This is a genomic window from Pseudomonadota bacterium, assembly GCA_018823135.1.
Lineage (GTDB): Bacteria > Desulfobacterota > Desulfobulbia > Desulfobulbales > CALZHT01 > JAHJJF01.
The window spans coordinates 1-42342 of record JAHJJF010000018.1; the positions used below are offsets into that span (position 1 = coordinate 1).

Genomic DNA, 42342 nt, shown 5'->3' on the forward strand with positions numbered 1-42342 from the left:
ACGTTCCATGCTTCAGAGTGTCGGGCTCTTTGCCGCGAAACTTGTTTTCGAACAGTCGCCGGATCCTGTTGAATCAACCGCCAGACTGCTCAAGATGAAAAAGATCCTGCCCGATGCCTATTATCTGGAATTTTATCTCGGACAGAACCTGGTCCGCCTCGGGCGCCATGACGAAGCCCTGCTCCACCTGAATAGAGCCCTGACCCTCAACCCCGAAGAAGAAGATATTCCTTATATCTATTCATTTATCGGTGATTGCTTGAAAGACCTCGGAAAATATAAAGAGGCCATCGCCATGCTTGAAAAGGGCCGCACGATTGATGATGAACGTCCGGATCTCCACAATCTTCTGGGTTTCTGCCATTTCAAACTGGAAAAATATGAGACTGCGGTGCACCATTTTACCAGGGCGGTTGAACTGTTCCCGTCTTCGGCAATCGATTATGCCAATCTCGGAGTCAATTACCGGAAACTCGGTAAAAATGAAGAGGCGATCAAGAATTTTGAACTGGCCCTTGAAATGGATAAATCCATTGATTTTGCCCGTACCCATCTTGAGGAACTCAGCGCCCAGGCGTGATCATCTCTCCAGATACTTTCCTTCTTAAATGACAGCAAAGGCATGAAGTAAAACCATACGCTTCATGCCTTTGCTGTTTTGCTCGATGAACACATCCTACTTGCTATTCTCGGCACCGTCCGCTGCCACATGACAGCCCTTACAATTGACCGGTCCGTTTTTCCCCTCAAAGCCGTTTTTATGACATTCCTTGCACTTGGCATGAAAGATTGCCTTCCTGACTTTCAGGTTTTCGTTTTCAAACAATTGATTATGGCAGGCCAAACATTGAAGCTGGGAGGTGTCCTCCATGGCCGCAATTTCTTCCTGAGTACGGCCTTTATGCGCTTTATCATGATGGCATTGGGCGCATTGAATACCTGTTTTTTCATGAATCTCATGACCAAACCGCGCCGACTTCTTTCCTTCTAGGGTCAATTCTCCTTCAGGATAGACCGGCGTTTTTTGCAATTCCTCCCCGGACACTGCCAATCCGCTGATCAATAATAAGAGACTGATTGCCACCGCAATTATCGATGTTCTTTTGTTCATCTGCTTTCCTCCTGTTTGAAGTTTGTTACATTTTCATGCTTCCATGCCTCAATTCTAATGCTTACAAACAAAGGGGAATAGCCGACATCGGGTCATGTCGCCCTACATAGCTGCTGAAATCCTACTGAGGGAATCTGCTTTTTAGAATCTCAATCTGCCAAACTATCATAGTTCTTTGGGTGTATAGTAAATTCTGGTAGTATATTTTCCAGTTAACCGAGCTTAATTCAGAGTCGCAAATCTTAATAGAAATCATCCTATGATCAGAATCAACGGGGACCAAATCCGCCGCATACGGGAGTCAAAGGGTCTGACGCAACTCTATCTTGCGACTTTTGTCGGAGTGACCACCGACACCGTCTCTCGCTGGGAAAACCGTAAGTATCCGACGATCAAGAAGGAAAACGCCGCAAAACTTGCCGAGGCACTGGAAACCGATCTTGCCAAGATTCTTGAAAACCCCGATTCAGCGGAAGCCGTCAGCGAAGTATTTGCCCACGACCAGGGCAACTATCGTACTTCTCTGCCCGGCCCATTAAAAATATTATGGGCATTACTCGCCTTTACCGTCATCTTCGGCTTCACTGCCTGGTGGTTCACCTCAGTAAGCGATACGAGTGAAATCAAGGCGGAAAGGATTCTTCCCAGGCATTCCCCTCCCGGCAGCCGGTTGCCGATAAAAATCATTCTCACCGCCCATGACCAGGCACTCTACCCGTTAATCCTCAAGGAAGTCTTACCGGATGGAACCCGGCCGGTCACCGGCATGCCCGACTTCTATTCAAAAGGCGAAAAAGACAACTCAATAAAGTGGTTGAGCAAAAAAGGCGAAGGGAAGAATTCCTTCTTTTACATGGCAGAAATCGATTCCCAAACAAAACCGGAGACTGTCTTGACTTTCACCGGCAAGGTCACCAGTAAAAAGGGCAAACAAGCAACCGTCAATGTTCAAGGCATGGACGCCATAACAGTCCGGCCTTTCCATTGGGCGGACAGCAATATGGACGGGGTGATTGATGACGATGAAATCCTGTTAATTATTGACACCTTTCCCTGGCTGGAAGACCTGGATCTGTTCCAGAAGGAAATTGAAACAATCTGGGAGGCCGAAGGCTATACCTGGGACAGCACGAACAAGAAATTCATTACAATCCCTTAATCCTCTCCGGACGCATACAACCGGGCAAATTTCACAGTTTCCTTACCGCCTTTTTTTTCGTACAGAAAAAACGGTTCCAGGACCTGCAAATCCTCTTTCCCATCTTTAACCGCCTCGACCAGCACCCGGAATTCATCGCCACCGGGATACGGGTAAACCGTCTGTATCCGCCTGGGTTCAAGTCCGTTCGCAGTCAATTGATCAAGGAGTTCTCCGACCCTTGCAGCCGGATAGACCACAGTAACCCGACCGAATCTTTTCACGGCAAAAGCCAGTGCGGAAGCCACCTGCTGAAGATTGGCCGCCAATTCATGTCTGGCAAGAGCTTTTTCAATATGGGGGTTTATTCTGCCACAGGCGGATTTCGTATAGGGAGGATTGCACAGGATAGAATCAAATGAATCAGGACTGATCAGCTGATCAATGACTTTCAAGTCGCCGGAAATACAGTGGATCAATCCGTCATAACGGTTGAGAGCAATATTCTGCTTAATGAGCGCGACAAGACTTGGCTGCAATTCCAATGCGCAGATAGACACCCCAAGGTGTTTCCACTTGTATGCGATTATCAGGGAGATTACGCCGCAGCCGGCACATAAATCGAGGATTGCGTCGCCCTGCCCAGGCACTGAAAAATGCGCCAGCAGCACGGCATCAACGGAAAACCGGTAACCGTCCCTGTGCTGCAGACACAACAACTCCCCCCCGAAAAGGGAATCGGTTGTCAACTCTGATTTTACAGTCGGAACCATTAATGCTGTCTACGCTTAAAGTAACTATTTAGCGTGGCCCAAAAAACAAGACCACCAAGCATTAACTGTTCAACAGTGCTTCAGATGTGTACAAGCAGGACGGTGAGCTATACATCGGTATGCGAGCCGACCTGATCGTGCGCAGCTGGAGTGCTGCTGAATAGTTACAGCTAAAAAACACTTTCACCCTCAACAAGCTTATTCATAACCAGACCGGTAAGAATCTTTGGGTAGAAATAGGTCGACTTATGCGGCATGACCAGATTTTCATCGGCAACGCGCTTCACCTGTGAAACCGGGGTTTCATTCATCAGAAAAAGCATGGGAGTGTAGGCGGGGTTCAAGGTATATTCCTTAACTGCTCCATCCAGTGCGGCATCAGGATCACTGTAATAATCAATGAGATTTTCTCTTTCGCATGTCTCATGGGAGAGACCGAGCATTTTCTCCAGAGCAAATTCCGAAAGCATCACCACATCAAGATCAAGAAGGGGGCCGGGCTGGAGCCCCTTCATTGCCTTTCGATAGACCGAATCTTTTATTTTCATCAAAAAACAGCGGTCTTCCTCTGGATGATAAAAACCAAACATTCCACCTGATTGCTTTTCCTCATCAAGACGGGCGAACACCTCGGCAAGGAGGACTTCTCTGGAGCCGCCGCTGATTTCCTCAATCGTAAATCCTTTTTTAAGCGCCTTGACGCAATCATCCGCCGACCGCACTCCGGGAAGACGCAGCAGACGATGAGTGGGCAACACCGACAGCCCCGGATCTTCCATATCGCAAAGATACATCATGACATGATTGAATGGGCTGTCTGAAGGCAATTCTCCCTGTCGTTCCCGGATGAGTTGACGGTAATTGAGAGCGGTGGTGTAACGGTGATGACCGTCGGCAATATATAACGCTCTGTCTCTCAGCAGGCCCCGAACCTGGTCGATAACCATAAAATCCGTCACTTCCCAGATGGTGTGCTTATTGCCGTCCAGATCATCCACAGAGCACAGGGGTTTGCCGGATTTTGCATCCTCAAGAAGCCTGATAATTTCTCCTTCCTGGTCCGCATAAAGAGAAAATATCTTGCTGAAATTTGTTTTACAGGCATCCATCAACTTGGCGCGGCCGACAGTCACTTCGGAAAATGTCTTTTCATGGGGCTTGACAATCCCTTCGGAAAATTCCGCCAGCTGCACCAGCGAAACAAAACCCTTTCTGGTGAGACGGGTACCGGACGGATGCGTATATTCAATATGATAGAGATACAGCGCGGGCTCGGTATCCCTTACAAGAATCCTTTCGTCCTGCCATTGCTGAAAAAGGGCCCGGGCATTGGCGTAACTCTCTTCAGTGCTTACTTTTTTGCTGAGGTCAAGCTGAACCATATTATATGGATTTTTCTCAACGAACCTGGCCTGTGCCTTCTCATCTATCACATCATACGGCGGAGTGACAACCTCCTCCAGATGAGCAATTTTTTCGGTGTTAAATCGTAATCCGCGAAACGGTGCTATGATTGCCATGCCTCTCCTGTCTCCTTATAAAACATCCCCATAAATGAGCGGGGGGAAAATAATTACTGTTTCATTCTTCGTGGTGATTGTCATTTTCCAGTTTGATGTTATCTTATTGTATTAAGGTGAGCGTCGGGTTGTTTGAAGCACCCAACTTAAGACAATCAAGTCTTTCCTGTAGAAAGGCCACAATCTACCAGATCAATTTAGGATTACAAATAAAATCTATTTACCTGTGTTACTCTGCAGAATTAATTAATCATTTAACGAGGTCACCATGTTCGATATCTTCATAGAAACCCATTTTTCAGCCGGCCACCACCTGCGCGATTATCCCGGCAACTGCGAACAACCCCACGGTCATAACTGGACCGTCAAAGTAACGGTGCGGGCCACTGAACTTGATGAATTAGGCATGGGTGTCGATTTCCGCACCATTAAAAACGCCCTTAATGAAGTCCTCGATGGACTTGACCACCGTAATCTCAACGAGCATCCCGACTTCCTGACCAAAAATCCTTCCTCGGAAAATATCGCCGTCCATATCTTTGACAATCTCAAAAAGGATCTCACGTCAGAGCGTTATCATCTTTACAGCATTACGGTGGGCGAAACCACGAATACTGGTGCCACTTATTTTGGCAAATGACCAAAATCTCCTCATTTCCGAGACCTTCTACAGTATACAGGGTGAATCATCCTTTGCCGGCTATCCCTGTGCTTTTATCAGGCTTGCCGGATGCAATCTGCGCTGCACCTACTGCGATTCCCGCTATACTTATGAAGAAGTTGGTCACGAAGTTTCCGTGCCGGACCTCCTGGCCTTTACCGATCAATACCCAGAAGCCCTGGTGGAAATAACCGGCGGCGAACCCCTTGTGCAGGAAAACATTTATCCCCTGATGACTGCCCTGGTGGACTCGGGGAGGACCGTGCTGCTTGAAACCAACGGCAGCCTGGATATCTCCCGGGTTCCGGAAAAAGTTGTAAAGATTATGGACCTTAAATGCCCGGAAAGCGGCATGAACAAACAGATGCTCATGGAAAATATTCGGCGGCTTACTCCAAAAGACGACCTTAAATTTGTGATTTGCTCAAGGCTGGACTATGACTGGGCAACAGAAACAATCAATGACCATCAACTGCTCGGTGCCCCAAACGGTCCGACGCTTATCTTTTCACCGGCACTCAACCGCCTCGAACCCGCCTTGATGGCCCGATGGCTGCTTGAGGACAAACTGCAGATAAAAATGCAGGTTCAACTGCACAAATTCCTCTGGCCCGATAAATCCCGTGGCGTTTAGCCCGGTTAATGCTGGCAATTAAAACGAAAACTCTGAGCCCGCCACTTTCCTGATTGGTAGGAACGTAATTCTTCAAATCCTCTTTGCAGACACATCTCTTTGACAACTTCTCCCTGCCGGCCCTGCATACCAGAAGCAATCAACACTCCTCCGGAATTCAGTTTACCTCGAAACTCATCCATATAGCGTAACAAGACCGACACGGTGAGATTTGCCAGGACCAGATCGAAAGTGTCCTGAATGTCTTCAAGCCTTGTATCAGAAACGCGGACCAAGGCCTCAAGCCGGTTATCAATGATATTCTGCCGGGCTATTTCCAGAGCCTCGGTGGATATATCAATACCCAGGACCGCGTCAGCACCTTTAAGTGCGCAAAGCAGCGAAAGTATTCCGGAGCCGCAGCCGATGTCCAGGACCCTTCTGAAAAATAATTCTCTGCCCTCGGATACATCCTCGATTGCCTGGATCACAAGGCCGGTGCTGGGATGAGTCCCGGAGCCGAAAACTTTGCCGGAGTCAAATTGCAGATCAGGATAACACGAGAAAACGTCAGGAGCTTTCTTGCAATCGTTACGATCTTTTTCTGTGACAAGTCGAGTATCAACTATTTCTGCTGACTCATTGCCTGCCAGTTCATCCGTGAATTTTTCAAGCATGACGGTGAGCTTCTGGAGATACCAGTCAATCCGCGGTCCGGGCCTGGTCTGGACCGTTAACAGCTTGCGATCTTTACCGTGGAGTACGGCATCATTGCCGAGTCCGAAAAATTGTTGCTGGAATTTTTCTGCGGTAACACGGTTTTCAAAACGCACCATAATATGAAGGCTTGCATCCCCATTGCTGTCAGGACAGTATTCAGGCAGAACAATGGAGGTCATTTTCTTATGGAGAATCTTTAAAGATGTTTTGATGATGTTCTTCCGGATTCATAAAGGGATGGATCGTAGCGGAAAACCACTTCCCGGAAAAAATCTATTATTGCCTGACGGCGATCGTATACCCTGACCTGCTCCGGAATAAGATCTGAAATTTCAGTGTGCTTAATGGCCATTTTATACTCTATATGTGCTGCAAATCTGTTGTCCAGATACCAGCCGTAGGTCAGGCCGAAAAGAAGGCCAGGCGGCGTAAAACCTTCATAACCATTAACCAGGCGGGTATAAAGGCTGGGATCCTTGGCCGAGCGGATCATCCTTGCCAGCCGCAGATATATATCGAGTTCCTGTGCGGTAAAATAACAATTCCAGGATGATTGATCGCGCACCGTAAGCTGAAAAATTTTCCCCAGATTCTCACTTTCTTCATCCAGTTGAAGCATTTCCTTTTTTGCAGCGTAATTTCCCAGAAGCGACTGCCCTAAAGCCACCAGAAAAGCCACTTCAAAGCGCTCCGGTTTGTCAAAGATGTCCTGCCTGATTTTTATGACCCCGTCGTCAGGATCATAAAAGGAAAAAATATTATCCCATTCCTGGGAACGTTTCCAGAGATCATCATCAATCAGCTTAACGCCTCTGATGTTTTGCAGATGTGAAACCGGGATATCCTGATGGTTCCAGAGGATACGGCAAATCGAATCCCGTACCTCTGAATCCAGATCAAGTCCGGAAAGCAGGTGTATAATTTTTGCATATCGGAGATTGGGCGTTTCATGACCGGGGTTGATAATCAACTTTTCGTTATCTTCACACCCGGGAAGATTTTTTGCCGAACCGTTCGACAGATAACTTCGGGCCGCCCAGATAGTTTTTACCGTAGTTGCAAGGGATTCGGGATCATGCTGGATTACCTTTCTTTCATCAAGGGCGTTTTGTGAAAAAATTCTCGCCTCAAACGGGGTGAGCCCCATTTCGCGCACCCGGTCATTATCAAGATAAATTGGCACCTTTCCCTCAACCGCATAGTTCTGCAGAACACTCCCTGGTATGTCCTGAAGCCTCAGGGTAAGAACCTGATGGAAAAGCCCATGCACACCTCCGGGTATATTCCGATGGTATGCCTTGACCAGATCAGACACATAAAAACGGCGTCGCGGATCATCGCTTGCAATGTCCGTCTCGCCTTTCTGGATCCAGAGATTTGCCACCAGGATTTTCAGCGCTTTGTTATTGGCGCGGATTGCCCGGGCAATTCCAGGGACCCTTAAAATCGGGATTATGCTGGTAAAAAGACTCCCCGGAGCAAATAAAATAATATCCGCCTGAGCAATGCTCGCCATGACCTCATCAGGCACATGCGGGGTATCATCGAATTCAACAAAAACCCGATCAACAGGATAGCCGCGCTGGGCATAGGCGGATTTATTCTCGCCGGTGACCAGAACGCCGTTGGTATACAGAATTTTTAATTGTGCAGGGGTTGTTGTGCAAGGAAGGACCGAATCAGGCTCAGCACCGATAATTTCAGCAAGAACCCGCAAGCCCTTTATTATAGCAGAATCAAAATTCTTCTCTGCGGGCGAGAGATTCTTGAAAATCGCTGCGGCAAGAAGCAGATTGCCCAGGCAATGCCTGTGATCCAACTGGGCATTAAGACGTTCGTCCAGGAAAATATTTTCCAAAAGATCCCTGAGCGCCTGCCTTAAAATGTGCGGCATACTCTCAGGGCTGACGCAACTCAATTCAATAAGTTCTTCCGCCGATGCAGGTCTTTGCGAATAGCGATAATTAAATAATGAATGGAGATTGCCGGCAGTCAGATAAGCCTCTTCTTCTGATAAGGAATATTGTTTCAGAAGATTCTGTCTTCTTATGGAAGAAAGCAGAACATGCCTTAAGTCGCCCAGGGCGATAATCGGCAGCTCCTTGAAAAATTCTCCGGTTGATCCACCGTCATCGGTGACACAGACAACGGACCGGGTGTTGGGGAATGTATCTTTCATGCCCTTGAACGGCGAACGCGGCCACAAAGGGATTCTGCTGTCGCCGCCAATAACATTTGAAAGCCCGGTGCCGCCACCGAAAACCACGACATTCAGGGCTGAGGTGTCCACCTGCGCCAGTGCACCTTCGAGGTCCGACAATGCGGCTGTGACTTTTGCCGGTCCAACCGGAGGAACCCCCATGATAACGAGGTTGATCATTTTCTCGACAAGATCTCCGGGAGGCAGAAAATCCAGCGGATCAAACCTGGTCTTTTCCAGGTTCTTTATCAGCGATGTTATGTCGGAATTCTTTTTTGAAAACATAATTGGAAATGCTCAACTCAGTTATTGAACTTCTTCTGTAGATGTAACCAACTGAATACAAATGAATTAGTCAACGACCTCGGGCAGGTGATTCAATTGGAAGTCAGTAGTCAGAAACCGGAAAAATACTGCAAAATCAATCACTCTGAATCCTTAATCCTGACTTCTGAAAATAATCCAATGCCAGTGTTTTTTATAATAATTATTGCATTTCAATAAATTAGAACAGGGCAGAAAGTTGAGTCAGTTATAATCCGGTTGCAGCCATCTGCTTGCGCACCGCCACTTCGGATTCAGCCATTGCCGTCTTTTCCTCATCAGTCAACTTAAACTCAATGATTCTTTCCACCCCATTACTGCCAAGCACAACCGGAACTCCGAGGAAACATCCGGAAAAGCCGAATTCTCCTTCAAGATAGGCTGCGCAAGGCAAAACACGTTTGCTGTCCTCTAAAATTGCCTGAGCCATTTCCACCGCGGCAAGACCCGGTGTATAGAAGGCGCTGCCGGTTTTCAGATGATTGACGATCTCAATGCCGCCCTGCTGGGTGCGCTTGACAATTGCGGCAAGCTCATCGCTGGACAGTAAATCGGTTACCGGCACCCCGGAGACATTTGCCAATCTCACCAGGGGCAGCATATTATCACCGTGGATTCCCATAACCATGGCGCTCACATCTTGCGGGGCAACCCCCAGTGCTTGAGAAAGAAATGTCCGGTATCTGGCTGAATCCAGCACCCCGGCCATGCCGATTACCCGGTTCCGGGGGAACCCGGACACCTTGAATGCCGTGTACACCATGGCATCGATGGGATTGGTCACTACGATCAATACGCAGTTGGGCGAATGTTTTGCCGCCTGGTCAGCACAGGATTTTACAATGGCGACATTCTTGGTAAGGAGATCATCCCTGCTCATTCCGGGTTTTCTGGCAAGTCCCGCGGTGATGATAACAACATCCGAGTCAGCCGAATCTTTATAGTCATTGGATCCTGTAACCCTGTTCGAAAAGCCGTCAACCGGCCCGGACTGGGAAAGATCCAGGGCCTTTCCCTGGGGGACTCCTTTAACAACATCCAGTAAGACAACATCCCCAAGGCCACGGCTTGCAGCCCAGTGCGCTGCGGTGGCACCGACATTTCCGGCACCGATTATGGTGATTTTATTTCTCATACCTTCCTCTTGTAATGTATTTTATTAACAAATAGGTTCTGACTGAATAATTCAGGACGTTTCTCCTGCCAATCGGCTCCCGGCTTATCGATTATTCTGTAATCGGACCATCTCCACAACCCGCTCAAGGTCTTTGGGAGTATCCACTTCGATGGAATCATGATCGGTCAACACCACCTTGATTGAATAGCCGTATTCCAGGGCACGAAGCTGTTCGAGCTTTTCAAATTTCTCCCATTCCCCTTCCGGGAGGCTGACAAAGGTCAGAAGAAATCCCTTACGATAGGCATAAAACCCCAGGTGCTTATAATACGTCGGCGAAACAGGCTCCTCCGGATTCCGCTGAAAAGGGATCGATGAGCGGGAAAAATACAGGGCCTTGCCGTTGCGGTCGAAAACCGTTTTGACATGATTGGGATCATTGATCTCTTCTTTCCTGATTATCTTATAGATAAGGGTGGCCATGGGCAGAGCGGGGTCATCAAGCAGCGGTCTTGCCACCTGCTCGACAACTGCCACTTCAAACAGCGGCTGGTCTCCCTGGATATTGACCACAACGTCCTGTTCGGGAATCTCCATCAATGTTGCTGCCTCAGCCAGACGGTCAGTGCCGGAGACATGGTCAGGACTGGTCATAACCACTTCACCACCGAAACTCCTGACGCAATCGGCAATCCGCTGGTCATCGGTGGCAACTGCGACTCTTTGCAGAAGAGGCACAGCTAAAGCGCGTTCATAAACATGCTGGATCATCGGCTTGCCGAGAATATCGGCCAGGGGTTTTCCTTCAAAACGATTGGAATGATATCGAGCCGGAATGATCGCCACCACCTTTGGCTCGCTCTTATGTTTCAGGTCCATGAGTTCTTTTTAATTTCAGATAATTGTTTATTGATTACAGAAAAGGCCTTTCCACTTTTCCGGATGGTTGCAAAGTAAAACACTATATCCTTTTTCATCGAAAAAGAAAATCCCACTATAACCCATGTTCTGTCCTTTTTTATGTATAATCGAATGAAGGCAAGAAAATCAGATTGAGAAGGTGCGATTTGGCGCTGTAATCCATCACATCAGAGGTCAGGGGCTGGCTTGCATTCTTGGATCATTTGCTAAGTTCCAGCAAGCTGACCTCAAGTTGTTTTCTCAAATCTTTTGATTTTTTCCTTTGTTCTTCCGTGTTCCGCACCGACCTGCTTATTGTAGTCAGATCCCGGTTAAATCGGTTTGCCACTTCGGATAAGGTGGTTATTTCAAACTGCATCACGAGCCATCCTATTATTCCACGGATGGCAGACATTTTTCGCTCTCTGGAGGGGCTTGACAATTCTTTTTCCATTAGCCCGTTTTGTTTACAGACGTATTTAACTACAACATCGATGCTTGGCTTTTTGATAATGTTTTTTTGCTGGAGAACCCTTTCCACAAAACCGTCATCGCCCAAAACACGACTGTCATGCTCGCCGATATAAAGGTCCTCTCTATGCCCTTCTTCTACGCCTCTTTCGACAAACTCAGCAAACTTTCTCCGGGCGGCTGGTTTTGTTTTTGCAAATTGACCCAATATCCAATCGGTTGTTAATAAAGACAATTCCTGCGCACCAAGATATACCTGGTGGCTGCTCCATTTATAATCATCTGCCTTTATTGTCATGCCTGCCCGAACCGGGTTATTATGGATATACCTGACCAGCTCAAGCATATAGCTGTCCGCATCAATTAAAATCGCTTTATACCGCCCCTGAAACAGATGCCCGACTCTATTTTTTTTCTTGTTGATATACTTGGTGTATCGAAAGGAAAGATTCTGAACAATCTTTGACAAGGGAATTGCGCCTACCTGGATTATCAGATGGATATGGTTTGACATGAAGCAATAGGCATGAAGCCGGTATTGAAAACGTTCTGTCCCCTCTTGAATAAGCTGGAACAGGCGGGCTCGGTCTTTATTTGAAAAAAATATCTTCTCGCCGTCATTGCCACGGAGAATTACATGAGAAAAACCACCTGCCACATGAAGTCTTGGTTTGCGTGCCATAAAATAAACTTATCAAAAATAATGCAACAACGCAAGCCTGACCCCTTTCTTACTTCCTACAATTGTCAGAAATGCTAATTTTCTCATGATAATGATCCTACATTGGTTCACTAAATGGTTTAAGTTCAATATTCTTTCTCTCTTCATTCCTTAATCTAAAAAGATTTCTCCATTTTTCATAAGGGACTTTTGAAGTGAAAGAAGCCTTGCTTTGATTATCAATCCTCTCTTCCCTGGTCGTAAGCTTTGGAAGTTTGATGGTGACAGGTTTCTTTTCCGGGAGATATGCTCCTTGCGATTCAACGATGGATGTTTCAATATGACCGGGAAAAGCTCCGTACCCTGGCTTAAATACAATTGGTTCGCAATCAGGATCCCAGCCGCATAAGGGGCGGAACGTAAATATCCTGTGCGAGGGAATATGAAACTCACCATTGGCATCGGTCAAGGTCTCAATCGCATCAGCAAAGCTCGTTGTCGGCCCGAAACAATCGTTAAAAAATCTTAGAAACACCACCGCTCCTTCGATGGGCTCTTCAGTTTCCTTATCCACAACCTTTCCCATGTAAGGCCCGTAACTGTTGGTTACCGCGCAGCCGCTTGTAATAATAAGAAACGCGAGCACTGCCAGTAAGCGTAATAGTATTTTCATGTTTTCCTCAAAATCCTTGATTTTCAATACTGTTCAATCTTCCAGATACCGTCATCCCCTTTGATAAAATAAATATAATATGACAAGATAACAGGCGCCCCCTCAATGTCATGTGTCCGGCGAATCCTATATTTTGCAATGTTGTCATCAACATAAATAATCTCAATGTCCTGCATATCTGCTATGAGTTGAGGCAGTTGCCCGCCTATAGCATTAAATATCGATCTGTATGTATCTTTTGTCCTTTCAGAGAAATACCCCAACCCTCCTTCAACATCCTGCACAGCCAAAGCACTCTTCATCCCATCCCATTTGGCTTTGAGCAGAGTATCAAGAGCAACCTTATCCACCACCAGGATTGCTGCCGCATCAGAATATACATTACTTGAAGCATCGGTCACCTCGGCAGTGATATCATATATGCCCGGCACGGAAACCTGTACGGTGAAATTCTCGGCATCATCAAAAGTCAACGAGTCCATTCCGGCAGGTCCCATGGAATAAACATTGGTGTCAGCAGACGCCATATCAAACGGCGCGTCAATCCGGAAACTCGCCGTTAGCGGAGAAAGCCCGGATTCTCAAACAAAAAAAGGCGCTTCGAGGAGCACCCCGAAATCGCCTTCATTTCACACTATTGCTGGCATGACTTTCCTCTGTTTTTCTCACCTCACTGCACAAAAGGCTCCCAGGCAGGAGCGGCTGTCCTGAAACCGCTGGTTGTAATCTGCACCGGCACTCCTCCATAGATATCAATGGTGTAAATATCACTGCCCTGTACATACGCTATACTTAAACCGTCAGGGGAAAATTCTGGTTGCCAGCAGCTTGAAACACAATCAAACAGTTTGCTCATGTTCCCACCGTCTTTATCCATAATCCAAATATCCATCACCCCGCCCCCGTCTCGGTCGGAAGCAAAAGCCAACCACTCTCCATCGTGGCTCCAGACAGGTTGGGTGTTCATGAAATCATCATTTGTCAAAGGAACATCTCCTTCAGTCTGATCCGGGTAAAACATATGGAGATAAATATCCCTGTCCGGGACCATTAACCCACTTACCTCATCCCTCTTTTCATTGAGATAATACGCTATTCTATCACCCTGCGGCGACCATGCAGGAGCACTGCCTTCAACAGTGTGATCCTGCCAGTACTCAAAACTGTTTATATATTCCCAGGCGCCGGTGGCAACGTCAGAAACAATCAGGCCATAATAAAACATATAATCAGAACCCATTGCCACGAGCTTACTTCCATCAGGATTAAATGATGGATTAAGAGCATGCTGGTCAGGATCCTGCCAATCGGGAGTAAAACTCAGCGACTGAAGGATATTATCAGGATAGGAAGCGGTTGATGCCGAATCAATTACTATTATATCTGTCTTGTGATTTGAACCATAGCATACCGGGTCAGAGGGGTCAGGATATGTGCAGGTCTCCTTTGTAAAAGCAAGCACACTGCCATCCCTTGTCCATACAGGACTAAAATAATAAACACTTGTTTCCGGTGAATCCAAAGGATCCGGGAATGTTATCTGTGTGATGGAGGTAGGTGGAGCGCCTGGTAATACAGTAAAGATATCACTCGGTTCGCCGTCTCCCCCGGGCTGGTGATAATAGGCTATTCTCGAATCCTCGCCAAACGTCTGCAGTTTAGCAGCAACGCCGCCTTGTTCGTTGCCAAGTCGCCCCTTAAAAACAACCATGAATTTTATATCTGAGGCATCTGCCGGGATGGGCGTGGTTAAAGGACCGACAGAGATTGGAACATAATCAGAGTTGATCGGATCGATTTCGCTGGAAATACTATATACGTTGGCAACATGATGATAGACCGGAACGCTTTGCCCATTTGGGACATATTGATAGACAACATCAATTGAGCCCTCTCCAAACGGCTCGGTGGTCTGACCGTCTAAAGTTGTAAGGTTCTTCACTTTGAATTCGAATCCGGTGACAGTAATGCCCGGCCCAAGATACGCCCTGGCATTTTTGATATCCATATCACCCCGGAAGAAATAGTCAAGAATCGCGGTGGAGTAGCCAACTGCACGAGGAATCAACACAGAAGCATAATCTTTATGGATTTCTTCATCAAGAACCGGGGCGCCTAAGTCATAATATCCAACCCGGACACACTCTTTTGAAATATAACTGACAGAAGATAATCGTATATCAGATGTACCTCCTGCATTTCCATGTATGTATATCTTATTGTCGGATATGCCGTCTTCAGCATCGACTCTAATCGGATGTTTCCAGTCGATTACAAAATAATCGGTATCTTCATATGCAGGGTGAGGATAACTATTAATAAGCGCATCTTGGTTAAATACCGTGTCTTTGCTAAAAAAATTTGCATTGGTGTATTCAGCAAGTCCGATATCTTTTAAATTTGGAATAACATCTTTAGTCACACTAGGATCAGGGGTTGGATTATTATATTTATTCTGATCCCATAAGGCTGAAATCGGTACTGATGCCAAAACATAATCCGGCCCACCCTGAACAAAATTTCCGAAAACAGCCATATCAACCTGAATCCCGGTGAAATTAATCATATCGCCATTCGATGCGGCATATTTCACCCAATTCTCATACGGATCGCCATTAAAAGCAGGTAGATGAGGATCATTCCTGACATGAGCAGGGACTGCCGTGTCCGACAATAGATGCATTACCTGACCTAACGATTTAAAAGTGAGGGCAAATAATGATTCTGATCCGGAAGTCAGGGCTTCGTAATAATAATTTCTGGCCCAATACCACGATGCATGGTTGGGGAATTGTGTTTCATTTGTCGCCTTAACTTGAGCCTGCAATAACGACGATCTTCTCCAACCATCAATATCTACTGGCAATTCACCAAGTAGACCCGCATTGTCCCATGGTTGCAAGGGATCATGAAAGTGGCGAAGAACTTGTATATAAGGTACATCCTCAGCTGTACCTCCACTTGCTATCCACCTTTCAACAGTAAGAATTTCATTGGCAGAAAATAACTCTTCATTTAAGCCTTTTTCGAATCCAATCTGTCGTAAAACATCTTTTGTTACTAACAAAGATTGCTTAGCAGCACTTATATTGATCTGTGGATGAACCTTTTCTTCATCATATGCTAATCCTGCTGAATAAACACCACAGACAAAGAAAGTTAAAATGAATATTTGCCAAATTTTCATAATTCTCACTTATAAATTGTTTAAGTATTAGGGATCAATACCTGTTTCTTTTCTTTCAATCCTTTCAAGATTACGTAAAATTTTGAATGCATCTGATGGAGCTGATCCAGGATAAAGGTTGCTCAAGTTGTCAATTCTTTCCTCCCTGGTTTTAAGTTTGGGGAGCCAGATCACAACAAATTCATCTTCGGGTAATGGAAGAGAAGGTTTTGGTTTTACTTTCGGATGACGAGGATATGCTCCGTAGCCTGGCTTGAAAATAATGACATCACCTTGAGGTTCCCATTCATGAAACAGCCGAAGTCGTTGTATTTTATGTTTGGGGATTTCAAACATGCCGTTTTCATCAGTCAATACCTCCAGTGCATCCTCAAATTTTGATAAGTCTCCCCCCGGACTCAAAAGAAAATTTGTATAAAAACGCATGAACACCACAGCTCCTTCAATCGGTTCATGCGTTTCTAAATCAACCACGCGACCTTTATAAGGACCGAACTCTCGCGACCATGTACAGCCAGAAAGAAGCACAACCGCAAAAACCATAACTATTGATTTCAATAACGGATTCATTGATTTCATTAACAATCTCTTCGACATTGCAACCTCTTAAAACTGCTCAATTGCCCAAAGGCCATTTTCGTTCCTCTGGAAATAAATATAGTATGTAATTGTAACAGGAGTTCCATCGATATCATGCACTCTACTGATGCGATATTTAGATCTGTCATCCCTTGCATAAATTATATCGATTTCTTGAGTAATTGAAAAAAGATTTGGTAACTCGCCATAAATAGCATTGAATCCTCCACGGTATTTTGCCTTTGAAGTTTCTAGAAAATACCCCAACCCTCCTTCAACATCCTGCACAGCCAAAGCACTCTTCATCCCATCCCATTTTGCTTTGAGCAGAGTATCAAGAGCAACCTTATCCACCACCAGGATTGCTGCCGCATCAAAATATACATTACTTGAAGCATCGGTCACCTCGGCAGTGATATAATATATGCCCGGCACGGAAACCTGTACGGTGAAATTCTCGGCATCATCAAAAGTCAACGAGTCCATTCCGGCAGGTCCCATGGAATAAACATTGGTGTCGGCAGACGCCATATCAAACGGCGCGTCAATCCTGAAACTCGCGGTTAGCGGAGAAAGCCCGGATTCTGTTGACTGAATAAGTCTTAAGTAACTGGCCCCGGCCTGACAGGTAACATTCACTGTTTCTTCTGCAACATTTCCATCAGTATCCGTGGCAATAACTCTGATGGTATTAGCACCTTCCTGCAAAGCTATATGATTCGCGGCAAATTCAGTATTGTGTTGAATCGCAATTTCCCCGTTGACGTTAATGCCGATCTCGGCGGTGACGCCGGTAATCATCCCCTTTACCATGGCAAAAGGTCGATCAAACACAGTACCTTCTGCCGGTGATGTAATCGTCAAGGTCATCACCTGGACAGTATCAAAAGCCTCATCGTTTGACACTGTTGAGAGTCCGACATTGTTTTCCGAGGTAATCATGAAGTGATACGTGCTGCCGGAGACAAGGCTGGTAAAATCCATACGGTGAGATGTCACCAGGGTGCTGTCAAAAACCATGCTTCCATAAGCAGAACTCATTCCATAATCCACCTGACTGGATGCGGGTTGGTTTGTATCCCAGGTGATTGTGGCTGAATTACCCGTTATATTGGTTACTGCAATATTACTGATTACCGGATAGTCGTTTGTTGTGAAAGTATCATCTGCTGATGACTCTGTCCGGGCATCACCTGCAGTGGAAAGAACTCTGTAATGATATGTGGTGCCGGGAACCAGTCCGTTAATAACAATACTGTGGTTTGTAACAAATGCTGGATCAGAGACCTGCTGGCCATAAGCTGGAGTCAGTCCATACTCCACAACACTGTCCGCAGCGAGGTCGGTATCCCAGGTGATTGTCGCCGCTGAATCAGTACTATTGATCACAGAAATATTACTGATATTAAACGGCAGAAACGTTGAAAAAACAGTATCAGCAGAGCTTTGACCGAGACTGTTATTCCCTGTTGAAGACAACCTAAAATGATATGTGGCGTCAGGCGTCAGGTTTGTCAAAATAACACTGTGATTCAGGACAAGTGCTGAATCAGATGCTGTCTGTCCATAGGAAGAAGTCACACCATAATCGATAACACTGTCACTTATTATATCCGTCAACCAGGTGACCGTCGCCGAGGTGTCGGTGACATTGCTGATCATGATATTTGAAATCACCGGGGGCGCCGGATCAAGTGATTCATTAACCGTTACCGTCTCACCGATATTAAGGTTTCCGGAGATGACCCCGGAATAATACCCAGGCTTTAATATCTCCCCACTGAAAGCACCGGCAGCGACATTATTAATCGTGTAAATGCCTGTGGCAGCTGTTGTGGCGGTCAAAACATTGCTCTTGAAGTCGGTTACGGAAACTATTGCCCCGGCAATGGGCAGCCCTGTGCCATTTTCAGTTATGGTGCCGGTGATAATGCCGGAGGTGTTGACCGTTACAGAAATGGAGTCGGTCACCACCTGCCCCAAACCATTGTCTGCCTTTGCGGTAATTGTCTGGATACCATCCGGCAGGTCAATCTCTGCTGTAAAAGTACACCGTGAACCCGCATTTATTGTCGCGGCAACACCGTTGACGGTGGTGGTTGCCAGCGGTGCATTGCAGTCTCCGCTTACAGTTATCGGAGTGGAGTTGAATATAGCACCGTCAACTGGTGCGATAATGTTAATGGTTAGCGGATAACTCAACTGGGTGTTGACAACAACCGAGCCGCCCACCGGAACCGTACTGTTCAAGGTTTTTGAAAAATATCGTGCCTCAGTAAAGGTGATGGAAAAAGCACCCTGCACAGTATTAGTAACCGTGTATGCGCCAGCCTCGTCGGTTACTGCTGTATAGGTCCCGAACGAATCAGTCACAAAAACATTGACGCCTTTAATCGGTAGACCTGTGCCTGTACTGGTTACAAAGCCTTTCACTGAGCCCTCGGCTACCAGGCTTACATTCAGTGTTTCTGTCAGGCTCTGCCCGAAAATATCATCAATAACCACGGTCAGTACATTCTGCCCCTCGGCAAGCGGGACATTCAGGATAAAATTTTTACTATCGGCAAGAGTGGCCGGCAGATCATTTATCATGACCGATACCAGTTCATTGCTTCCATAGCCCTTCACAGTCACAGGCGTATGATATTTTTCCGCCCCATCCAATGGATTAGACATCTTGAGGACAAGAGGAGGTAATGGCAATTTTTCAACCTTGACCCATTTTTTGGATACTGTGCCGTTTGTTGAATCAGCCCGAATTTCGATATAATTCGTTCCCTCATGGAGGAGGACGGTGTGTGCAAAAGTCTGGTCCGGCTGCATGGATATTGCCTGGCCCTGGATGGAGAGACTGACAATCCCGCCTTCAACCAGGCCGGCAATCTGCAAGGTCTCGTCATATGTTTTGATATTGTCCAGACCCGAGACTATCTTTATTTCCGACAGAGCACCATACGGAAGGATGGAATAAACATTTAAAGAGGTGCCTGAATATTCAATAAAATCTCCAAAACCATCAAGATCCCAATCAGTGACAAAGGAAAATTGATTTAAAGCCGGGACGTTGACGGTGAAAGGATCTACTCCCGAAAGAACATTACCGAATTCAATTATCCCATCCTCTCCTGTTTCTTCCAAACCGTCATGGTTGATATCACCCAGCCTGGGAACAGAGGTCAGGAGTCCTGGTGCGTCCGAAAAGGCTCCCTGCCCAAGCTCGGGAGAGAGTTGCAAAGAAACGCCGCCATAGATCGCGTAAGATTTGCTGGTACTGCTGTCAACCCTGATATCTCCATATCCGTCACCATTAAAATCGCCGACACCCCATACATGAGAGCCGAATTCATCAAAATATAAATATGGTCCATTGATGCTTGCCACCCCGGATGTCAGGGATTGACCTCCATAGAGAATTCGGACATTGCCGCTCCGATCCAGACCTCCCAATGGAGCGCCAATTACCACATCGTTGAATCCATCCCCATTCACATCTCCTGCAAGGGCAATACTCTCTCCCAGGTGTTCGGCCTCAAAGTAAACTGAGGACTCTCCGTATGCGGTTTTCCCGTCAAGAATATAGTCCGGTCCAGGATCAGGGGAAGGGCTGCCGGCAAATACATACACCCTGCCTTCGCCCCTGTACGCATTATTTGGATCAATGGCTTGTTCAACATCACATCGGGGCGATGTTGTTATAATGTCATTGCTGTTGTCATTGTTTAAATCAGTAACAACAAACTTTTCGCCTATCGGGCAACCTGGTTCTCCGAGAAGGGATATTGTCTCTCCAATCCCGCCCCCTAAAATTACCAGTATTTTACCGACAATATTTTTCCCTTGCTTGTGGGTTGGAATACCCAGAATCAGATCTCCGTATCCGTCACCGTTAAAATCACCGGTAGCTGTCTGGGAGACAGGTTTTTCCTTGGACAAACTGATAGTATGAACAAGATTCGGGCCGCTGGTACCCCAATAAATCATGTCACAGGTTTCAGGGGAGTATGGACCTTCACCCCCGGCAGTTACTGCGGTCACTTTATAACAATACTTTGTCCCGACCTGAATATTGATATCCTCGTAATAATTCTGCGAAACTGTAATGAAAGTTCCGTCATATTGGGTTGCAGCCAGTCTCCTGTAAACTCTGAACGCAGTTATGTTCTGGCCTGGAGGGGCATACCACTGAACTCTTATTGTATCCGGAGAATGCTCTGATCTTGCACTGCCGGGAGCAGGGGGCAGATCTGCGACAATAACCGTGACACTGTCTGTAATTGTGCCGCCGTCACCAACAGCGGTAATCGTGTATGTAGTTGATACGGCGGGAGAGACATCCTGAAATCCGATTTCATTAACATTGCCAATTCCATTGTCAATAGACACACTTATATTCGCGTTCGTGGAGTTCCAATCAAGTCTGGAAGTCCCGCCCGAACCAATTGTCAAAGGATTGGCTGAAATTGTAACGGCAGGAAGGAGAGGCCCAGCAACCACATTTACTGTAACAAAATCTGATTCTGAAGCATTATCGCTGGAATACACCGTAAGTTTATACGTTGTTGTGACTACAGGATTGACAATGACTGAACCGTTTACAGAAACATTACCGATTCCATTGTCTATTTCCGCAATCACGGCTTTGAAAGTTTCCCATGCCAGGGTAACATCTTCACCCGGTTGGATTGTTGCGGGGGTTGCAGTAAAAGAATCTATCCTTGCCAGCCGTACTCCTCGCCCTGCCAGACAAAAATCTGTCAATGAAAACGAGAACAAAACTACCAGAAAAAAGACGGAAAAGCCCTTGCCAATCGGTTTGTTATGCACACACATCAGAATATTCCTGTTTTTATTTTTAAATCAAATAGTTACAATAACACCCACCCTGTTTCTGACGCATAACTCTTCCCAGGAAAGATAAAAACACCAAGAGTAGAGATTATTTTTATGAATTATAGAAATTACCTGTGATGCCCACAGAGGTCCATCATTAAAATGTCAGGTAAATAATCCATCAAACAGTTAATGTCAACCACTTTTTTGCACAATTTTATTGTTATGCTTAATCAACAATCTATACCATTTCTGTATTATTACAAAATATAATTATGCCTTGTTTTATGATCTTTTTTGGAATGATGTGTGATACAGTGCATCCAATGCAAAACAGAAAAGGTACAAATCACCTCAAAGATGCGCACTCATGCAAACTGATAATATATGGATATGTTACCGGAAAAACTTCATGCAGCAATAACCTGCAGCACCAATACGAAACTGATCGCAATGGAGCTTTCAAGCCGTTTGAGCCTGCCCCTTATCGAATCACCGGTAACGGATTACCCCTATCTTCTTGGTGTTACGGAAAAACACCTGGAACTGCAACGGGTTACGCCCTCGCCCCTGGGGCCGATTTTTGTAGATTTCAGCGACGCTTCATTACTCTACCGGCTCAAACATGGTGGGGGGATAAAACAGACACTGGCAAAAGCCTGCGGTCTAAAACCCGGTTTGCGGCCAGAAATCCTCGATGTCACCGCCGGTCTGGGGAAAGATGCCTTTGTCCTTGCAAGCCTCGGCTGCACAGTGACCCTGATGGAGCGGTCGCCAATCATTGCAGCTCTTCTTGAAGACGGATTGAACCGGGCGATGAACGACAGCAGAACCGCTGCCGCTGCCTCCAGAATGATATTAGTCACAGGGAACAGCATAGAATTAATGAAGAAATTTTCGGATGGGAACTGTCCCCAGACCATCTATCTCGACCCGATGTTTCCATATCGCACCAAGAGCGCCCTGGTTAAAAAGGAGATGCGGATTTTACGGGAAATTGCAGGATATGACAGCGATGCGCCAGAGCTGCTGGAAACAGCAATCAAGACAGCCAGACAACGAGTGGTGATCAAACGACCGAAGGCCGCCCCTCCCATAGAAGGCCCAGCCCCGTCTCTATCGACCAAATCCCAAAACCACCGGTATGATATCTATCTCAGGTAATTAAAAATCGTCAGAGCCTGGAAGCAACCTCTGCCCGGCTCTCGCAGAATCAGCTTTATTTCCGGCATGACCCTCGACAAGGACAACCAACTCGTCAACCACATCTTCAAGAGCACCCGACTGGGCTCCCAGTTCTTCGGAGGCGCTGGCGGACTCTTCTGAATTTGCCGCTATCCTCTGGGTCACATCGTTTATCTGGTCCACAGCTTCAAGGAGTTGCTCAATACCGTTTGACTGGTCCTGGGAGGCCGAGCGAATTTCCGAAACCATCTGTCGTACCCGATCGGCTTTTCCTGCCATTCCTTTGATGGTAGTATTCGTTGCGGAAACCAGGCCCTCCCCTTCGTGTATTTTCCCTAAAGACTCCTCAATCAGGACGGAAGTATTCTGCGCCGCTTCCGCTGCCCGCTTGGCAAGGTTCCGTACCTCATTGGCAACAACGGCGAAACCGGCGCCGGCTTCCCCTGCTCTTGCCGCTTCAACTGCAGCATTCAGCGCGAGAAGATTGGTCTGGAAGGCTATTTCATCAATTGTTTTGATGATTTTTCTTGTTTCTTCGCCTGTCGCGGCAATCTCCCCCATTGAGATATTAAGACGATCCATTGCCTGAGAGGAGTCGCCCACCGCCTGGATTGTCTCTTCCATAACCGAATTTGCCTTTTGGGCGTTCTCGGCATTGTTTCTGGTCATTGAGGCAATTTCCTGAAGCGAAGAGGTTGTTTCCTCCATGGACGCAGCCTGCTGAGACGCTCCTGCGGCAAGAGACTGACTGGAAGAGGAAAGCTGCTGCGCGGCGTTGGCAACCTGATGCGAGCTGTTGCTCAAACCCTGTGAAATCCTGTTAATCGCCCTGGTAATGAACCCGGCAATAACAATGCCCAATGCAAGGGCCAGCGCAAAGGCGAAGCCGCCCAGCAGAACCTGAATAAATTGCCAGCGGTTGACCAATTCAGTATTGGCCATCAAGGAATTCTTCACGGTATTTTTCGTGCCCAGGGCTGAATTGAGAATTGTCTGGTCAACATCCTGTAATCGAAGGAATATCTCTTCTGAAGTAGTCTTCAATTGATTGTCCGCCTGAATCATCTCCGTCTTGGCGTTGATCATATTCCCGGTAAGACCATCAAGGGCGGATATCAGCTTTTGAATTGTCTGCTTCATCTCCCCTTCCGGCAACTCGACAAGATCCGTCACCATCTGGCGCAGAAGTTTTGCGGCCCCGTCCTTTGTCGAAGCAACCAGCTTCAGATCATTTGAAGCCAGGGCATCCTTGAGCAGAACGTTGAGCTGATAACACTCGGACTGAAGAAAAAGCGCCGACCTGATTGAGGAGATAGCCAGATCGGTAATGAAGCTGACATCGTTGATCGCATCATCAATGTTGAGATTACGACCCTTGCCGGAAGCTGCTTTTGAAAATTGCTCCCTGATCCCTTTCATCCCGCCTTCAATTTCCTTATCGGATTCTTTTTTTGCATTCTTTTCCGCTTCCGAGGCAAGTTTAGTAATTTTCTCCGTGGTTTCAAGGGTATTGGCCGTCTGATCCGTCAAGGCCAGGGAGGTCCGAATATATTTTTCTCTCAGGCCTAATAACACTTCAACACTATCAAACACATCCTCCTGACCTGAATCCTCACTCCCTGCCGTAATGCCTTTGACCCTCTCAAGGGCTTTGCGATGTTGGTCAAGCTGCGCGATTGTTTCGGAATTGATTATGGATAAAACCAGGGAACGAACCGGGATGAGGCGACGGGCCTGCAGATTCTGGGAGTCAATGGTTGAAACAATTTCACCGGAAGAAACATTCATATTGCTTTGCAGCTGGCGCAACGAAAAAATACCCGCACCGCCGGCAACTCCGGTAAAAAGTGCACAGGCAATAAAACCGACAAGCAAACGCCATTTTAAAGATACATTTTGAAATGAAACCATTTTTTTCTCCTCATCTTCGCTTCAAATACGATGCGAAACGTTTCCCAGCTAAAGCACCTGTTTCGCTGGCTTCCCCAGCCCTTTGGGGTTCGCAAGTCTAAAGCGGCAAGCTTCATTGGCCAGCGGCCTAGCTGAATATTCCCAGGCGGAAGTAGATTAATCAATAAACAGTTAAGGGTTTCATTAATTGTAAACTTACTATTCAACCAATGCAAACAATGATGAGAGCTATTACTAACTCTGGGGATCAGCTTCTTTTGATCAAAGTGAGATTCAGTATTCTTCTACTGATTATTATTAACGATATATCCTCAACGTTAATTAAGTCAAATAAATCAGAGAGGACAATTAAAATTAAAAATGAACAGGAATAATGAACATCTACCCCGCGACTTGAGATTTATAATTCTCCAGTCGCAGGGTATTTCCGTTGAAATTCCGGAAGGCGCAGAACGCGCCGTCAGGGTAATATCCGGTGGCTGGATTACACGGCAGCGGCTTTTTTGAGAGCAGCGGTTATCTGGAGCAATCGTTCGGCTGAAAGCTTGATCGGCACCTGATAGACAAGGGTGCGATTCATTATTGCCGCGGATTTGGGTAAAACCTGCGGGTCGTAGACAACTCGTTTTTTGCCGCCAGGTTCCATGAATGGCCAGCCGCTTTTCGCCAATGTGGAGCCATTGAGCAGATGTTCCCATTTCGGATAATAATGCCAGGTATTCTCAGCAAAATAAACGGCACCGGCGCCGTTTGCCTTCAGCACCTCATTTACTGCGCGTGCCTTGCCCGCATCGGGCAGCATGAAGGCGATAAAGGTTGCCGAATCCCCATCCGGGTCAAGAATGGTTCGGAAAGTGACCCCCGGAATTTTCGAAATAGCCTGCCGCAAAGCGGCCTTGTTCTTTTTCTGGGCAACAACCATACCATCAAGCTTGGCAAGCTGGGCAAGGCCGATTGCTCCCTGGAGTTCCATCATCCGGTAATTGAACCCTACAAAACTCCTGCCCTCGCCGCCCCTGCCGCCCGGATTCACTGCATGGTCGTGGCCATGATCCTGATATTCCGACATCCGGCGCCAGAGATTCTCGTCATCGGTAATAATCATGCCGCCCTCGCCGGTGGTCATGGTCTTCACCGCATCAAAGGAAAAGGTGCCGCATTTACCGAAGGTCCCGAGATGCCGGCCCTTAATCCTGGCGCCGGCAGCCTGGGCCGTATCTTCCAGTACAGGAATTCCGTGTTTGTCGGCAATGGCGACAATTTCTTCAATCCGGGCCGGGGCACCCATCATATGTACCGGAATGATCGCCCTGGTCCTGGGGGTGATCCTGTTTTCAAGATCATCGGGGTCCATATTCAGGGTATCATCTATTTCGCAGAAAACCGGGACCGCACCCACATCAAGAATCGCTTCCCAGGTAGCGACAAAGGTGAACCCCTGAGTGACAACCTCATCTCCAGGGCCGACACCCATGGCTGCCAGACCAACTTTAAGCGCCGCGGTTCCGGATGTTACCGCCTGGGCGTATTTTGCGCCGCAATAGGCTGCAAACTTTTCCTCAAAAGAACGAACCTTGTACACCCCTTTTCTCTGCTCGGGAAACTCATAGCGGAAAAGCACACCGGTATCAAGGACATCCATGATCTCTTTTTTTTCTTCTTCGCCAAATATTTCAAATCCCGGCATCACGCCCTCCTAATTAAGATATATTTGCTAAAACAAGACTATTTTTTGTATGCATATACCATGTTTCATAGCAGGCGGAATCATAAAAATCAACTGCAAGCCTGCATTATTCATGATCCGGTATTACTGAAAAAAATATACTTAAAAAGGCCATGAGTCATGCCGCAAAAAAATGCCGTCCTTGACAAATGCCTATGCGGGAGGATAAGAAACTTGAACTTTATAAAAATATATCGGAGGTTTCAATGAACAAAATACTTCTCACCGTTTTATGCGCAATAACGCTTTTTGCTCTTTTCCCGTTACATAATCTTCAAGCGGCAACCGAGCTTTCTGAAGACGGCCTTTTTGCGAGAATCGACACCACACAGGGGGTTGTTGTCGTGAAGCTCGAGTTTGAAAAAACACCGATCACCGTTGCAAACTTTGTCGGACTCGCCGAAGGGACCAAAGACTTCCATGACACTGCAGGCAGAACTTCAGGCAAATATTACGACGGACTGGCCTTTCACCGGGTGATTGCCAATTTCATGATCCAGGGCGGATGCCCCAACGGCAGCGGTCGCGGCGGCCCGGGATACAAATTCGAAGATGAATTTTATCCAGCCCTCAAACATGACCGCCCGGGAATTCTTTCCATGGCAAATTCAGGTCCCGGGACCAACGGCAGTCAATTCTTCATAACCCACGTCCCAACCCCGCATCTGGACGGCAAACACACGGTGTTCGGAAAAGTTGTTACCGGCCAGGACGTTGTCAATAAAATCCAGAAAGGCGACAGGATCAAGACCGTCAACATTATCCGGAACGGCGAAAAAGCCAAAGCCTTCAAAAGCGACCAGGGGACTTTTGACCAACTCAGGAAAAATATAAAAACCCGCCAGACCAAAAAACTCGATGCACTCATCATGAAAAAATGGCCCAACGCCATAACAACGCCTACCGGTCTCAAATATGTGGTTCTTGCGGAAGGATCCGGGGATAAACCGGCTCCAGGCACCCTGATAACCGCACATTATACCGGGATGTTTCTTGATGGAGGAAAATTCGACAGCTCAGTGGACCGTGGCAAGCCGTTTCAGTTTCCGGTGGGGCAAAATCAGGTGATCAAGGGCTGGGATCAGGCATTTCTTGACATGAAAAAGGGAGAAAAACGTATTCTCATAATCCCACCGGACCTTGCCTACGGCAGCCAAGGTGTCGGCCCCATCCCACCCAACGAGACCCTGGTATTTGAAGTGGAACTTATTGATTTCTAGGAATATAACTTCCGTATAAAACTTTAGCCCGGTGTTTGATGATTTAGCCATGTTGAAGTTTAGATCTTAATAATATCTAATTCGGCTAATTAGGATTCACTATTGCTGAAGATCCGAGGTGACTGTCAATCGTTGTGTATATCAACAATCATCTCGATATTTTGGAGCATGACAAAAAAGTCTTTACACTTAAGCCCGGTTTTTGATGGGTCAAGCAGGTTGAAGATTCAAGTATAAAGGCTATCCGCTATACTCTAGTATGCGGATAGCCTTTATGCGCAGGAGATTCGGACTGATCGGCCCATCAAACACCGGGCTAATGGACGGAACAGGATATGCATGGGTCGTAGGCCCGCACCAGCATTTCAGCTAGCCGCTTGATTTCTACGTCAGTCTTGCCCTGCTCCGAACACTGCCGGGCAAGCTCGATAATATCGTAATGGATATTGGCATTATTCTGGCTCGTTGGAATCACACAATCGCAGCTTTTAATCCTGCCCTGAGCGTCGAATTCATAACTGTGGTAGAGAATACCGCGCGGCACTTCAACCGCGCCGACGCCCACTCCTTCCCTGGGAGTAACCGGCTGGCGGGACTCCTGCCAATCGCTCCCTAAAAGCCCTTCAATAATGGCAACAGAATCCATAACCACATGCACGCACTCAACCAGTTGCGCCAGATTATTCATGAAGGGATTATGATTGACCGGTTCAAGGTTCAAACTCTCTGCAAAACCCAAGGCAAGGGGATTAAGATAGTCAAAATTATTATTAATTCTTGCCAGAGCACCCACCGCAAATGATTCTCGGGAAAGCTTACTCCACTTTGAGGTGGAATGATCAACACAATATTCATTGGTCATTTTCCGGTAGCCGCTTTCAGGTTGCTCCGCATCATCCGAAGAGATGATATCGCCGCCGATAAAGGGATAATCCCCGGTGCCTTCAAGGGATACGAACTCGGTTTCACGGACAAAGTCCGGTATTTCAAATGACGCAAATAGTTCCACGGTCTGCGCCAGGTCGTCGGAACAGGCCTTGAGACGTTTCCTGATACCCTCAAGTTCCTTTCTTTCCGGAAGCATGGTGAATCCCCCCACCACTGTCCGGGTCGGATGCATTCGGCGGCCGCCGATAATATCACAGGCGTCATTGGCCAGAAGTTTCAGCCGCATTGCCCGCTGAACTATATCGGGATGGGTCTTGATCAGCGGCAGCACACTGCCGGTATTGACAAAATCCGGGGCGGCAAGAAAATAAAGATGCAGAATATGGCTCTGCAGGGTCTCCATATGTTTCAGGAGAAGGCGCAGTTTGGCGGTCTGGCCAGTGGGGGTTATGCCAAAGGCATTTTCAACCCCACGAATACTTGCCAGGGTGTGACCGATGGAGCAGATGCCGCAGATTCTGCCGCAGATATACGGGGCGTTTTCCCATTTCTTGCCCACGAGCATCGCTTCAAAAAAACGCGGCGTTTCAACGACTTCCCATTGCGCCTCTTTCACAACTCCGTCACGGATGTTGATATTGATATTCCCATGACCCTCAACACGGGTCAGGTGATGCACATTCACATCGCATGAAACCTTCATTTCCTCTCCTGTTCTTCTTCCTGGTTCTGCCGCAATTCCTCGACAACTGAGGAAAATCCCCCAAAACATTCAAGCCGGTCAAGCATTGTTTCCCGGGAAAACCCGTGTTTTGTCATGATTTCCTGAATCTGCTCAATATTAGCCACTTCCGCAGGCCCCCGGCATCCCCAGCATCCCATGCGACTATTCGGACACCAGGAATCACATCCCCCCCGGGTAATCGGCCCCAGACACGGCTCACCAAGGTCAAACAGGCAGATATTCTCATTGGCCTTGCAATCCATGCATACCGGATATTTGGGGTGGCGGACGGATTTGCCGACAACCAGATTGGTGACGATTCTTTCAACTTCTTCCTTTTTTATCGGGCAACCGTATATTTCAAGGTCAACCGTAACTTCAGCGGATAAAGGCCTTGATGCTTCAGTCTCCACGGGAAAGTCTCCATAAACCTGCTTTTTTACCCAGGCCAGATCATTGAACCGATTTTTCAACTGGTTGACCCCACCGAAACAGGCACAGGACCCCAGTGCCACAAGAATCTTGGCGTTTGCCCGTATCTCCTGAAGCCTCTTCACTTCATCTGCGCGGGTAACACTTCCCTCAACAAAGGCGATATCATACTCATCGGATTTTTCACTCATCGCCTCGCGAAAATTTACCACCTCAACCAGGGACAGAAAATCAAGCAGGCTGGATTCATTATTGATAATCTGCAACTGGCATCCTTCACAGGAAGTCAGTTCAAAAAAAGCGACCCTTGGACGCGCGAGGGGCACACCGAGATAGGATAAATCAGACATTATCAGATCGCCTCCTTGAGATTCATCACCGACCAGTAGTCAAAAACCGGGCCTTCCAGGCAGGTGTAAGTCGAGCCGATATTGCAGCGGCAGCACTTTCCCCGACCGCAATGCATGCGTCGCTCAAGAGAAACAAAAATCTTCTGCATGGGCAGCCCTGCATCAATCAGCATTTTGCAGACAAACTTGAACATGATCGGCGGGCCGCAGACAATTGCATAGGTATCTTTGGCCAGTGAATTCCCATAGGCGGCTATTCTTTTTTCGAGAATCTCGGTGATCAGCCCCACCGGCCCCTGCCAGGCGTCATCAGGTTCATCAACTATAATGTTCAGGTTGATGTCGAATTTGCGCCACATATCGTACAGATAGGTGAAAAGAAGTTCAGACGGCCTCTTGGCGCCGTAGATAATATCAATTTCTTGATAGCGACTTCTGTTTTCAAGAACCGATAAAGCCGGGGAGCGCAGAGGGGCAATCCCCAATCCTCCGGCAATCAGCAGTACATTCTGCCCGTACATTTTCTCCATGGGAAAGGACGTACCGAACGGGCCGCTGATCCCGACCTGAGTGCCCCGTTGGACGCGGGAAAGAAAATTCGTCAGATTCCCGGCTCTCCGGATGCATAATTCAATATCGCCATGACGGATGGGCGAAGAGGATATGGAAAAAGGCGCCTCGCCGATGCCCGGCAGTTCAAGCATAACGAATTGCCCAGGCTTGAAAGAAAACAGCCGCCGTTTTTCAGGATCCTTTATCTGGATTTGATACAGCTTCTCCGTTTCGGTGAGAGGATAAACATTGGTAATTTCAGCCTGGTACGTATACTCAAAAGTTTTGAAATCATGAGCCCTGAGCCCCTGGCTTTGTTCAAGAACATCAATAAATTTAAGAGATTCCATGTCAGGCTTCCTCCCCGCGCACACTTGAAATAACTTCAGGCACCGTTATATCCGCAAGACATGCCTCGCCGCAACGACCACACCCCACACAAAGGGATTCCTCAAACGCCTCTACAAACCCCCGATGTTTGTGATAATAGCGATACTTCAACCGGGTATGACTCTCCGGTCTGAAATTATGCCCACCCGCCACTTCGGCAAAATCAATGAGGTTACAGGAATGGAGATGCTTGAGTTTTACAGCGCCCTTAAGATCCATGTCAACCTGTTCTTCAACCCCGTAACAGTAGCATGTCGGGCAGACATTGGCGCAGGTCCCGCATGACAGGCATTTTTCGCCCCAGGTCTTCCAGACATCCGAATGAAACTCCATATCGAGAATCTTCGTAAGGTCCGTGGTGTCAACCTTGGCGGTAAAGCTTTTCTCCCTGGCCTTCACAGTTTCCAGATACAAGGCATGGTCTTTTCCGGTGGGTTCTCGCGTGGTTATTGATTTCAGATAATTAAACGCCTCCGCAGAGACAATTTCCGCAAAAAAACTGTCTCCGATATCAGTCAGATACATATCAAAACCATTGAAAACAGTATCAGTGCCCATGGACCGGCAAAAACAGAAAGGCTGAGGCGCGCAATCCATACCGATTATAAACATATTTTTACGTTTACTGGCGTAATACGGCGTCGGGTAGACGCTTTCCATGAGAACCTTGTCGAGTTTATTAAGGGCATTGATATCGCAGGCGTGCATCCCGAAAAACACAAAGGGTTTGTATATATTAAAATCTACCTTTTTCTCCCAGGACTCCGGGCTGACATTAAAAGAGCAGAGCGTCTCCAGATACGGCAGAAAATATTTCTTGGCGGAATATTTGGTAGTGGTGTAGTCGAGCCTCAACTCATTAAAATCATAGACAATATCAAATGAATAAATAGGCTGACCTTTTCTATCTGAAGCTATCTGTACCGGGCCGATTATCGGATTAACCGAAAGCACCTCAAAAAGAATCGGAAGCTCTTTTTTAGAAAAAATTTTAAATAGCATCCCCTTACCTCAACACTTACATTTTGTTAAATAAGTCAGATTAGATATGGGGATAATTTATACATGAGATAATAAATTATTCCACAAATAATTACATCTATCAAAGTCCTTATTGTTCTCTCAAGTATCAGTTTTGGAACAACCACATCCGACATTTCGGAAAGAAATTTCCAGCTTTCCGGAATTCAAGCTGAAAAAAACAAACGAAACCACCCGAAAAACCCACATAAAGCCCTAAATACAGAGAACTTCATTGCGGCATGTTTTTTGCAAAAGCCTTTATAATACATTAATACAGTTTCGCTCCATGATCGTCACGATCAATGAACCTTGATGAATTTTAATCATTTTCGATTTTTTTCATTGAATATTCTTGACGTATGAATGAAGCTAATATGTATAATCTATTACATGTTATTTCCAGCGGGGAAGTTTCAATTTTACGGGAAAAGGCCATGAGGAAGGAGAAACAAATGCACACCGGAAAGCATCTTATATTGGCATTGGCTGTATCCATGTTTTTCACCATGAATTCAGATTGTTATGCCGGCAGTATTGATCGGACCAGTGTCTACACCGTCCGATCTCCGAGTATTGTTCTACAGGAAATAATCCGCGGCAACCGGGACTTTGTTGTTGCCCTGGAAAAAGACTATTTCCAGTCCTTTCAAAACCAGCAGAACCCGACTCTCACCGTAGTTACATGCGCTGATTCCCGTGTCCAGAACAACCTTTTCGGCATGGACCCGAGCAATAAAATCTTTACGGTACGAAATATCGGCAATCAAATACAGAATGCCGAAGGTTCCGTTGATTACGGCATTCACCATCTTTCAACGTCAATATTATTAGTCATGGGCCATTCGAACTGCGGCGCCATCAAGGCAGCAATGGGCGATATATCCGAAGAGACAGTCGGCATAATTGCCGAGCTCGCCCCCCTAAAAACCCCGTTATCCGTTGATAACGGCAGCGGCCAGTTCGATGACCGTTGGACGAAAAACATCGAGAGAAACGTCGACTACCAGGTGGCGTATGCAAATCAACTTTATGCCTCAAAGGTTAAATCCGGAGATCTGGTAATTATTGGCGCGGTTTATGACTTCAACAATCATTATAAGAAAGGCCAGGGCGCACTGGTCATCACAAATATTAACGGCGAAACCAACCCGGATAAATACATGAAGCACTCGGCCATGAGGTTTCTCACCAAAACAGAAATTCTTGCACGCATAGGAAGCATCGCCCCGGACACCCATTACACCTCCGCCGAAGTGACTTACGGTTATCACGCTCCACAAAAAAAGTAGATACTTCTCATTGCTGACAGCGAGCACCAATAACAGGCATCTGCAAAACAGTTCCGGAAGTTATTCCGGAACTGTTTTTTTTACTCCGCACTCCATTGTATATGTTATTGATGATTCTTTGAATCAGCTAAAGAGATGCTACAATCTCTCTAAATTAAGATCAGTTACATTCCTATTATAATAGCAGCCAAGACTGCAACCTTTCTATCTTTAATGAGAACAATATCATGAAATATATTGTATACATCAGTTTTATATTATTATTTATATGCACTGCTTCTCTCCTGCTCAGGAATAATTGGTTTACAGAAAAAAAAGAAATTGTCGAACCAGCTTTGATCATAAATAATAAAATTATATCAATGGCTGAATACAAAAAAATTCAAAACCTGCAGTCTAAAACTACTGCTGACACAGATTATTTCATCAATTCTCTTATTACCAGGCAGCTTTTAATCCAGGAAGCACAGAAGGAGGGAATTGATCAAGAGGAATACTTTCGGCTTTCATTAAAAAATTACTATGAACAATCACTGATAAAAACTCTGATAAACAGAAAGATGGAATCGATCTCCGTTGATGTCACCGAAGATGAAATAGGTAAATACTTATCGCTCATTGGATCAACAATCAATTTAACCGAATACCGTTTCAACAATAAAAAAGAAGCAGTAAACGGTTCTTACGAAAACGGCGCCCGGCTCGACCTGCAATTTAACAATTTATCAAACGAACTCAAATATATGGTCGTGATCACAGAAGAAGGCAGCATGACCACTCCGCTCAAATCAGGCGACTTCTTCATCGTTTACCGGGTTGAATCAATAACCGGTCCAAAAACAATTCCCTCGCAAGCGCCATCAAACCAAGAAATTAAAGCAATTCTCACCAAGAACAAAAAAACCAGTGCAATTAATACATGGACTTCTTTATTGGAAAGTGAAGCTTCCATTCAAAATTTCATTACAAAAAAAGATTAGTAAACTCCGAGAGATTCTTCTGCACTTTTCATCATGCGCCGGAAAGAAAAAAAATAAACAGCCCCTTTTTTCCTCAACCAAAACTTACGGGATCGTAAAAGTGAAACACCACTACATGAGAAGAAATTATTTCATCAAGAAGAACCTTCAGGGAAAATACATTTTCAGTTATTTCATTTTCTTTTTGATCGGCTGCGGCGGCCTGGCGGCAATTCTAGCCCTCTCCATCCCTGATTCCATGACAATCACCTATGACAACAACGATCTGCAGATGGGCAATACCTCAATATTTTTCATTAAAAGCCTGCTGAGTACCCACTGGATTACAATACTTTCCGGAGGGCTTGCAATCGTTGTTGGCGCCTTGATCATAACCCACAGAGTTGCCGGACCGCTTTACAAGATTGAAGCGCTGTATGATTTGATGCTTGAAGGCAATTTGTCAGAGGGAATCAGTTTCCGGAAAAATGATGAAGGGCATGAACTGGCCGACAAAATTACCCGCTTTAATTTCCTGATCGCAGAAAAGATTTCCAACGTGCAGGACTATTCTGACGAAATTACCGCCTCACTTAATGCACTCGCGAACTCACAGGAGTCATTGCCGGATTCAAGCAATTTCCAGGCTGAAATCCAAAAAATCACCGAATTAAATACGCAGATCAGTGATTCCGTCTCATTGTTCACTGTGAATAAACCGTGAGCCCTTTTTCAAATCTCAACAGCATTAAACTTTCACAGTGAACACTAATACCAAAACAGTTAATTCATATGCCGTCACCCTGGCAATACTGATTATTGTTTCCTGGGCACATCCCTGTCACGCAGAGGAAATCCGATCCAGATTCACAACTATCGATTTTGGTGACGAAATCACGCTCCAGGAACTCAACCGGAATCTGTTAATCGACAATCTGGAATACATGCTGAAAAACAAGACTTCGCTGACGATTTCCGAAGAGGTGGCTGATAAACTGGATGTAATTGTCGAAAAGGTTGAGGAGGTCTTGGAAATGTTTCCGGAAAACCTTCAATTCAAGGTTGTACTCTTACCGACCAGTCTGGATGTTCAGAATCTGCACAGGGAAAAATACGGGAGAAAAGTCCCTTATATCGCGTTCTACGCCCCTCGCGACAACACCGTTTATATATCGACCCAGGATGCATCTCTTGCAGTTATTACCCACGAGATCGCCCATGTGGTCTTGACCCACTATCTTGAAGTATCACCCTCTTCAAAAATCCACGAAGTTCTCGCCCAGTATGCCGAACAGCATATTGTTCAGTAATTGAAGCTCCCCTTCCAGCACTAAACAAAATAATGTAGAATAGCGCATATGCATGAAATGTCACTGGCGATGAATATCGTTGAAATCGCCACCCAAAATGGGCTGGCGGAAAATGCCGGAAAAATAAACATGGTTGAGCTTGAAATCGGCAGCCTTGCCGGTGTAATGGTTGAAGCGCTCACCTTCTGTTTTGAAGCGGCGACAAAAGGGACCCTTGCTGAAGGTGCAGCGCTTCAGATCAATGATGTACAGGCCAAGGCAAAGTGCACAAAATGCGGAACATTATTTTTTATCCAATCCCATTTTGATGATTGTCCGGACTGCGGCAACCCTGCCGCCGAGATAATCCAGGGAATGGATTTAAAAATTATTTCAATCACGGTTGATGAATAAAAAAATTAGCTCATTTACCCAAATCATTTCTCCGATAAAGGCGAAACCTGTTATGTGCGACACATGCGGCTGCAGTCACTCAAAAATTTCTCTCACCGTCAAAGCACCCGGCGCAAAATCCATACATGATCATTATCATTCGCCCCAGAAGAAAATTGAAATCCAAGAGGATGTTCTTTCCAAAAACAATCTCCTGGCCCAGGAGAACCGGCGATTTCTTAAAAATAAAAACATCAGGACCTTTAATCTCGTAAGTTCGCCGGGATCAGGCAAAACAACCCTTCTTGAAAAAACAATTATTGCCCTTAAAAAAAATCTCTCGATTGCAGTGATCGAAGGCGATCAGCAGACATTCCGTGATGCGGAACGCATAGAAGCCACAGGAGTCCCTGCGGTGCAGATCAATACAGGAACCGGTTGTCATCTTGATGCGGAGATGATTGCCAGAGCATTGCAAAGCCTTCCGCTGCAAGACAACTCCCTGCTGTTTATTGAAAATGTCGGAAATCTCGTGTGCCCGGCGATGTTCGACCTTGGCGAGGATGCCAAGATCGTCATCATCAGTGTCACTGAGGGCGATGACAAACCCCTGAAATATCCAGGCATGTTTCATGCCGCAGATATCTGCGTCATCACCAAGACCGATCTTTCACCCTATGTTGATTTTGAGATTGCGGCGTGCAAGGAAAATGCCCTGGCCGTCAATCCCCGCTTGAAATTCTTCATCCTCTCCGCCAAAACCGGTGAAGGCATGGGTGAATGGCTGGACTGGCTAAGCCATCGATAAAAAAATCACTGGCCGCGACGACTTTTGGAGAGGTTCACATCAATCTCTTTCATTTTCGCCAGGGCTTCGCTGACCTGTTGGAGTTGCGATTCGAGGGCTTCAATCTGCAATTTTTTGTCCGCGAGTTCAGCTGATATATTATTGTTTCCCAAAAGAAGTTGGCGGTTTTCGGCGACCAGTAGACCGTTTTCCTTTTGCGCCTGCGCCATTTCTTTCTGAAGTTCAAGTATCTGCTCAACCAAGCCCAAAGAGTGAGCCACCCGTTCCTGCTCTGCAGCCGACACATCTGAATTGAGAATTTTCCTGTACCAGGCAAAAGCCTTCTGGATATCCATCTCAGGATTATTAAAATTGCTGTATAGAGCCGCGGTTTTGAGGGACGCGGTCAAGGCGATTTTTGTGGATGGATATTTCTGGGTAAGAGCGAGATACTCCTGGGTTGCTTCAGGAAATTTCCTTTCATCTTCAAGACGTTGCGCACGTTCGAATTCAAGTCCCGCTAATCTTTTTTCTTCAAAACTCTGGAGAATCGGCGCGCATCCACCGAAAATGAGAAATAACACAATGATACAAGAACAAAGCTTAATCATAGACCAGTTTCCCGTCTGCCGGGGCTGGCAATTGATTCAATGAAGCAGACTGAGGGTCCCAGGGAAGCTCAACAGTAAACACCGAGCCCTTGCCTTCCAGACTTTCAACCCTGACATTGCCGCCGTGCCCCTCGACAAAGGCCTTGACCATTGCCAGACCCAGACCGGTCCCCATGACCTTTTTATGCGCCTTATTCCTGACCCGATAAAACTTGGTAAAAACATGTTCAAACGCTTCAGCGGGAATACCGACGCCCTGATCCCGGACCTGTATTTCCAGAAAAAAACCTTTAGACGCAACGTCAACATGCACCGCTCCTCCCGCAAGGGAGTATTTTACCGCATTGCTCAAAAGGTTTCGCAAAACGATGCAGATCTTGTCCGGGTCAACCTTGATTTTCGGCAGATTCTGCGCGACGGAATAATTCAGGGCAATTTCGTTTCGCTCAGCAACTATCTTCATTTCATGGACAATCTCCCGGACCAGATCACCCAGGTCAAGGGATTTCAATGAATAGGTCATCATGCCCGCTTCGACTTTGGCGATATCAAGATACTGATCACTGAAAGCGGCGATCATATTGGTGGAATCCCGGATTGAAGTAAGAAGATTCTGCTGTTTACTATTGATCTCGCCGAGTCGTTGGCCTTCAAGAATTTCATTCGCAGTCAGGATAGTCTGAAGCGGCGTCCGCAGTTCATGGGAAATCTGCTGCATCATCTCGGCTTTGAGTTCGTTTGATTTCATAAGCCGTTCACCCATTTCATTAAACGCCCGGGCAAGCAATTCAGTCTCATCGCCGGTGTCGACGATTACCGGATCAAACCGGCCTTGAGTGATTTTCGCCGTGCCTCGGATCAGCTTGGCAATCGGCCTTGTGATGGTCCGGGCGATAAGCAGGGCGATAACCGTCGCTCCGACAAAGGAAAAAATGACCAGGAACAAAGCCACATGCGACGACCTACGGGTAGTGGACTCAACCCTGGCCATGGCATCGCCGATTGTAAGCTGGTTCAAACTGATCAGGTGATCCAGCGTCCGGTGTTGAAGTCCAAGTGCCTTCAGCCAGTTATCTACAGCCTGGATGGTCCCGACGCTGCCGGGATTCTGCCGCATGGAACTGAATTCCATGACAAAATACTCATGGGTGGAACCGATATTGTTCACCAGGGATTGCATGGCCGGGTCTGCCTGCGCATTCCGCAAGGCCCGGATATTCCGAGCGAAACGGCCGGACACCTCAAAAAACAGATCATAATAGGCCTGGTCTTTTGAAATAAGATATTTCTGAAGATAGCCTTCCTCGTCAAAAAGATCGATCTGCAGCTGCTTGGCAAGATCAATACTTCTGACATTGGAAGACAGGGTGACTTTGGCGGAATCGGAAACACTTTCAAGGGCGATGAGAATATAGGCGCTTGAAATAACCATGATCCCGATAATGCTAGCAAAACCGAGCATGAGTTTTTGATAAATTGTCAGCTTCATCTCTCTTCCCGATATTCGTCAGAAACCGTAATCCTGGATAGCGTCAAACAATTCCTTCTGGGTAAAAGGCTTTTTGAGAATATGTTCCACCCCGAGCTTATCGGCAACCGTCAGATAACGGTCCGCATCAATGGCTGCACCTCCCGACATGGCAATGATCTTTGCATCCGGATACTCCTGCAGCAGATCATTAATCATTGAAAGACCGGTCTTGTTGGGCATTACCATATCGGTTATGACCAGCTCCGTTTGCAGCTCGCGGTACTTATCAATCCCCTGCTGGCCGTCATCAGCCTCGATGACTTCAAAGCCTGCAAACTCAAGGAGAAGCTTGATCATGCCGCGCATGGTTGGATCATCATCAATCAACAAAACTTTCTTCATCGTTAATACCTGCAAGCCCTTATCTGGAGGGCGGTAACTGCTTTTGACAGAGGATTATTCTCAAAAAGTACGCGCCTATAGACCTTAATCATTACTCCTTTGCCGGCAAATTTCAAGGGAAAGAAGCGTGAGAGGCTTTACTTAAAAATAACATCTCATTAAAAATCAGCATCAGCTTTACGGCAAAATAGACTAGAATACCCATCAGATTCTTATGAAATAAGATGAAATATTCATGCACCAAGGTCTTCCCTTATATACACTTGAGACAAGAAATCAGAATTTACTAAAAAATCCCCCCTTTCGACAAAACCTTATGCCCGCCAAAATTATCCGATGGAAAATTGCAATCAGCGGAATCGTCCAGGGTGTGGGCTTCCGCCCTTTCATCTATTGTAAGGCTGCAAAGCATAAAATCGCAGGATTTGTAGCAAACACCGCCAAAGGGGTGATAATCGAGGCGGAAGGGTCACTGAAAAATCTTGAATCATTTCAAACCGCGATTCAAACAAATTCCCCGCCTTTAGCGGAACTCAACGAAATTATAACGAAAACTATCGAACCGCAGGGAGACACGGCTTTTTCCATAGCCCTTTCATTTGCATCAACTGAGGCTTGCACCCTGATACCCCCTGATATCACCCTGTGCAAAGATTGTCTTGAAGAACTTTTCAATCCTGAAGACCGACGGTATCTCTATCCCTTTATCAACTGCACCAACTGCGGGCCCCGCTATACAATTATTAATAATATCCCCTATGATCGACCGTCAACAGCCATGGGGGATTTCATCATGTGCGACGATTGCCGGCAGGAATACGATGATCCGAAAAATCGCCGTTTTCACGCCCAGCCCAATGCCTGTCCTGCATGCGGACCGCAATTGGCCCTGTGTTCTCCCGACTGCGAAGAAATAGCCAATAGGACAGATGCCATCAGACAGACCCAACAATTCCTCAAACATGGAAAAGTCATCGCAATCAAGGGCCTTGGCGGTTTTCACCTGGCAGTAGACGCCCGAAACGATTCAGCGGTAAAACTTCTGCGGCAGCGGAAAAGACGTGAAGAAAAGCCCCTGGCAATCATGGCAAAAGATATTGAGACGGCCAGGTCAATCTGTGAACTGCATCCCATGGACGAGGCGCTCCTCATCTCTCCCCAGAGCCCCATCGTTCTGGCCCGCAAGAAGCTCGACAAGATACTTTCGGATTGCATTGCACCGGGAAACGATCTCGTCGGCGTAATGCTGCCGTACACGCCTTTACATCATCTGCTCTTTGAGAATAATCTAGACTGCCTGGTTATGACCAGCGGCAATATCAGCGAGGAACCCATCTGCATTGATAATGATGAGGCATTTCATCGGCTCAAGGAAATTGCCGATTATTTCCTTATCCATGACCGCGACATCTATCTGCGAAACGATGACTCCGTAGTCATCCACCTGCATGACCGGACCCGCATTATCAGACGAAGCCGGGGGTATGTGCCTGTTCCGGTTTTTATTAAAAACGCCGGCCCCACTGTTTTAGGGGTGGGCACGCATCTCAAAAACACCGTCTGCCTGTTGCGCGGCAAACACGCCTTGATGAGCCAGCATCTCGGCGATCTTGAAAATCTTCCTGCCTATGATTTTTTCACCAGGACAATCAACCATATGCAGACAATCTTTGATTGCACCCCGGAAATGATTATCCATGATCTCCACCCGGACTATCTTTCCAGCAGATGGGCCACAGAACAGGGCTGCAGACTGCTTGCAGTGCAGCATCATCACGCCCATCTTGCGGCGTGCCTTGCAGAAAACCTCCATGACGGCCCGGCTATCGGCATTATCATGGACGGCACCGGGTATAGCGCGGACGGCACAATCTGGGGGGGCGAGGTGCTGATCGGTGATTTCAAGGGATATAAGCGCTATGCCCATTTTGAAGAAATGCCGCTTCCGGGCGGCGATATTGCCATCAAGGAACCCTGGCGCACGGCTGTGGCCTATCTTCACCAGGCACATGATACTCTGCCGGACCTGCCTTTTCTGGCCGGGCACGATATTGCGGCAATTTGCCAAATGCTTGAAAAAGATGTGAATTGTCCAAAGACCAGCAGTTGCGGGCGACTCTTTGACGCAGTGGCAACAATCTGCGGCGGCAAACCGATAATTCGCTATGAGGCCCAGGCAGCCATAGAATTCATGCAGGCCGGAAACGGCATTGCCGAAAAATCCTTTGATTTTGAGTTCACGGCTCACGATGGAATACTTCATCTCCCGGTTCGTTCGATAATCAGATCAGTTACCGAGGCGGTCAGGAGCGGCCGGACAATGTCGGAAATCAGCCGCCGTTTCCACAAAACCTTGATTGATCTTTTCACTGCGATTACCATCAGAGCAGCAAAAGATTCCGGGATTAAAACCGTGGCGTTGAGCGGCGGTGTTTTCCAGAATCAGATTTTATTCTGCGGACTGATCCCTGAACTTGAAAAATCAGGCTTTACAGTGCTTACCCATTCGTTGGTCCCCACTAATGACGGATGCATCTCCCTTGGTCAGGCTGTTATCGGCAGAGAATATTTAAAGAGTGCTGAGGGGTGAGGAGTGAGGAGTGAGGAAAAAATATAAAACACCTTTAAGCCTGTCACTATTTCTATTCAATGTCATGAAGTTAAGGGAATTTTCTCGAAACGAACCGCAGAACATCGAACAAGGAATATCGAATTTCGAAGTGTTTTCTTTTACTTCCTCAGTTCGAAATTCCTTGTTCGATATTCAATATTCTCTTTTAAAATGAAACAAATCCTTAAATTAACGACATTCATTTACTATTGACTCGTCACTATTTACTTATCACTATTCACTTAAGAGACTTTAAAAATGTGTTTAGCCGTACCGGGAAAACTGGTTGAAATCTATGAAGAGGCAGGCCTGAAGATGGGCCGGATCGATTATTCCGGAACCTTTAATATGGCCTGCCTTGAATATGTGCCGGAAATTGAGGTTGGCCAATACACTGTGGTGCATGCCGGATTTGCGATCTCGGCAATTGACGAAGATGAGGCCCGAAAAACCCTTGAAATCTGGCAGGAACTCATTAAGGCAACCAAAGAGCAAGGCATAGATATATTTGCAGTGACGAGTGAGGAATGACAAGTGCTGAGTGCTGAGTGCTGAGTGCTGAGTGCTGAGTGCTGAGTGCTGAGTGCTGAGTGCTGAGTGCTGAGTGCTGAGTGCTGAGTGCTGAGTGCTGAGTGCTGAGTGCTGAGTGCT

The 42342-nt window shown here is 46.6% G+C and carries 36 protein-coding genes; 14 read left to right on the forward strand and 22 right to left on the reverse strand.

Features of this window, described 5'->3' with window-relative positions; all coding sequences use genetic code 11:
• On the forward strand, window positions 1–580 hold a 580-nt coding region (locus tag KKE17_01545), incomplete at its 5' end, for a tetratricopeptide repeat protein (protein ID MBU1708665.1).
• Between the two features lie 96 nt (window positions 581–676).
• On the opposite strand, the gene KKE17_01550 is transcribed toward KKE17_01545, so the two are convergent.
• Window positions 677–1111: a cytochrome c family protein gene (locus KKE17_01550; GenBank protein ID MBU1708666.1), complete on the reverse strand. Its 435-nt coding sequence runs from the start codon at window positions 1109–1111 to the stop codon at window positions 677–679.
• Window positions 1112–1370: 259 nt separating this feature from the next.
• Between KKE17_01550 and KKE17_01555 the strand changes: the two genes are divergently transcribed.
• Entirely contained in the window at window positions 1371–2270 is a 900-nt protein-coding gene (locus KKE17_01555) for a helix-turn-helix domain-containing protein (GenBank protein MBU1708667.1), read from the forward strand.
• On the opposite strand, the gene KKE17_01560 is transcribed toward KKE17_01555, so the two are convergent.
• Both KKE17_01560 and KKE17_01565 read right to left on the reverse strand, forming a co-directional pair.
• Window positions 2267–3022: a methyltransferase gene (locus tag KKE17_01560; protein ID MBU1708668.1), complete on the reverse strand. Its 756-nt coding sequence runs from the start codon at window positions 3020–3022 to the stop codon at window positions 2267–2269. The genes KKE17_01555 and KKE17_01560 overlap by 4 nt on opposite strands.
• A 170-nt stretch (window positions 3023–3192) precedes the next feature.
• Complete coding sequence (locus KKE17_01565; GenBank protein MBU1708669.1) at window positions 3193–4542, reverse strand: DUF1015 domain-containing protein; 1350 nt, start codon at window positions 4540–4542, stop codon at window positions 3193–3195.
• A 268-nt stretch (window positions 4543–4810) separates the two neighbouring features.
• Here KKE17_01565 and queD point away from each other — a divergent pair, with 268 nt between their 5' ends.
• Window positions 4811–5182 (forward strand): 6-carboxytetrahydropterin synthase QueD, encoded by a 372-nt coding sequence (queD, locus tag KKE17_01570; protein ID MBU1708670.1) that lies wholly within the window; start codon window positions 4811–4813, stop codon window positions 5180–5182.
• A complete protein-coding gene (locus KKE17_01575; protein MBU1708671.1) occupies window positions 5172–5837 on the forward strand; it encodes a radical SAM protein in 666 nt (221 codons plus the stop codon). The genes queD and KKE17_01575 overlap by 11 nt, the downstream gene beginning before the upstream one ends.
• A 5-nt stretch (window positions 5838–5842) precedes the next feature.
• Here KKE17_01575 and KKE17_01580 read toward each other — a convergent pair whose 3' ends face one another.
• The 10 genes from KKE17_01580 to KKE17_01625 all read right to left on the reverse strand — a co-directional run bounded on the left by KKE17_01580 (window position 5843) and on the right by KKE17_01625 (window position 21478).
• Window positions 5843–6715, reverse strand: a complete 873-nt coding sequence (locus KKE17_01580; protein MBU1708672.1) for a 50S ribosomal protein L11 methyltransferase — start codon at window positions 6713–6715, stop codon at window positions 5843–5845.
• Window positions 6716–6732: 17 nt separating this feature from the next.
• Window positions 6733–9021: a YvcK family protein gene (locus KKE17_01585; protein ID MBU1708673.1), complete on the reverse strand. Its 2289-nt coding sequence runs from the start codon at window positions 9019–9021 to the stop codon at window positions 6733–6735.
• A 247-nt stretch (window positions 9022–9268) separates the two neighbouring features.
• Complete coding sequence (mdh, locus tag KKE17_01590; GenBank protein ID MBU1708674.1) at window positions 9269–10195, reverse strand: malate dehydrogenase; 927 nt, start codon at window positions 10193–10195, stop codon at window positions 9269–9271.
• Between the two features lie 84 nt (window positions 10196–10279).
• Window positions 10280–11056 carry a 3-deoxy-manno-octulosonate cytidylyltransferase gene (gene kdsB / locus KKE17_01595; protein MBU1708675.1) on the reverse strand — a complete coding sequence of 259 codons (777 nt, stop codon included), beginning with the start codon at window positions 11054–11056 and terminating at the stop codon, window positions 10280–10282.
• 241 nt (window positions 11057–11297) lie between these two features.
• On the reverse strand, window positions 11298–12230 hold the full coding sequence (locus tag KKE17_01600) for a transposase (GenBank protein ID MBU1708676.1): 933 nt from the start codon (window positions 12228–12230) through the stop codon (window positions 11298–11300).
• Between the two features lie 97 nt (window positions 12231–12327).
• Window positions 12328–12882, reverse strand: coding sequence for a carboxypeptidase-like regulatory domain-containing protein (locus tag KKE17_01605; GenBank protein ID MBU1708677.1), 555 nt, complete (start codon window positions 12880–12882; stop codon window positions 12328–12330).
• 23 nt (window positions 12883–12905) lie between these two features.
• Window positions 12906–13409 (reverse strand): hypothetical protein, encoded by a 504-nt coding sequence (locus KKE17_01610; protein MBU1708678.1) that lies wholly within the window; start codon window positions 13407–13409, stop codon window positions 12906–12908.
• A 143-nt stretch (window positions 13410–13552) separates the two neighbouring features.
• The gene (locus KKE17_01615; GenBank protein ID MBU1708679.1) at window positions 13553–16069 is read right to left on the reverse strand and encodes a hypothetical protein; all 2517 of its coding nucleotides are present in this window, start codon (window positions 16067–16069) and stop codon (window positions 13553–13555) included.
• 27 nt (window positions 16070–16096) lie between these two features.
• Window positions 16097–16648, reverse strand: a complete 552-nt coding sequence (locus tag KKE17_01620; GenBank protein ID MBU1708680.1) for a hypothetical protein — start codon at window positions 16646–16648, stop codon at window positions 16097–16099.
• Between the two features lie 27 nt (window positions 16649–16675).
• Window positions 16676–21478, reverse strand: coding sequence for an FG-GAP repeat protein (locus KKE17_01625; protein MBU1708681.1), 4803 nt, complete (start codon window positions 21476–21478; stop codon window positions 16676–16678).
• A 387-nt stretch (window positions 21479–21865) separates the two neighbouring features.
• Between KKE17_01625 and KKE17_01630 the strand changes: the two genes are divergently transcribed.
• On the forward strand, window positions 21866–22642 hold the full coding sequence (locus tag KKE17_01630; GenBank protein ID MBU1708682.1) for a class I SAM-dependent methyltransferase: 777 nt from the start codon (window positions 21866–21868) through the stop codon (window positions 22640–22642).
• On the opposite strand, the gene KKE17_01635 is transcribed toward KKE17_01630, so the two are convergent.
• Window positions 22643–24574: a hypothetical protein gene (locus KKE17_01635; GenBank protein ID MBU1708683.1), complete on the reverse strand. Its 1932-nt coding sequence runs from the start codon at window positions 24572–24574 to the stop codon at window positions 22643–22645.
• Window positions 24575–25058: 484 nt separating this feature from the next.
• Window positions 25059–26261, reverse strand: coding sequence for a DegT/DnrJ/EryC1/StrS family aminotransferase (locus tag KKE17_01640; GenBank protein ID MBU1708684.1), 1203 nt, complete (start codon window positions 26259–26261; stop codon window positions 25059–25061).
• 245 nt (window positions 26262–26506) lie between these two features.
• On the opposite strand from KKE17_01640, the gene KKE17_01645 reads away from it, so the two are divergent.
• Window positions 26507–27520 (forward strand): peptidylprolyl isomerase, encoded by a 1014-nt coding sequence (locus KKE17_01645; GenBank protein ID MBU1708685.1) that lies wholly within the window; start codon window positions 26507–26509, stop codon window positions 27518–27520.
• A 316-nt stretch (window positions 27521–27836) separates the two neighbouring features.
• Here KKE17_01645 and KKE17_01650 read toward each other — a convergent pair whose 3' ends face one another.
• The 4 genes from KKE17_01650 to KKE17_01665 are packed head-to-tail and all read right to left on the reverse strand — an operon-like array spanning window position 27837 to window position 31858.
• Entirely contained in the window at window positions 27837–29111 is a 1275-nt protein-coding gene (locus tag KKE17_01650) for a Ni/Fe hydrogenase subunit alpha (protein ID MBU1708686.1), read from the reverse strand.
• Window positions 29108–29914 (reverse strand): NADH:ubiquinone oxidoreductase, encoded by an 807-nt coding sequence (locus KKE17_01655; protein ID MBU1708687.1) that lies wholly within the window; start codon window positions 29912–29914, stop codon window positions 29108–29110. Before KKE17_01655 ends, KKE17_01650 begins: the two co-directional genes overlap by 4 nt.
• 2 nt (window positions 29915–29916) lie before the next feature.
• Window positions 29917–30816 (reverse strand): FAD/NAD(P)-binding protein, encoded by a 900-nt coding sequence (locus KKE17_01660; protein ID MBU1708688.1) that lies wholly within the window; start codon window positions 30814–30816, stop codon window positions 29917–29919.
• A 1-nt stretch (window position 30817) separates the two neighbouring features.
• Window positions 30818–31858 carry a 4Fe-4S dicluster domain-containing protein gene (locus tag KKE17_01665; protein MBU1708689.1) on the reverse strand — a complete coding sequence of 347 codons (1041 nt, stop codon included), beginning with the start codon at window positions 31856–31858 and terminating at the stop codon, window positions 30818–30820.
• 473 nt (window positions 31859–32331) lie between these two features.
• On the opposite strand from KKE17_01665, the gene KKE17_01670 reads away from it, so the two are divergent.
• The 6 genes from KKE17_01670 to hypB all read left to right on the forward strand — a co-directional run bounded on the left by KKE17_01670 (window position 32332) and on the right by hypB (window position 36617).
• Window positions 32332–33168 (forward strand): carbonic anhydrase, encoded by an 837-nt coding sequence (locus KKE17_01670; protein ID MBU1708690.1) that lies wholly within the window; start codon window positions 32332–32334, stop codon window positions 33166–33168.
• Between the two features lie 227 nt (window positions 33169–33395).
• The gene (locus tag KKE17_01675) at window positions 33396–34148 is read left to right on the forward strand and encodes a hypothetical protein (protein MBU1708691.1); all 753 of its coding nucleotides are present in this window, start codon (window positions 33396–33398) and stop codon (window positions 34146–34148) included.
• 115 nt (window positions 34149–34263) lie between these two features.
• Window positions 34264–34851 (forward strand): methyl-accepting chemotaxis protein, encoded by a 588-nt coding sequence (locus tag KKE17_01680; GenBank protein MBU1708692.1) that lies wholly within the window; start codon window positions 34264–34266, stop codon window positions 34849–34851.
• Window positions 34852–34888: 37 nt separating this feature from the next.
• The gene (locus KKE17_01685; GenBank protein ID MBU1708693.1) at window positions 34889–35437 is read left to right on the forward strand and encodes a hypothetical protein; all 549 of its coding nucleotides are present in this window, start codon (window positions 34889–34891) and stop codon (window positions 35435–35437) included.
• Between the two features lie 57 nt (window positions 35438–35494).
• A complete protein-coding gene (gene hypA / locus KKE17_01690) occupies window positions 35495–35830 on the forward strand; it encodes a hydrogenase maturation nickel metallochaperone HypA (protein ID MBU1708694.1) in 336 nt (111 codons plus the stop codon).
• 52 nt (window positions 35831–35882) lie between these two features.
• Window positions 35883–36617, forward strand: coding sequence for a hydrogenase nickel incorporation protein HypB (hypB, locus tag KKE17_01695; protein MBU1708695.1), 735 nt, complete (start codon window positions 35883–35885; stop codon window positions 36615–36617).
• Between the two features lie 5 nt (window positions 36618–36622).
• On the opposite strand, the gene KKE17_01700 is transcribed toward hypB, so the two are convergent.
• From KKE17_01700 to KKE17_01710, 3 genes are read right to left on the reverse strand one after another with little or no spacing between them, the layout of a single operon-like run.
• Entirely contained in the window at window positions 36623–37207 is a 585-nt protein-coding gene (locus tag KKE17_01700) for a hypothetical protein (GenBank protein MBU1708696.1), read from the reverse strand.
• Window positions 37200–38696, reverse strand: a complete 1497-nt coding sequence (locus KKE17_01705) for a HAMP domain-containing protein (protein MBU1708697.1) — start codon at window positions 38694–38696, stop codon at window positions 37200–37202. Before KKE17_01705 ends, KKE17_01700 begins: the two co-directional genes overlap by 8 nt.
• An 18-nt stretch (window positions 38697–38714) precedes the next feature.
• Window positions 38715–39080 (reverse strand): response regulator, encoded by a 366-nt coding sequence (locus tag KKE17_01710; GenBank protein MBU1708698.1) that lies wholly within the window; start codon window positions 39078–39080, stop codon window positions 38715–38717.
• A gap of 316 nt (window positions 39081–39396) precedes the next feature.
• Between KKE17_01710 and hypF the strand changes: the two genes are divergently transcribed.
• Window positions 39397–41670 carry a carbamoyltransferase HypF gene (gene hypF / locus KKE17_01715; GenBank protein MBU1708699.1) on the forward strand — a complete coding sequence of 758 codons (2274 nt, stop codon included), beginning with the start codon at window positions 39397–39399 and terminating at the stop codon, window positions 41668–41670.
• A 279-nt stretch (window positions 41671–41949) separates the two neighbouring features.
• Entirely contained in the window at window positions 41950–42222 is a 273-nt protein-coding gene (locus KKE17_01720; GenBank protein ID MBU1708700.1) for a HypC/HybG/HupF family hydrogenase formation chaperone, read from the forward strand.
• Window positions 42223–42342: the final 120 nt, after the last annotated feature.

Excerpts from the sequence above, each read along its gene's own strand:
- KKE17_01665 (MBU1708689.1), bottom strand. The coding sequence starts at position 31,858 with ATGCTATTTAAAATTTTTTCTAAAAAAGAGCTTCCGATTCTTTTTGAG.
- KKE17_01680 (MBU1708692.1), top strand. The coding sequence starts at position 34,264 with ATGAGAAGAAATTATTTCATCAAGAAGAACCTTCAGGGAAAATACATT.
- KKE17_01650 (MBU1708686.1), bottom strand. The coding sequence starts at position 29,111 with ATGAAGGTTTCATGCGATGTGAATGTGCATCACCTGACCCGTGTTGAG.
- hypB (MBU1708695.1), top strand. The coding sequence starts at position 35,883 with ATGTGCGACACATGCGGCTGCAGTCACTCAAAAATTTCTCTCACCGTC.
- KKE17_01640 (MBU1708684.1), bottom strand. The coding sequence starts at position 26,261 with ATGCCGGGATTTGAAATATTTGGCGAAGAAGAAAAAAAAGAGATCATG.
- KKE17_01635 (MBU1708683.1), bottom strand. The coding sequence starts at position 24,574 with ATGGTTTCATTTCAAAATGTATCTTTAAAATGGCGTTTGCTTGTCGGT.
- KKE17_01565 (MBU1708669.1), bottom strand. The coding sequence starts at position 4,542 with ATGGCAATCATAGCACCGTTTCGCGGATTACGATTTAACACCGAAAAA.
- KKE17_01645 (MBU1708685.1), top strand. The coding sequence starts at position 26,507 with ATGAACAAAATACTTCTCACCGTTTTATGCGCAATAACGCTTTTTGCT.
- KKE17_01700 (MBU1708696.1), bottom strand. The coding sequence starts at position 37,207 with ATGATTAAGCTTTGTTCTTGTATCATTGTGTTATTTCTCATTTTCGGT.
- KKE17_01655 (MBU1708687.1), bottom strand. The coding sequence starts at position 29,914 with ATGTCTGATTTATCCTATCTCGGTGTGCCCCTCGCGCGTCCAAGGGTC.
- KKE17_01620 (MBU1708680.1), bottom strand. The coding sequence starts at position 16,648 with ATGAAATCAATGAATCCGTTATTGAAATCAATAGTTATGGTTTTTGCG.
- KKE17_01615 (MBU1708679.1), bottom strand. The coding sequence starts at position 16,069 with ATGAAAATTTGGCAAATATTCATTTTAACTTTCTTTGTCTGTGGTGTT.
- KKE17_01625 (MBU1708681.1), bottom strand. The coding sequence starts at position 21,478 with ATGTGTGTGCATAACAAACCGATTGGCAAGGGCTTTTCCGTCTTTTTT.
- KKE17_01555 (MBU1708667.1), top strand. The coding sequence starts at position 1,371 with ATGATCAGAATCAACGGGGACCAAATCCGCCGCATACGGGAGTCAAAG.
- kdsB (MBU1708675.1), bottom strand. The coding sequence starts at position 11,056 with ATGGACCTGAAACATAAGAGCGAGCCAAAGGTGGTGGCGATCATTCCG.
- KKE17_01600 (MBU1708676.1), bottom strand. The coding sequence starts at position 12,230 with ATGGCACGCAAACCAAGACTTCATGTGGCAGGTGGTTTTTCTCATGTA.
- KKE17_01705 (MBU1708697.1), bottom strand. The coding sequence starts at position 38,696 with ATGAAGCTGACAATTTATCAAAAACTCATGCTCGGTTTTGCTAGCATT.
- KKE17_01610 (MBU1708678.1), bottom strand. The coding sequence starts at position 13,409 with ATGGCGTCTGCTGACACCAATGTTTATTCCATGGGACCTGCCGGAATG.
- hypF (MBU1708699.1), top strand. The coding sequence starts at position 39,397 with ATGCCCGCCAAAATTATCCGATGGAAAATTGCAATCAGCGGAATCGTC.
- queD (MBU1708670.1), top strand. The coding sequence starts at position 4,811 with ATGTTCGATATCTTCATAGAAACCCATTTTTCAGCCGGCCACCACCTG.
- KKE17_01630 (MBU1708682.1), top strand. The coding sequence starts at position 21,866 with ATGGATATGTTACCGGAAAAACTTCATGCAGCAATAACCTGCAGCACC.
- KKE17_01720 (MBU1708700.1), top strand. The coding sequence starts at position 41,950 with ATGTGTTTAGCCGTACCGGGAAAACTGGTTGAAATCTATGAAGAGGCA.
- KKE17_01660 (MBU1708688.1), bottom strand. The coding sequence starts at position 30,816 with ATGGAATCTCTTAAATTTATTGATGTTCTTGAACAAAGCCAGGGGCTC.
- mdh (MBU1708674.1), bottom strand. The coding sequence starts at position 10,195 with ATGAGAAATAAAATCACCATAATCGGTGCCGGAAATGTCGGTGCCACC.
- KKE17_01560 (MBU1708668.1), bottom strand. The coding sequence starts at position 3,022 with ATGGTTCCGACTGTAAAATCAGAGTTGACAACCGATTCCCTTTTCGGG.
- KKE17_01585 (MBU1708673.1), bottom strand. The coding sequence starts at position 9,021 with ATGTTTTCAAAAAAGAATTCCGACATAACATCGCTGATAAAGAACCTG.
- KKE17_01605 (MBU1708677.1), bottom strand. The coding sequence starts at position 12,882 with ATGAAAATACTATTACGCTTACTGGCAGTGCTCGCGTTTCTTATTATT.
- KKE17_01580 (MBU1708672.1), bottom strand. The coding sequence starts at position 6,715 with ATGACCTCCATTGTTCTGCCTGAATACTGTCCTGACAGCAATGGGGAT.
- KKE17_01550 (MBU1708666.1), bottom strand. The coding sequence starts at position 1,111 with ATGAACAAAAGAACATCGATAATTGCGGTGGCAATCAGTCTCTTATTA.
- KKE17_01710 (MBU1708698.1), bottom strand. The coding sequence starts at position 39,080 with ATGAAGAAAGTTTTGTTGATTGATGATGATCCAACCATGCGCGGCATG.
- hypA (MBU1708694.1), top strand. The coding sequence starts at position 35,495 with ATGTCACTGGCGATGAATATCGTTGAAATCGCCACCCAAAATGGGCTG.
- KKE17_01670 (MBU1708690.1), top strand. The coding sequence starts at position 32,332 with ATGCACACCGGAAAGCATCTTATATTGGCATTGGCTGTATCCATGTTT.
- KKE17_01675 (MBU1708691.1), top strand. The coding sequence starts at position 33,396 with ATGAAATATATTGTATACATCAGTTTTATATTATTATTTATATGCACT.